The sequence below is a fragment of the Candidatus Hinthialibacter antarcticus genome (genome assembly GCA_030765645.1).
Lineage (GTDB): Bacteria > Hinthialibacterota > Hinthialibacteria > Hinthialibacterales > Hinthialibacteraceae > Hinthialibacter > Hinthialibacter antarcticus.
Window position 1 is genome coordinate 1 of record JAVCCE010000040.1, and the last position, 57,671, is coordinate 57,671.

At 48.3% G+C, this 57,671-nt stretch carries 43 protein-coding genes and 1 pseudogene (1 of these 44 running past the window's edge); 24 read left to right on the top strand and 20 right to left on the bottom strand.

Annotation, left to right across the window (positions count from 1 at the left end; translation table 11 throughout):
- Positions 1–936: 936 nt before the first annotated feature.
- The 4 genes from P9L94_09785 to P9L94_09800 all read right to left on the bottom strand — a co-directional run bounded on the left by P9L94_09785 (position 937) and on the right by P9L94_09800 (position 5,849).
- Positions 937–2,121: a tyrosine-type recombinase/integrase gene (locus P9L94_09785; protein MDP8244359.1), complete on the bottom strand. Its 1,185-nt coding sequence runs from the start codon at positions 2,119–2,121 to the stop codon at positions 937–939.
- A 340-nt stretch (positions 2,122–2,461) separates the two neighbouring features.
- Entirely contained in the window at positions 2,462–4,729 is a 2,268-nt protein-coding gene (locus P9L94_09790) for a nitric-oxide reductase large subunit (GenBank protein ID MDP8244360.1), read from the bottom strand.
- A 33-nt stretch (positions 4,730–4,762) separates the two neighbouring features.
- On the bottom strand, positions 4,763–5,371 hold the full coding sequence (locus P9L94_09795; protein MDP8244361.1) for a hemerythrin domain-containing protein: 609 nt from the start codon (positions 5,369–5,371) through the stop codon (positions 4,763–4,765).
- 58 nt (positions 5,372–5,429) lie between these two features.
- Entirely contained in the window at positions 5,430–5,849 is a 420-nt protein-coding gene (locus P9L94_09800; GenBank protein MDP8244362.1) for an Rrf2 family transcriptional regulator, read from the bottom strand.
- 169 nt (positions 5,850–6,018) lie between these two features.
- Here P9L94_09800 and moaC point away from each other — a divergent pair, with 169 nt between their 5' ends.
- On the top strand, positions 6,019–6,516 hold the full coding sequence (gene moaC, locus P9L94_09805; protein MDP8244363.1) for a cyclic pyranopterin monophosphate synthase MoaC: 498 nt from the start codon (positions 6,019–6,021) through the stop codon (positions 6,514–6,516).
- Positions 6,503–7,441, top strand: coding sequence for a molybdopterin-binding protein (locus P9L94_09810; GenBank protein MDP8244364.1), 939 nt, complete (start codon positions 6,503–6,505; stop codon positions 7,439–7,441). Before moaC ends, P9L94_09810 begins: the two co-directional genes overlap by 14 nt.
- A gap of 38 nt (positions 7,442–7,479) precedes the next feature.
- On the opposite strand, the gene P9L94_09815 is transcribed toward P9L94_09810, so the two are convergent.
- Together P9L94_09815 and mobB are read right to left on the bottom strand one after the other, a co-directional pair.
- Positions 7,480–8,694, bottom strand: coding sequence for a molybdopterin molybdotransferase MoeA (locus P9L94_09815; protein MDP8244365.1), 1,215 nt, complete (start codon positions 8,692–8,694; stop codon positions 7,480–7,482).
- A 4-nt stretch (positions 8,695–8,698) separates the two neighbouring features.
- Complete coding sequence (gene mobB / locus P9L94_09820) at positions 8,699–9,751, bottom strand: molybdopterin-guanine dinucleotide biosynthesis protein B (protein MDP8244366.1); 1,053 nt, start codon at positions 9,749–9,751, stop codon at positions 8,699–8,701.
- A gap of 97 nt (positions 9,752–9,848) precedes the next feature.
- Here mobB and moaA point away from each other — a divergent pair, with 97 nt between their 5' ends.
- The 12 genes from moaA (at position 9,849) to P9L94_09880 (ending at position 27,009) form a co-directional block, all read left to right on the top strand.
- Positions 9,849–10,865 (top strand): GTP 3',8-cyclase MoaA, encoded by a 1,017-nt coding sequence (gene moaA / locus P9L94_09825; GenBank protein ID MDP8244367.1) that lies wholly within the window; start codon positions 9,849–9,851, stop codon positions 10,863–10,865.
- A gap of 112 nt (positions 10,866–10,977) precedes the next feature.
- Positions 10,978–11,508: an Rrf2 family transcriptional regulator gene (locus tag P9L94_09830; GenBank protein ID MDP8244368.1), complete on the top strand. Its 531-nt coding sequence runs from the start codon at positions 10,978–10,980 to the stop codon at positions 11,506–11,508.
- Between the two features lie 15 nt (positions 11,509–11,523).
- Positions 11,524–13,431: an FAD-dependent oxidoreductase gene (locus P9L94_09835; protein MDP8244369.1), complete on the top strand. Its 1,908-nt coding sequence runs from the start codon at positions 11,524–11,526 to the stop codon at positions 13,429–13,431.
- Positions 13,416–13,886, top strand: coding sequence for a Rieske 2Fe-2S domain-containing protein (locus tag P9L94_09840; protein ID MDP8244370.1), 471 nt, complete (start codon positions 13,416–13,418; stop codon positions 13,884–13,886). Before P9L94_09835 ends, P9L94_09840 begins: the two co-directional genes overlap by 16 nt.
- An 11-nt stretch (positions 13,887–13,897) precedes the next feature.
- Positions 13,898–15,445, top strand: coding sequence for a cytochrome b N-terminal domain-containing protein (locus P9L94_09845; GenBank protein MDP8244371.1), 1,548 nt, complete (start codon positions 13,898–13,900; stop codon positions 15,443–15,445).
- Positions 15,446–15,506: 61 nt separating this feature from the next.
- Complete coding sequence (locus tag P9L94_09850) at positions 15,507–17,015, top strand: c-type cytochrome (GenBank protein ID MDP8244372.1); 1,509 nt, start codon at positions 15,507–15,509, stop codon at positions 17,013–17,015.
- Positions 17,016–17,019: 4 nt separating this feature from the next.
- On the top strand, positions 17,020–19,869 hold the full coding sequence (locus tag P9L94_09855; GenBank protein ID MDP8244373.1) for a molybdopterin-dependent oxidoreductase: 2,850 nt from the start codon (positions 17,020–17,022) through the stop codon (positions 19,867–19,869).
- A 36-nt stretch (positions 19,870–19,905) separates the two neighbouring features.
- Positions 19,906–21,090, top strand: coding sequence for a respiratory nitrate reductase subunit beta (locus tag P9L94_09860; GenBank protein ID MDP8244374.1), 1,185 nt, complete (start codon positions 19,906–19,908; stop codon positions 21,088–21,090).
- A 31-nt stretch (positions 21,091–21,121) separates the two neighbouring features.
- Positions 21,122–21,979: a hypothetical protein gene (locus P9L94_09865; protein MDP8244375.1), complete on the top strand. Its 858-nt coding sequence runs from the start codon at positions 21,122–21,124 to the stop codon at positions 21,977–21,979.
- The gene (locus tag P9L94_09870; GenBank protein MDP8244376.1) at positions 21,976–22,641 is read left to right on the top strand and encodes a molecular chaperone TorD family protein; all 666 of its coding nucleotides are present in this window, start codon (positions 21,976–21,978) and stop codon (positions 22,639–22,641) included. The genes P9L94_09865 and P9L94_09870 overlap by 4 nt, the downstream gene beginning before the upstream one ends.
- Before the next feature lie 269 nt (positions 22,642–22,910).
- The gene (locus P9L94_09875; GenBank protein MDP8244377.1) at positions 22,911–25,199 is read left to right on the top strand and encodes a multiheme c-type cytochrome; all 2,289 of its coding nucleotides are present in this window, start codon (positions 22,911–22,913) and stop codon (positions 25,197–25,199) included.
- Entirely contained in the window at positions 25,192–27,009 is a 1,818-nt protein-coding gene (locus P9L94_09880) for a CRTAC1 family protein (GenBank protein MDP8244378.1), read from the top strand. Before P9L94_09875 ends, P9L94_09880 begins: the two co-directional genes overlap by 8 nt.
- Before the next feature lie 275 nt (positions 27,010–27,284).
- On the opposite strand, the pseudogene P9L94_09885 reads toward P9L94_09880, so the two are convergent.
- The 8 genes and pseudogenes from P9L94_09885 to P9L94_09920 form a co-directional block, all read right to left on the bottom strand.
- Positions 27,285–27,421, bottom strand: a pseudogene (locus P9L94_09885) (IS5/IS1182 family transposase).
- Positions 27,422–27,423: 2 nt separating this feature from the next.
- Entirely contained in the window at positions 27,424–27,726 is a 303-nt protein-coding gene (locus P9L94_09890) for an alpha/beta hydrolase (GenBank protein ID MDP8244379.1), read from the bottom strand.
- A gap of 578 nt (positions 27,727–28,304) precedes the next feature.
- The gene (locus P9L94_09895; protein ID MDP8244380.1) at positions 28,305–31,382 is read right to left on the bottom strand and encodes an efflux RND transporter permease subunit; all 3,078 of its coding nucleotides are present in this window, start codon (positions 31,380–31,382) and stop codon (positions 28,305–28,307) included.
- Between the two features lie 24 nt (positions 31,383–31,406).
- On the bottom strand, positions 31,407–32,534 hold the full coding sequence (locus P9L94_09900; GenBank protein ID MDP8244381.1) for an efflux RND transporter periplasmic adaptor subunit: 1,128 nt from the start codon (positions 32,532–32,534) through the stop codon (positions 31,407–31,409).
- A gap of 7 nt (positions 32,535–32,541) precedes the next feature.
- Complete coding sequence (locus P9L94_09905; protein MDP8244382.1) at positions 32,542–34,221, bottom strand: glycosyltransferase family 39 protein; 1,680 nt, start codon at positions 34,219–34,221, stop codon at positions 32,542–32,544.
- 385 nt (positions 34,222–34,606) lie between these two features.
- A complete protein-coding gene (locus P9L94_09910) occupies positions 34,607–35,983 on the bottom strand; it encodes a HAMP domain-containing sensor histidine kinase (GenBank protein ID MDP8244383.1) in 1,377 nt (458 codons plus the stop codon).
- Entirely contained in the window at positions 35,976–36,662 is a 687-nt protein-coding gene (locus tag P9L94_09915; GenBank protein ID MDP8244384.1) for a response regulator transcription factor, read from the bottom strand. Before P9L94_09915 ends, P9L94_09910 begins: the two co-directional genes overlap by 8 nt.
- A 607-nt stretch (positions 36,663–37,269) precedes the next feature.
- Positions 37,270–37,590, bottom strand: a complete 321-nt coding sequence (locus tag P9L94_09920; GenBank protein MDP8244385.1) for a metalloregulator ArsR/SmtB family transcription factor — start codon at positions 37,588–37,590, stop codon at positions 37,270–37,272.
- A 492-nt stretch (positions 37,591–38,082) separates the two neighbouring features.
- On the opposite strand from P9L94_09920, the gene P9L94_09925 reads away from it, so the two are divergent.
- Positions 38,083–39,771 carry an FAD-dependent oxidoreductase gene (locus P9L94_09925; GenBank protein ID MDP8244386.1) on the top strand — a complete coding sequence of 563 codons (1,689 nt, stop codon included), beginning with the start codon at positions 38,083–38,085 and terminating at the stop codon, positions 39,769–39,771.
- A gap of 322 nt (positions 39,772–40,093) precedes the next feature.
- Here the strand turns inward: P9L94_09925 and P9L94_09930 are convergent, their stop codons facing one another.
- A complete protein-coding gene (locus P9L94_09930) occupies positions 40,094–42,238 on the bottom strand; it encodes a sugar-binding protein (protein ID MDP8244387.1) in 2,145 nt (714 codons plus the stop codon).
- 230 nt (positions 42,239–42,468) lie between these two features.
- On the opposite strand from P9L94_09930, the gene P9L94_09935 reads away from it, so the two are divergent.
- Positions 42,469–43,845, top strand: a complete 1,377-nt coding sequence (locus tag P9L94_09935) for a PhoPQ-activated protein PqaA family protein (protein MDP8244388.1) — start codon at positions 42,469–42,471, stop codon at positions 43,843–43,845.
- A 169-nt stretch (positions 43,846–44,014) separates the two neighbouring features.
- Here P9L94_09935 and P9L94_09940 read toward each other — a convergent pair whose 3' ends face one another.
- Positions 44,015–44,584 (bottom strand): hypothetical protein, encoded by a 570-nt coding sequence (locus P9L94_09940; GenBank protein ID MDP8244389.1) that lies wholly within the window; start codon positions 44,582–44,584, stop codon positions 44,015–44,017.
- Positions 44,585–44,722: 138 nt separating this feature from the next.
- The gene (locus P9L94_09945) at positions 44,723–45,511 is read right to left on the bottom strand and encodes an HAD-IIA family hydrolase (protein ID MDP8244390.1); all 789 of its coding nucleotides are present in this window, start codon (positions 45,509–45,511) and stop codon (positions 44,723–44,725) included.
- A 572-nt stretch (positions 45,512–46,083) separates the two neighbouring features.
- Between P9L94_09945 and P9L94_09950 the strand changes: the two genes are divergently transcribed.
- The 4 genes from P9L94_09950 to P9L94_09965 all read left to right on the top strand — a co-directional run bounded on the left by P9L94_09950 (position 46,084) and on the right by P9L94_09965 (position 50,182).
- Entirely contained in the window at positions 46,084–46,725 is a 642-nt protein-coding gene (locus tag P9L94_09950; GenBank protein MDP8244391.1) for a methyltransferase domain-containing protein, read from the top strand.
- Between the two features lie 98 nt (positions 46,726–46,823).
- Complete coding sequence (locus P9L94_09955; protein MDP8244392.1) at positions 46,824–47,957, top strand: 2-aminoethylphosphonate--pyruvate transaminase; 1,134 nt, start codon at positions 46,824–46,826, stop codon at positions 47,955–47,957.
- A gap of 19 nt (positions 47,958–47,976) precedes the next feature.
- Entirely contained in the window at positions 47,977–48,807 is an 831-nt protein-coding gene (locus tag P9L94_09960; protein MDP8244393.1) for a phosphonoacetaldehyde hydrolase, read from the top strand.
- 4 nt (positions 48,808–48,811) lie between these two features.
- Entirely contained in the window at positions 48,812–50,182 is a 1,371-nt protein-coding gene (locus P9L94_09965) for an aspartate aminotransferase family protein (GenBank protein ID MDP8244394.1), read from the top strand.
- 348 nt (positions 50,183–50,530) lie between these two features.
- On the opposite strand, the gene P9L94_09970 is transcribed toward P9L94_09965, so the two are convergent.
- On the bottom strand, positions 50,531–51,091 hold the full coding sequence (locus P9L94_09970; protein ID MDP8244395.1) for a manganese efflux pump MntP family protein: 561 nt from the start codon (positions 51,089–51,091) through the stop codon (positions 50,531–50,533).
- Positions 51,092–51,282: 191 nt separating this feature from the next.
- Entirely contained in the window at positions 51,283–51,870 is a 588-nt protein-coding gene (locus tag P9L94_09975) for a prepilin-type N-terminal cleavage/methylation domain-containing protein (GenBank protein ID MDP8244396.1), read from the bottom strand.
- A 222-nt stretch (positions 51,871–52,092) separates the two neighbouring features.
- Here P9L94_09975 and P9L94_09980 point away from each other — a divergent pair, with 222 nt between their 5' ends.
- From P9L94_09980 to P9L94_09995, 4 genes are all read left to right on the top strand, one after another.
- Positions 52,093–53,922, top strand: coding sequence for a DUF5060 domain-containing protein (locus P9L94_09980; protein MDP8244397.1), 1,830 nt, complete (start codon positions 52,093–52,095; stop codon positions 53,920–53,922).
- A 66-nt stretch (positions 53,923–53,988) separates the two neighbouring features.
- Positions 53,989–54,759 carry a ThuA domain-containing protein gene (locus tag P9L94_09985; protein ID MDP8244398.1) on the top strand — a complete coding sequence of 257 codons (771 nt, stop codon included), beginning with the start codon at positions 53,989–53,991 and terminating at the stop codon, positions 54,757–54,759.
- Positions 54,756–56,084, top strand: coding sequence for a BNR repeat-containing protein (locus P9L94_09990; protein ID MDP8244399.1), 1,329 nt, complete (start codon positions 54,756–54,758; stop codon positions 56,082–56,084). Before P9L94_09985 ends, P9L94_09990 begins: the two co-directional genes overlap by 4 nt.
- A 54-nt stretch (positions 56,085–56,138) precedes the next feature.
- Positions 56,139–57,188 (top strand): response regulator, encoded by a 1,050-nt coding sequence (locus tag P9L94_09995; protein ID MDP8244400.1) that lies wholly within the window; start codon positions 56,139–56,141, stop codon positions 57,186–57,188.
- 326 nt (positions 57,189–57,514) lie between these two features.
- Here the strand turns inward: P9L94_09995 and P9L94_10000 are convergent, their stop codons facing one another.
- Positions 57,515–57,671, bottom strand: partial view of a CotH kinase family protein gene (locus tag P9L94_10000; GenBank protein MDP8244401.1) — the 3' portion only. The gene runs 2,525 nt beyond the window's last position; 157 of the gene's 2,682 nt are visible here — the last part of the coding sequence; its start codon lies beyond the right edge, outside the window — the gene reads right to left on this strand; it ends in the stop codon at positions 57,515–57,517.

The following is a 57,671-nucleotide window of genomic DNA, read 5'->3' on the forward strand; positions in this document are numbered from 1 at the left end:
AAAGCCAAAGTAATCAGTCATCGTTGCTATGGATTCAGGACGGCGAAAACCTACATCCTGGCTCTTTATCATGGACTCGGTAATCTTCCTGAACCCAAACTCGTGCACAAATTCTTGTGAGGAGCCAAAAATATATTAGATCAAAATTTTGGAGCATAGCGAAAGTGATTTGAAGATTATGGATACGAAAACGATTCAAACGAAAAACTCACAGCCAGCGTCGTTTCATATCAATCGGCGCCGTTTTATTCAAACCGAAGCGGCAAGCATCGCCATGTCTTCACTTCATGCGAATGTAGTCCCGCACAATCTCTTCATACGGTTCTACCGTACTGCGCATATGGCGGGGACGCGTGGGGGGAATCAGGGCTTGTCCCAATTCTTCCAATGAAGGTAATGGTTTGGCGGCATCCAAAAAACCATGTTCAGACGCTAAACGACGGTATTTCTTGACCGTATTCTTAGACATTTGCAGGGTGCGGGATATCGTACGGGGTCCCCTCTCCCTGTCGAAAACGGTAGATCAATTCCCGAATTTCATTCATATGCAGTTTCTCCATGACCCCCTCCACATCCTCTTGGATATGGAGACTTTGACCGTCTGTGGGGTTTAAACCAGACGACCGGACAGGTGGGTCACACTGGGTGAACATGTGTGGGTCACTCCGCCGGTCATTGACGGGTCACACTGGATGACTACGGGCGGGTCATACTACTGCGGCAAATGACAACAAGTCGCATATAATAAGAAACCCCGCCAACCAATCCTGGGGCTACTCAGGTCGCAGACCAGGTTCACGGCGGGGTTCCCCTAAATCAAGCGACATCGTGAACCCTGAGTCGATCACTGATAGCGCCGCTGATTCTTGGATATCATATCTTGTCGTTTTTTAAACATCAATTTATAAGTCGGCTGTGTTGTGATTAATTGTATTCTCAAGCCGACTTTTCTTGTTTGATCTTTTGCAGGCTGATGATTTTATCACCGGTCTGGTTTATTGCTTCGCGAATAGGATCATCTTTGAAGCGGGCGTAGACGGTTTCAGTCACTCGAATCGAACGATGGCCGATGGCTTTTGAGGCGATCTCGAGCGGTATCTTGTCATTCGCCATGTACGATACGAATGTTCTGCGAAGATCATGAATTCTCAAGTCATCAATTCCAGCGCGTTTTTTTATTCGCCTCCAAGGTATGTCCATATTAACACTTGGCTGGCCCACTTTAGTTGGACTGGGGAACACAAAGAGGTTATCTACCAAGCGAGGAATTTCATTCAATACTCTTATTGAATGATCAGACAGAGGCTTTGTCTCTGAGTAGCCGCTTTTGGTATCCGCGAAATAAACTGAAGATTTTTTGAAATCAATTTGAGACCATTTCAGATTTTGGAGTTCGCCTTTTCTCATTCCTGTTAAGATCAATAAAGTGAAGAAAGATCGATAATAGATATTTGGGTCTTCACTGATTGCATTCAACAGTTTCAGAAATTCATCACCATCGCTAAGCCATCTTTCACGAGGCTTTTCTTTGTACTTTTCAACGTCACGGCATGGATTAATATGTGTCTCAGGCAGATAGTCTGCCCCCCTGCCGAATTCAAACAATTTGCTAAGTAATGCCAAGATTCGATTGGCCTCATACGGTGATTTTATGCCAATCTCACGATGTTTTTTCATAATATCAGAGCGCTTCAATGACAGCGCTGCCCTTTTACCGGTACGGGGTAAAACATGGCTGTTAATTCTTCGTCCGTCTTCTTTCCAAGACTTCTTTCGCGGTTTAGCGTATTCAGCCATGTAGTAAATACAAAGTTGCTCTATGGTCAATAAACGCTCTTTGTTTTTCTTCTTTTGTTCGATTGGATCAACACCGCCAGCTATATCACCAAATTTCTCTTTGGCGACGTTTCGGGCTTTGACCAGCGAGACTTTTGGAAACTGACCTATAGTCATAAATCTCTGCTTGCTTCCGCAGCGGTATTGAATTATCCACGACTTTGAATTTGTCGGATGAATGCGAAGTCCAAAGCCTTGGACTTGGTCATCCCAGATTATGTATGTGCCCTTTTTATCTTTGGGGGATTCCGTTCGTAGAAGTTCTTTCATTGTGAATTTGGGCATCTTATTAAACTCCTGGGAATCATAATCAGTTTGTTGTTACTCACGAAATAACGAGGCTAGACAGTATGAATTCTATTTGCAGAAAATATCTGATTACAACAACTCTTTTTTAGTAATAGCATTAAATTATGCTCTTTATACATTCGGCTACTTGTCTTTGACTTGCTTCCTAATCGGTGTTGGTTTTGCCTTTTGGGCAGTTTCTATTTTATCTACCGCCCAACTCGGTGCATAACCAACGGCGCGGGCATATCGTCTTCGATCACATAAAATATAAAATTGGTGAGCAACTTTTCGCTGCTCACCAATTTCAAATGAATCAATGATGCCTTGGAATTTTTTATTTGAACTCTATTTTGGCGGTTTTGTCGATTGACCAACCTGCTTTCAAACCGAAAACAAACCATGCGAGAGCAAAAATTCCGATAGCGAATATTGTGTCGCCAATGACGCGCAACCAGCGCAACGTATCCATGAGAGGCGTACCCATGAATTCCGCCGAACGCGCATACCACATTCCATATTCTATGCTCGCTTGGGTTTGCATTAAGCCGCGAGGTAAATCAGACAACAGGACCATCAAGGCAAGGCCGATATTAATAGACCAGAACCCAAAAGCCAGCCATTTGGTTTTCCATTGCTGTCTTGAGGCCATCCCTCTTAAACAGAATAGCATGAGGCCAATTCCCAGAATTCCATACACGCCAAACAGGGCGGTATGTCCATGCACCGCTGTTGTGTTTAATCCCTGCATATAATACAGAGCGATAGGCGGATTGATGAGAAATCCGAATAAACCGGCGCCAACCAAATTCCAGAATGCAACCGCAATAAAACAATAAATTGGCCACTTGTAATCTTTGATCCATTCTTTGGCGCGGCTGAGTTCCAGATTTTCATACGCTTCAAATCCAATTAACACCAATGGGACAACTTCGAGAGCGCTGAAAGTCGCGCCCAGAGCCAGGATTGCAGTTGGCGTTCCTGTAAAATACAGGTGATGGAATGTCCCGATGATTCCGCCGGATAGAAATATGATGCAGGAAAATAAAACGGCGGCAGTTGCTGTTGTAACGCGAAGCAACCCCATGCGCGTGAATAAAAACGCAATCACGACGGTCGCAAACACTTCAAAGAACCCTTCCACCCAAAGGTGGATGACCCACCAGCGCCAGTATTCCGCAATCGCGAGATGAGTTTGGCGCCCCCACATAAAGCCCGCGCAGTAAAATAATGCGATTGCCAGGCTGGAGATGAAGAAAAGCACCAGCAGGTGGCGGTTGGCGCCGGGTTGTCTGAGCGCCGGCCAAAGTGCACGACCCATTAATCCAAGCCAGACGAACAAGCCGACGCAGAGAAATATCTGCCAGAAACGGCCTAAATCAACATATTCATATCCTTGATGCCCAAACCAGAAGTTGGCGACCAAGCCCATTTCCTGTCTCGTTCCATACCATGTTCCAAATAGCGTTCCGCCAACAATAATCACCAGGCAGATAAAAAGAAAATTCACTCCCGCCCGTTGGAATTTTGGTTCATGGCCTGATACGGCGGGTGCGACAAATAAACCCGTCGCCAGCCAGGCGGTTGCGATCCAGAATATCGCCAGTTGCGTGTGCCAGGTTCGTGTTACTGCGTAAGGCAGATACTCCGCTAGTGGAAATCCATAAAAGCCGGAGCCTTCTACGCCATAATGGGCGGTGACAATGCCCATGATTATCTGCAAAACGACCAATGCCATCACGACCCAGAAATATTTTAACGTCGCCATCATTGATGGGGTTGGGTTCAATCCCAAAAGCGGGTCCTGGTCAGGTAGAGGATCATCATCTTCGGGTTGGTGTTTTAAGGTGGCGTTATACCAGACCAGGGCGCCGATGCCTGCTAACAAAACGACGACGCTGATGATGGACCAGAACAAAATTGCTGTGGTGGGTTGATTGTCAATAAGTGGTTCCGGCGGCCAATTATTCGTATAGGTAATCTCGCTGCCGGGGCGATTGGTTGCGCAGGCCCAAGCGGTCCAAAAGAAGAACGCATTCATCATTGCCTGACGCTCAGGGTCTTTGATCACTTTGGCTTGCAGGGCGTAGGCTTCCCGCAATTCACTCAACGATGGATCGCCGCCGAACAGTTTTGCATAGTGGTCTGAGACGGCCGCTATGGCTTGAGCCCGCAATGGAGAAACGACCAATTGGTTGGTATCTTGATTAAAGGTATTCGCGCGTAATTCATTTTTTAACCGGGCTTGCAAACCGGCCATTTGGACAGAGTCGAGGTCTTTATAAGACGCGCTTCCTAATTCATTGTTGCTCCAAAAATCCAAAATCCATTCCGATTCACGGTGCAGCCAATCCGCCGACCAGTCAGGCGCTTGATATGATCCGTGGCCCCATATACTTCCCATTTGATGGCCGCCGGTCGACTGCCATATATTCTGTCCATCCCGAATGTCTTGCCCAGTGAATAGAACGGTTCCTTCCGTTGTAATCACTTGGTCAGGGATTGGCGGGGCTTGACGATAGATTTCGTATCCGTAATAGCCTAAGACTGCGAATGAGGCGATGTTGACAATGGCAAGAGCAAACCACAGTTTCTTGTAATTCATTATTTCCTCCAATTAAATTAAATATGTACTGAATTAGTTGTGGTTGCATCCACACCCGCACGAACTGTCTTGCGCCTCTTTTACGATAGAGACGTTGTAATGAGTGGCAAGAGTGTTTGCCAGCGCGATATACGATTCATGCACACCTTCGCCTATTTCTTTTTCTTCAACATGGGTAAATGAATTCATCATGTCTGCGCACGCTTTTTCATCGAGCGCTTCATCCGCCATTGGAAACAGACAATGGTCTTCTTTCTGAATGTGTTCTCTCAGAAGATGTATATAACCTTCCGCATTTCTGACAAAATTGTCCAATGCGTCCTCGTTTCCCTTTGCCGCTTCAGGAGTCGATTCAAACATATTTTTAACAAAATTGCGGCCTTGATCATGCTCATAAAACATGACTCCAGTCGGCCCTCCATCACGGGCAAATCCACGCGCTTCCAAAGCAGGAAACAAGTGTCCTTCTTCTTTTCCATGATGGCACTTGTCGGCAAAATTTCTGAAAAAATCAATTGCTTGAAAGGCGCGCTCTTCATCCAGAATTTTTTCGCTGGCGGCTTGTTGGGCCATGGCCTCCAGGCAGTTTAAGACCTGTTCGATGATGCGGTGTTCTTGCATTAATAATTCGGTGGCTTTCATAATTGCTCTCCTTAAATCGTATAACAGCATGTTGTTATACGTAATTGGCCTAATTTTTTCACAACGTGTTGATGACATTGTGGTCTTGTATTAAATCTGCGATGGACGTGTTTGTAACAAATTTCATATACTGATTTCGCACTTTATCCCATTTTGCATGGAGCGCGCATGGGTTTTCGTCTGAGCATTGATGGCGTCCCAAAAAGCACCCATTCCAACGGTCGATGTGGTCGATAGGGTTAATAATATCCAGCAGCGAAATTTTCTTGGGGTCTTTCGCCAATCGAAACCCGCCTCCCATACCTTTTTGTGAAATGACATAGCCTTCACGCGAAAACATTTGAAGCAATTTGCCCAGGTAATTTCGCGGCGCTCCAATACTGTCCGCAATCGCGCCTGCCCCTGCGTAGGCGCCTTCGGGAAGTTCCGCCAGCGTTACCATCGCTTTAATCGCATGAATGCCGGTTTTTGAGATCATTGACCACCTGTTAAAATGTAATAACATGTCATTATACGATTACAAGAAAAAGCGTCAAGTGAAAAGTGTGAAAATTACAATTTTTGGAGGCTTCGCTGGAAACGTAGTAAAAAAATTGAATAAGGATAAAACTAGAAATCTAAAATTGAAGAAAGCGATTGGTTAAATCATGCAAACACCATTTACGCATATTTCACCGGAAGGCGAAGCCAGGATGGTCAATGTCGGGGCCAAGGCCGCTGCGAAGCGGAGCGCTGTCGCTGAAGCCTGGGTAACGGTCGGGCCTGCCGTGTCAGAAATATTACACAAACAAGTCGGCCTTACCAAAGGGAATGTGATCGAAACCGCGCGGCTGGCTGGTATCATGGGAGCGAAGCGCACTGCCGATTTAATTCCGTTATGCCATCCTCTCGCCATTGAAGTGGTGGACGTTAAAGCGGAACTCATCAAAGACCGTATCCGCATCCGGTGCCGGGTTGAGTGTGAAGCGAAAACGGGCGTGGAGATGGAAGCCATGACAGCAGCGTCCATCGCGGCGCTGACTGTTTATGATATGGTAAAGTCCGCCGAAAAAGGCGTTGAAATCGGGCCGATCCGGTTGCTTGAAAAACATGGCGGCAAATCAGGAGACTGGTTTAGAGAGGCGGATAAAAATGGGGACGATTGAATGTCTCTGCATCAGTGAAGCGAAGGGGACGACAAAAACCGCACGCGACCATGTCGAGCTAAAAGCGGCGCATGGAATTGTAGGGGACGCCCATGCCGGGCCTTGGCACCGCCAAGTGAGCATTCTGGCCAACGAAGATATCGAAACAATCCGAAAAAAAGGGCTTCCTGATCTGGCTCCCGGCGCCTTCGCTGAAAATATTATTGTCAATGGAGTTGATCTCTCAACGCTGGGGTTAGGTTCGAGGTTGCAACTGGGCGGGCAAGTTGCGCTGTCGATTACGCAAATTGGAAAAGTATGCCATTCGCGATGCCAGATTTTCCACAAAACTGGCGATTGCATCATGCCGCGGCTTGGCCTGTTTGCCCGGGTTGAACAGGGCGGCAGTCTTGAGCGAGGCGCACAAGTGACGGTTCAAAAACACATTGACCGCTCTTGTTTTCAATGCGTCGTTTTGACGATCAGCGACCGTTGTTCGACTGGCGAAACGGTTGATACGGCGGGGCCAGCCGTTGAGAAAATACTTTTGGATAATCTGACGGCCAATATTTATCGTCGAACCATTCTTCCTGATGAGCAGGACCAAATTGAAAACTCATTGAAGCATTATGCGGACGGACACTCAATCGATTTAGTCTTCACCGTCGGCGGGACGGGGTTCAGTCCGCGTGATGTGACCCCGGAAGCGACAAGAAACGTAGTCGAACGGCTAACGCCGGGTTTAAATGAAGCGATGAGGGCCGCCTCGTTGCAGATTACGCCGCGCGCAATGCTTTCCCGGGCGGTTTCTGGCATCAGGCGCTCGACGCTGATTGTCAACCTCCCGGGGTCAAAGCGGGCCGCCGAAGAAAACCTGAGAACGATTCTTCCCGCTTTGTCGCATGGACTCTTGAAACTACGAGGCGACCCAAGCGATTGCGGTTAACGCAGCGCGATTGAAAGCGTATCCGGGAGCATTCTTCGTTATGACGGCCATTGCTTCCAGGGACGAAATTCAACAACAGCGCCTGCTTGGATTTGCCGGGCGTCTTTAGGGACCAACAGAGCGCCGTCCGCCCGTCCGCTGGCGGCGATATCGGCGGAACTTTGCGACTCTACTGGTTCAACGCAAAGATTAGGGCCGTCGAAATGCAAGCGTCCCAACACAAAGCGAAGGCGGTCACCCTTGCTCTCGACCGGATTCGCCAGGACGGCCTGGAATACATGACGGCATTGTTCAATGGGGCGCCCCGCCATTCGCCGGAGGGCAGGCAGCACCAGTTCGTGCAACCCCGTCATTGCGCTGAGTGGGTTGCCCGGTAAGCCAAAGATACATTGGTTTTTGCCTGCGGTCGCAAATAACTGGGGTTTGCCGGGCTTCATTGCGACGCCGTGAAAACGAACCCGCCCCCCCGTTTGTTCAATCGCTTCTTTCACAAAATCGTAGCGCCCTTTTGAAACGCCGCCCGTCAGAATAATCACGTCGTGTTTTTTTAAATTGCGTTGAATGGCGGCTTTAATTTTTGATAATGAGTCTGGGACAATTTGAAATTGGCTTTCAAAACGCCATTCTTGCAACGCAGCCTGTAACATCGGCCCGTTTGAATTTCGCGTTTCGTATGGCTTAACCGACTCATTTGCGCTTCGAAGTTCTTCGCCAGTGCATAAGACCATGATTTTAGGAAAGCGTATGACGGAAACCGATGCGGCCCCGACGGCTGCGCAGACTCCAATCTGAGGTGAACCGATTGGTTCGCCTTTGGGCAGCAAGACTTCTCCCCGGGCGGCGTTTTCTCCGCGTTGAAAGATGTTTGCATTGGGCGGGATTTTTCCCCGGACAATAACGTGATCTTGTTCATCGGAACACTGTTCAACTATGGCGACAGCGTCGGCGCCTTTTGGCAGCATCGCTCCGGTATAGATTCTCGCCGCCTGGCCTTTGCGGATGATGACGTCTGGTTTGTTTCCAGCGGCGCACTCGCCAATGATTGCCAGGCGGCAGGTTTCCGTTGACGCATCCTGCGCCTGGATTGCATACCCATCCATCGCTGAAAGATTGACGGGCGGCAGGTCCCGGTCTGCTTTGATCGGCCTGGCGAGCGTCATGCCCAGGGAGTTGCTGAGATCGACGATTTGCGACGGGAGAGGTTTTACCGCCTGCATGACAGCCTGATAGGCTTGATCGGGTGAAATCAACATAAAGTCAGCCTTTCAATTTTTGTAGCGCGGATTCCCATTCATCCGGCGTATTGCAATTTGTCCAGGCGTCGCGGTGCTCGTAGGGAATATCAACCGTTTTGATTTTGGGATGATTGGCGACCCAGTGAAGAGAGTAGTCTGATTCAACAATTCGTTCTTCAAATAATACGCGCATCGGCGGTTCATAGAGTGCGCCGAGAGGATGTACGCCCCGCTCGTCTTTTGGCAACACCGCCCACACGCCCGTTCGCCTTTGTTCAATCAGCCATTGGAGCGCGGCCCTGGTCATTAAGGGCATGTCGCACGCTAAAAACAACCAGCCCGATTTGCGGTCCCACCGCATTGCAGATAATAGGCCCGCCAACGGGCCTTGAGCATCGCGGGCGTCGGGAACGGTCAAACCGGAGTACCCCGGTTGTTCGCCAATCAGAACCGTCGCGGCGGTTTGAGCACTAGATGCGGTTTGTCGCAAATGGTCTACCAACGATACATCGTTCATCTGCAACGCGTATTTATCGCGTCCCATTCGCTTGCTTTTTCCACCGATTAGAATTCCTGCGTTAAGAGCAAGCGCGGCCCATTCATTTTGGAGCCGCTCAAAAATGATCTGTTCACATCGGTCTAAGCGCGCTTCATCAAACGGTATGGAGGCAATCACATTTTCGAGATTATCTGGCGGTTGTTTTCCATCGGGGTGTGCAAGCCAGAGTTTTGGCCAGGGCGAACTTTTATGGCCTTCGAGCAAAAAAATATCAGCCGTCGCGGCATTTGATTCAATCAACCCTTTTATGGATACTGGTGAATTCGCCTTCATCCGTAAAAAGAGTTGTTCGTTGTCATGGGCAATGACGGCGTGTGCGCCTGCCTGCCAAAAACGGCCGGTATCTTTTTGGGGAGAGTCGAGTTTTAAGTGGTGAGAATCATGCTTGACGATTCCAACCAGAAGGCCCCGGTTTTGCAATCGACCGATCAGCCGTTCCAGCACCCAGGTTTTGCCCGAGCCGCTCCACCCGCAGATCGCAATACTATGAGGCCATGAGGATTGAGTCGTTGACATGGAAAGATTCTAGAGTAGATTTTTTATGTTTCCAAGACAGCAGAACGGCTAAATTGCATTAGAGTGCGCACCCGCTACAATAACCGGGGCTGTATTAATGCTCGAAAGGGACTCGATGGAATCACAGTGCGGGCGTTCTTCACTGGTTGACCGTTTTGGTAGGTCGCATACTTACCTGCGCGTTTCGGTTACGGACCGATGCAACTTCCGTTGCATTTATTGTATGCCGAAAAAAGGCGCCCAACTGTCGCCGCGAAGTGAAATTCTCACCTTTGATGAGATTGAACGAGTGGTGCGTTTATTTTCTCAAGTTGGTATTTCCAAAGTCCGTTTTACCGGCGGCGAGCCGTTAGTCAGAAAAAACGTCACCGAGCTGATAGCCAATGTTCGTCGAATTCAAACCATAGAGACGATCGGCGTCACCACCAATGGCGTGTTGTTGAACCAATACGCTGCCGCTCTCAAAGAAGCAGGAGTTGACTTACTGAACGTGAGTTTAGATTCGCTTGATGAGAAGCGGTTTCAATTTCTCAGCGGGTCGCAAAATCTCAAAGATGTTCTCGCTGGAATACACGCAGCGTTAAAAATCGGCTTTAAACAAGTTAAGTTAAATGTCGTCATCATCAAAGAAGTCAATGAAGAAGAACTCTGTGGTTTTATTGATTACTTTCATGGATATCCTATCGAACTGCGTTTCATTGAATACATGCCGTTTTTAAAACAGAAATGGGACGAATCGCATCTCGTACCCTGGACAATCATGCGGGACAGAATTCAAAAGCAATACGATCTGGCGCCGATGGAATCTGCTCACCCCGTTTCAGTCGCAAAGTTATTTCAGATTCAGGGAAGCGAACTTCGCGTTGGCTTTATCTCGACAATGAGCGAGCATTATTGCAACGATTGCAACCGCCTGCGCCTGATGGCGGACGGGTCGATCAAATCGTGTTTATTCAAAACGCCTGAGAGCAATATTCGAGACTTATTGCGCTCGAGGGCGAGCGATAGAGAAATACAAGCCTTAATTGCGTCAGTGGTCGAAACCAAGACGCTTGCGCGGCCGCCGATAGACCCGGCCTCGCCGAATTCGCCGATGGTCAAAATCGGTGGCTAAACCTGCCTGTTTTTCCTACATCCTATTCATTGCTCCCCAATGATTTATCTCTGTTAAGTCATTCTCTCATTCTCATTTTTTATTTTCACTATTTTGATTAATTACTAGAAAAGTGCTTGACAATGTATTTGATTGTGGATTAAACTGCAATAAATCAGATAATACTTATCTCTATTATATGACTATGCTAAATCAAACGACTGAAATTTCGATAAAAACTTTGATTTATTTAACTTTAAGAACTTTAGACGCCCCTGTGTCTCCTAAAGTTCTTGCTGAGGAATTAAATGAATCTCCCTCGTATTTGGCAAAAATCACGGGTCTTTTGGTGAAAGCGGGCATCTTGCGCGCTCATCGCGGCGTAAGCGGCGGCGTAACCCTGTTCAGACAACCAGAAGATGTGACCTTGCTCGAAATTGTTGAAGCGTGCCAGGGGAAATTATTAGGGGATTACTGCAAAGAAACCGATCAGATTGAAGATACATGCGGGTTTCATCAGGCAATGTATCAAGTGCATAAATCAACGACTGAGATTCTTAATCAATGGAAATTGTCTGATTTGGCGCGAAAGCCTGATGCGGTTGAACATTCGGATTGCCGTATGTTGGGCGTTTGTCCAAAAGCGGCAATCTTAAAGCGATAGGGAGCGTTAGCGCAAATGGAAAACACTTTTCCATCCAATGTGACTGTCCCCAATTTTGAGTATTGGCGCGAGCAGATCAAATGCCAAAATGCTTGTCCTGTCCACACTGATGCGCGTGGGTATATTCGCGCCATTGCCGATGGAAACGAAGAGTTGGCGTACTTAATTGCGCGCGGACCGAATCCGTTGGCGTCGATCTGCGGAAAGATATGCGGCGCCCCCTGCGAAGAAGCCTGTCGGAGGGGCGATTACGATGAACCCATTTCGATCCGTCAATTAAAGAATTATGTGTGTGAAAAATTCGGGCCTGAATCCTCGCCCGATGCTCCTGCGCGGTTAATTGAATTTTTGAAGGAAGCCGCAAGCAAACACCCGTCCCGGCAATGCCAAGGTCAGAACGAACTGCTGCCGATGTTGCAATCTCTCATGCAATCAGAAATTCAACCGGTGAATAATGCGAGCGTGGGCATTATCGGCAGCGGGCCTGCTGGTTTGGCTGCAGCCCATGATCTCGCCTTGTTGGGTTTTCAGGTAACCATTTACGAAATGGAGCCGGTGTTGGCGGGGATGTTGACCGTCGGCGTACCGGAATACCGGCTGCCGCGCGAAGTGATCGAAGCGGAAGTGAATGTTATTTTGGCTATGGGCGTGACAGCGGTCACGAATTGTTGTGTTGGTAAGGACATTACATTTTCCGAATTAAGAGTACGGCACAATGCGGTTATTGTCGCGGTCGGCGCCAAAAAATCCCGGCCGCTGCCGATCCCCGGCGCGAACGCCCCCGGCGTCTACGGCGGCGTTGAGTTTCTGCGAGAAGTTTGTCTGGGGCGCTTTCCTCAGATGGGCAGACGGGTGGTCGTCATCGGCGGCGGCAATGTTGCTTATGACGTTGGTCGTACTGTCTTGCGCCAAATATCCATTGACGCTGCACGAACAGCAAGACGCTCACCGGGCGTCGGTGAAGTGCATTTATGCTCATTGGAATCGTTAGACGAGATGCCTGCGGATGACGTTGAAATTATTGAGGGAGACGAAGAAGGCATCAAACGGTTAAACAGTTTAGGGCCATCAGAAATTATTGTTGATGACTCAGGTAAGGTCATCGGCGTTGAATTCAAAAAATGTGTACGCGTGTTCAATGAAAAAGGACGTTTCGATCCTCTTTTTAATGAAAACGATATTCATATTATTGAATGCGATTCGGTGCTGGTTTCGATCGGACAGCAATTTGACTTGTCGTTTATTGATCCTATACGTCACGGCTTGAAGCTGCTGCCGAACGGCGCGTTGGAGTGCAACTCCATCGATGGAAAAACCAAGAGCCCGGATGTGTATGTCGCGGGCGACCTCGCCTACGGTACAAAACTTCTGATCCATGCGGTGGCATCGGGCAAATCGGTTGCGCGAGCGATTTACGCTTCAGTCACAGGTCAAACTTTATCGCAACGTCAAACAGAACTCCACTTTCCTTTAACGAATTACTACCGCGAAGAAAGTTTTGAAAAACAGCCGCGAGTGGAGCCGCACAAAACGTCTGTCGCTGAACGCTTACAGTCTCAATCAAAAGTGGTGGAACAATCGCTTACCCAGGAACAGGCGCGATGTGAGGCGGGCCGTTGCCTGGATTGTGGAATTAACACGATTTTTGACGGTGAAAAATGTATTTTGTGCGGGGGCTGCGTAGATGTCTGTCCCGAACGGTGTCTTCGAATTGTTTCTGCGTCGCGCTTGGCGGACGGAGAAGACATTGGGGCGGTGTTAGACAATCAGTTGCAAGATTTCCCAATGGAGCAAGCCTCCGCCATCATTAAAGATGAAACGATTTGTATTCGCTGCGCCTTATGCGCAGAGCGGTGCCCAACGGGCGCCATCACTATGGAACGCTTTCATTTCGAGGTGAATTCATCATGTCAGACCGTTTAGCCCCTAAACCGATTCCAAGACGTGATTGGCTTGGATTGACCGGACTCTGGGCCGCCGGATTCGCCATTTTCAGTTCGATGGTTGGAATGGCGCGTTTGCCCAAGCCGCGCGTGACCCCGGAGGCTTCCAGTATTTTCAGAATTGGCAGCCCGACGGAACTTCCGGTGGGCAGCGAAAAGGTGATTGCAGACATCAACATGCGCGTCATCTCTACGCCGCAGGGAATCGCAGCGATGTCATTGATTTGCACTCATCTGGGCTGCATTGTTCAACCCTCTACTCAAGGTTTTGTTTGCCCATGTCACGGCTCGAAATTTGATCGTGATGGAAACGTAAAAGGTGGGCCTGCGCCAAGGCCATTGATGTGGAACCAGGTATCTCAAGCGGCGAGCGGCGAATTGATTGTCGATACCTCTGTTGAAGTAGAAGCCGGACAATTCTATCAAATCGTTTAAGGGGAAGAGCAATGTCCAGCACCGGATTTCAACTTTTTTGGACAAATTTAAAAACATTGCCACAATCATTTCACCATGCGGTGTTTCGTCATGGTGCGCCAACGTCTGACCGCGCCCGTTCGCAATCCGTCTTCTCTAATTTTTTCTTGCACATACATTCGGCAAGGGTCCGGCCCCATTCATTGAAACTTACGACCACCTGGGGATTGGGCGTTTCTCTGATCGCTCAGTTCGTCATTTTGTCGGTAACCGGCATTCTACTGATGGTGTATTACAAGCCGTCTATTGATATGGCTTACGATTCGATTAAAGACATTCATTACGTTGTTCCAACCGGGCGTTTTCTTCGCAACATCCATCGTTGGGCGGCCCATTTGATGGTCTTTACGGTAATCTTGCACATGGCGCGGGTGTTTTACACCGCCGCTTATAAATCGCCGCGTGAATTTAATTGGCTGCTAGGCATGGTGTTATTTATTTTAACGCTTGCATTGTCTTTTACCGGCTACTTGCTGCCCTGGGACCAGTTGGCTTATTGGGCGATTACGATTGGCGCCAACATTGCCGCTTCACCGAATGAGTTAGTGTATGCGTTGGGGCTGCCTTCTTCGATGAATGTTGGAGACCTGCAGAAAGAACTACTGCTTGGGTCTTCAACCGTCGGTCAAGACGCTTTGATCCGCTTTTATATGCTACATGTCGTTGTGCTTCCTATCGCACTCGCCGTACTGGCTGCCGTTCATATCTGGCGCATCCGAAAAGACGGCGGCTTGGCGAACCCGAATGGAACGCTTTCACCAACAGGAAAAGGCGTTGGGACATCAACCCCAGAACTTCAGAGCGCCAAAAGTGCGCCTACAAAAACCTATGGCTTAATGTGTCTCGTGAAAGACAAATCGCCGCAGACGGATGCAAATCCTGACGAAACGGCGCCCAGTTGGCCCTATTTGTTACGAGCGGAACTATTGGTTTTCATGGTTGTGATGTTGGTCTGCGTACTGTTGGGATTATTATTTGACGCTCCATTGACCGAACCTGCCAACCCAAGCGTACCGGAGAACCCTGCGAAAGCGCCTTGGTATTTTCTTGGCTTACAGGAGATGGTTTCTTATTCCGCCTTTGTTGGCGGGATGCTGGTTCCGTCCATTGTTATTTTTGGTTTGGCGATGATTCCGTTTCTTGATAAAGAATCTGAGCCGGGCGGCGTTTGGTTCACTAGAATGGAAGGTCGGCGGATTGCGTATTTGTCCGTATTGTTCGGCTCGTTATGCGCCGTAGCAGCGGTGGCGTTTCCCGTTTCGTTCGGCTGGTTGCGCGAATGGTTTCCTTCGATTCCGCAATTGTTCATTATCATTATCAACCCCGGAAGTTTATTGACGGCGGCTTACGCTGGCTGGTCTTTGTATATCCTTCATACCACCAAATCGACCCGGATGAGCGCGATTGCTTTGTTCACTTGTTTTCTGGTGGGCTTTATCATTTTGACTTATGTTGGCACCTATTTGCGTGGGCCGAACTGGGCCTTCTATTGGAGCCAGTCACAGTGGCCTAAGCATTAATGTTCGTTGTTAAATCGAAAAAAAGCGCCGGTTGCGGCTTACTAAGATTCGAGGTTCAGCCATGGATGTGAATAACATCAAACAGATGGATCAAAAAGTAAAATGGGCGCTTGTCATCGTCAGTCTGTTGACTTTGGCGGTTTTAATTATCGCTGCCGTATCCGAGAATGTGCTCGCTTCCTGGCGCATGATACGTCTTGGCTATGTCGGGATATTGAATGAACAAGCGACCGATGAGCGCGGTCGGGCCATTGCCGACCAATTTGAAATACGGATCGTACAAAACTATCTCCCGACTTTAGAAGCCGTCGACCGTTGCGTTACATGCCATCCTGGCATTGACGATCCCCGAATGATAGACGAGAAACAACCTTACAAGGCGCACTCTGGCGAATATCTGACTCAACATCCTCCCGAAAATTATGGTTGTACCATTTGTCACCGGGGGCAGGGTCGCGCCCTGGTGTTTGAAGAGGCAAAGGGTGAAGAGAGCCATTGGGATTATCCACTCTTACCGATCAATTTAACTCAATCCGCTTGTGGGTTGTGCCACTCGTCGGATGAAGTCAAAGACCGGGGCGGCGAACTCTACGCGCTGGGCAAAGAACTCTTTACGGATAAAGGTTGTTATTCATGCCACAACCTGCGCGGTGTGGGCGGCAACATGGGGCCTGCATTGGACCCGATTGGATTAAAAATCAAACAGATGCTCCCTATGGTCAATGTCGAAGGGCCGCATACGCTCCCGCAATGGCTGAAAGAACATTTTGAAGATCCGCAGAAAATCGTCGTCGGCAGCCAGATGAAACCGCCGCAGCTGAGCGGAGAAGAAATTGAAGCGTTGACGACGTATATGCTGTCATTGCAAGAGCGTGAAATCTCACGCGCCTATTTGACGGCGGGAAAATTGTTGGAACTGTACAAACAAGAACATCCCGAACCTGCCTCCGGCGAAGAACTTTATGTGCGTTATTGCTCTAGTTGTCATGACACGGGCGAATATGCGCGGTACGACAAGTTCTATCAGAAATTTTTCCCAGCGGTTCGCGGTAGTGTGTATGTACAGATAGCCTCTAGAGATTATTTAAAACAAAACATTGCGCAGGGGCGTCCTGGAACATTGATGCCTGCTTGGGAGAAAAACTCCGGTGGATTAACGGAAAGTGAAATTGACCGGATCATTGACTATATGCTGGATGTGCAAATTCCCGAACATGAGAAGTTAGATGCTCGAATGGTGCAAGGAACGCAAGACCCGGCCTTCAAAGTAATTGGAGATCAGGCGCGTGGAAAAAAACTGTTTACCAAACATTGTTCGGCCTGCCATTTATCAACTTTGGCGCCGGATTTATTCAACGCCACGTTCCAACAGTCTGCTACGGACGGGTTTGTTTTTACGACGATATTGAAGGGCCGTGAAAATACTCCTATGCCAGGATTCTTTGCACCCGGCAAAGGGGGAATGGGACCGGACGATATCTCTGATTTAACGGCCTATATCCGCAACGCTGCTCAGGCGCCTTCTCAGTCAGGACTCACATTCGCCTTACCGACCAATAACAAGGACTAACATCATGACGAAACCAGACCAGACGCAATCCACGGGTGTTTTAATAAACCGACGGAATATGCTTCGCTTGGGCGGAGGGCTTGGCGTCGGGGCGTTGCTGACTTCTGTATCCCATTCGGCGTTGCAGGAATTTGACATCATTAACGCCGATCCGCTGAAAGAATACGCCTACCGGGGGTGGGAAGATTTATACCGCGAACAATTTACCTGGGACCGCGTCGTCCGCTCAACGCACTCGGCCAACTGCACGGGGTCTTGTTCCTGGAAAGTCTATGTAAAAGACGGCGTCATGTTGCGCGAAGAACAAGCCGCTGACTATCCGCGCATCAGTGAAGACCTTCCTGATTATAATCCGCGCGGCTGCCAGAAGGGCGCATGTTTTGTTGAATACGTTTATGGCGCCCAGCGCCTGAAATATCCGCTGATTCGAACCGGCGAGCGCGGCGAAGGAAAGTGGCGGCGCGCCAGTTGGGATGAAGCGCTTGAATACGTCGCGGAAAAAGTCGTCGATAATATTTATAATTATGGCCCTGACACCAATACGTTTTTCTCTGTTATCCCCGCCATGTCGCCAGTTTCATTCAGCGCTGGTTCCCGGTTTGCGCAATATGTGGGAGGCGTGTTCTGTTCTTTCTATGACTGGTACTGCGACCTGCCGCCGGGAGAGCCGATTACCTGGGGCGTACAGACCGAATCGTGCGAATGCGCAGACTGGTTTAATTCAAAATATATCGTCTTGTGGGGCAGCAACATCAACCAAACCCGCATCCCCGACGCTCATTATGCGTGGGAGGCGCGCTACAACGGCGCCAAAGTCGTCTGCATCTCACCCGATTACAACAGCAGCGCAATTCATTGCGATCAATATATCCGCGTCAATCCAGGCAGCGACGCGATACTGGCGATGGCGGTTTGCCGGTATCTAATTGAGAATGATTTATGTGATACTCCTTACATTAAAGAACAAACGGATATGCCGTTATTGGTTCGGTTGGACACAAACCGCTTTTTGCGCGCATCCGACCTGGGCGCGGGCGACGAACAAGCCGAGTCGCAATTCTTCGTATGGGATTCAAAATCACAAAAGCCGGTTGCGCTGCCGGGTTGTATGGGCAGTGAAAAGAAAAACCTGCTGCTGGGTGAAATTGATCCAGAACTTCGGGGCCAATGGACTGTCCAACTGGAGAACGGTGAATCCTGCGAAGTGACCACCGTGTTTAATCAATTAGGCGTTCTGCTGAAAGACCCGATTTATTCACTGCAAGGCGCCGCGCAACACTGTGGGATTGACGAGCAGGATTTGCAAACATTTTTCAATGATTTTGCTACCCGCAAGCCTGCCATGATTATTCACGGGGCGGGAACGAACCATTGGTACCACAATGACCTGTTGAACCGGGCGATGATTCTTGTCGTTGCGCTGACTGGCAATGTCGGAAAGAACGGCGGCGGGTTTAACCATTACGTCGGACAAGAGCGCATTTGGCCTGAACACGGGTTCAAGACGTTGGCCTTCCCAGAGGGCGCCAAAAAACAGCGCTTCCAGAATATGACGATGTGGACCTATTGCCATTCTAAGCAAAACGACCCTCATCTGATTAACGGCAAACTGGTTGAAGAGTATATTTTGGATTCTGTCCGCAATGGTTGGATGCCGCTATGGCCAAAGAATGATTGGGCGGCGTTACAGCCCGAACAGATGCACGACCTCCCGCGAAAGCCCCGCTCGTTATTTGTGTGGCGCGCTAACTATTTGAACCAGGCCAAAGGCAACGAAGCCATATTGCGTTCTCTCTGGAAAGATTTAGACCTGATCGTCGATATCAACTACCGTATGGATACGACCGCGCTGTATAGCGACGTGGTCCTTCCGGCTTCGTCCTACTATGAAAAAACCGATTTGAATTCGACCGATTGCCATTCCTACATGCACCCGTTTTCGAAAGTGCTTGATCCATTATATGAATCGAAAACCGATTGGGATATTTTTGGCGCGCTGTCGAAAAAAGTCGCTGAAGTCGTGAAGCGAAAAGGGTTGCAGCCGTTTCAAGATGAAGAGTTGGATTGGGAGAGAGATTTAACGAAACTTTATGAAAATTGGACATCGGATGGGGCAATTACAACGGATGAAGACGCGTGTAATCATATTTTATCTAATTCGCCCGAAACCGAAGGCATGACCTACCATAACATCCAGAGCGGCCCTAAGCGCTTTGTTAAAATTGATGAAGAAGCGTGGAACAGCGATATTGAAGAAGGCCGCGCTTATACGCCATTTACTCACCAAATCGAGAAAAAACGACCCTGGCGTACATTGACGGGCAGGCAGCAATTTTATATTGACCACCCCTGGTATCTTGATCTGGAAGAGCAACTGCCCGTTCATAAAGAGCCGCAAGACGACCCCGAATTTCCCTATTATTGGAACACGCCGCACGGTCGGTGGTCGATCCATTCTACCTGGCGGGACAACCGCTACATGCTGCGTTTGCAGCGTGGGTTGCCCATCGTATATATTCACCCCGATGACGCAAATCAAAAGCAAATTAAAGACAACGATTGGGTGCGGGTGTTTAACGACCAGGGCGAGACCGTGGTGAAGTGTAAAATTCTTCCCGGCGAAAAGAAACGCCGCTTGACGATGTACCATGGATGGGAAAAGTTCCTTGGATTTCAAGAGGGCGGTTGGCAGTCGCTGACCTACATCAAAATCAAACCAACACAGTTAATTGGACACTATGGCCACCTTAATTTCAAATTGAATTATTGGGGGCCGACGGGCAGTAACCGCGATATTAAAGTCAACATGGAACGCTATGACGGGCCCATTGCGGGCTTTGAACCATCGGCGTAACGCAGCAGTCCATTCGACAGATGAAAGGGACGAACAATGTCTGAACATCAATATGCAATGGTGATGGATTTAAATAAATGCATCGGCTGCCAAACGTGCACGATGGGTTGCAAAAAACAATGGACTGACCGCGACGGTACAAGTTATATGTACTGGAACAATGTGGAAACTCAGCCCGGGCGAGGATATCCCAAAAATTGGGATTCGATCGGCGGCGGTTTTGACAGCCGACGCAATCTTCGACCTTCGCCGCTGCCGCCAAAAGAAGATTACGGCGAAGCCTACGACTATGATTACAACCAGCGGTTGTTCAAGGGCGGAAACAAGCCGGTGATGCCCCACAAGCCGCCGACCTACGGGCCGAATTGGGACGAAGATGTGGGAGGGATGGATACGACCAATCCATATTTCTTCTATCTTCCGCGCATCTGCAATCACTGCACGCACCCCGCTTGCGTAGAATCGTGCCCGCGCAAGGCGATCTACAAACGCACCGAAGACGGCATTGTGGTCATCGATCAAGAACGATGCAACGGATACCGCTATTGCATAAAATCGTGTCCGTACAAAAAAATCTATTTCAACGAAGTTACGGGGAAAAGCGAGAAATGTATTTTCTGTTATCCGCGCCTTGAAAAAGGCGTGGTCAATGCGTGCGCGGCGCAGTGCCCCGGGCGAATTCGCTTTGTCGGGTTGTTGGATGACCCTGACTCTCCGGTCCATAAACTGGTCGTAAAATATAAAGTGGCGCTTGGCTTGTTTCCTGAAAAAGGGACGCACCCGAATGTCTACTATATCCCGCCGTTTAACCCGCCCAAGGATGGCAAAGCCAACGGTCGCGTATTGGATGATCCGCGCTTGCCGTTAGATTACTTGAAATATTTATTTGGACCAAAAGTACTAAAGGTAATTCAGTTCCTTGAAAATGAATTAGTGAACTCTCAAAATGGCGAGGTCAGCGAAGTGTTACAGCTCCTGATCGGACGGTCTGGCGAGACACGATACCGCATCGTTCCCAAAACGGTGAGCGAGTCGACGCCGGCTGACGTGAAACAACAGGTTGATTCGATTCAAAGCGGTTCGGATTTGACCCTGATGGGGACGCCGCCGATAATCGGGCTTAACCAAGGCTCCCGCACAACGCCCTGTAACACAGACCAGAAAAACACCGCTGAATGCAGTTCGTGCGCGCTTCAATCAAACTGCGACAACATTGGATGAAGGCCTCAGGCCGGAAGAGGAGATGTTCTCCATGAAACAATACATTCTGCTGGTTTTAATCGCCGGAATATTCACCGCATCGCTTTATGCGGCGGATGAAAATGGCGCGATTGTGATCCCCGTTGACGCTGCCGCTTCGACGACCGGGATCGACGATTTATATAATCTGAACCACCCGGCCTGGGCGCAGGCGAAAGAGACGGCGCTTCATTTTCATCGTACGCCGCCTCTTTATAACGACGGCCCCTATGACGACGGCGAACGCCCCGTCGCTTCGGTGCGCTTCATTCGGTTTAGCGACAAGACGCTGGTTTTGCGTCTTGAGTGGAGCGACTCGACTGCCGATCAGTTTGAACAAGGCGTTCGCTATCCAGACGCGGGCGAATCCCACGTTTACAAAACGCATACGTCAAACACCAATCAATTCGGCGATTCCGCTTGTTTGATGGCGCCGAAGTCTAAAACGCCAATGCCAGCGTATCCGTCTATGATGATGGGCGATATAGCCAACCCGGTTGACCTGTTTTTCTGGCAGGCGGGCAGAGGATTTTCATTATTGCAGGCGCATGGGCGCGCATCGACAGCGGCAGCGGCAGCGCAAACGCAAACACAAACACAAACACAAACACAAACACAAACACAAACACAAACACAAACACAAACACAAACACAAACACAAACACAAACACAAACACAAACACAAACACAAACACAAACAGAACAAGCACTGAATGGGAAAAGTTTCCGCCAGGAGAATGGCTGGGCCGTTATTTTTGTTTTGCCTGACCTCTCCGCTTCCACTCCCGTTTGTTTTGCCATTTGGGATGGAGCGAAACAACAGCGGGACGGTTTGAAATACTATAGCCTCTGGTACGAGATTCAATCATGAAATTGCCATCTAACTTTGAGCAAAACGAATCCATTTTGAATGACTCATTGCCGTTTGCCTTCCTCCATGATTTATTCCGGTACCCAACCAGCGCTCAGTGGGAATGGATAACCCAGACGGACGTGCGGACTGCTTTAGGCGCATTATTCCAACAATATGGAATAACCAACGATCAGGACGCAAATCTATATCCAGCGTCTTATGAAGAATATGAAGAGTCTTTCATTCGATTGTTCGAAGTGGGCGCGCCATGCCCTGATTGTCCGTTGATCGAATCTCATTGGAACAAGAAAGACCCGACGCCCAAGGTTCTGCATGAGAATATTTTGTTTTACAAAGCCTTCGGATTGCGATTGAAAAAGGAAGCGGAAGAAACCGCGGACCACCTGCGGTTTCAGTTGGAGTTTTATCGGCATCTAACCGCTTTGGCAGCCGAAACGGCTGACAGTCCTGAACGCGCCGACCATTATCAACAAATCATGCAGGCAAGAAGGGATTACTTACAACGGCATCTTTTAAATTGGGTGCCCCTTGCCGTCGAGAAGGCCATTGAAACCGCTCCCGAATCTTGTTTTGCGAATTGGATGCGCCTGCTGGGCGCTTGCGTCGCCGATCAATTTAATCTGGTCGACCAGGAAATGCAGAATGGACCACTTGAATGACATGGAACTGCAAACATGACATCAACGGCTTTTGCGAGAAACGAAAGAAACTCTGCGCGCCAGATAGTAAAGGCTGCGTTTTGCATAAGCGATTCAAGTTTGTAGAAATCAACAACCCAAAATCAATGCCAACGGCCCAAAAGGCGACCAAGACGCAAATAGACTTAACTGACGAAACCTGAGTTTGCAACAGCGATTCTGCCTTCACAAGCGCGTGACGGTTCGCAGACAGAAACTTCCAGATTAACAGCTACGGGATGTTGAAGCGGATGAGTGACAGCGTAACTACAATAAAAGTTGATACGGCCCGCGAGTGGTCATCCTGGTTGACTTGTCTGACAGTGGGGATTCTTCTGTATGAATCAATCACTGGATTTGCCATTCTATTTCTGCCCTTCAGCCTGTTTAACCAATTCTCCGTCCTGTTGCATACATTGATTGGCTTGATCTCATTTCTGCCGACTGCGTGGTATTCATACACTCATTGGAAAGTTCGGAGAGTGGGGAGTTTAAGCCACTATCAGGTTGTTGGTTATGGGACGTTTATTTCTCTATTTATTTGCTTTGCCAGCGGCGTTGTTTTGACGCTTCAAGCCGCCTTTGGCCGCCGCATCGACGCATTCTGGGATATGGTGCACATTGGGTCGAGCATTGTGTTCTTCCTGCTGATGACGCTTCATATCATGACATTAGTTTTTCGTAGCGCTGGCGGGTTGAATTTAAATAATACGGGAGACGCGAAGGTTCGCTTTTATGTTCGTTCTTCGGTCAGTTGCGTAGCGCTGTGTCTTGTTACGTTCGCTTCGTTGTTATTGTATCCCAGCCAGCAATGGAACCAGCCGTTTTCTCCTGACTATGATTGGCGCTTTGGCGAAGACCGCCCGTTTGCTCCGAGCTTAGCCCGCGTCGATTACAATGGACGCGAGACCGAAATTGTGAGCGCGGTGATGGAGCAATTGGAACCAGCCAAACGGGAAGCCTTTTCTCAAGCGTACCGTAACCACGAACGCGCGCGTCTTGGCTTGTATCAGCAAGTGACCAACAGCCTGAGCGATAGCAATGCGCCCGCAAATGTTCGAGAGAAATTTGAAGAGCGATTTTCTGACTATACCAAGTTTGTAAGCCAGTGGGGCGCCGTCGATCCAGAATTGCTCGCTGGTTCGAGCCGGTGCGGGACCTCTGGGTGTCATGATGATATTTACCAGGAATGGGCGCCTAGCGCCCATCGGTATTCGGCCCTCGATCAGATGTTTCAAAAAACGCAAGAATTCATGGCGGTTGAAACCAGCCCGGAGCAAACGCGCTATTGCGCAGGCTGCCACGATCCGATTTCGCTATTCGGCGGGGCAAAGAATAAATCAAACATTACCTTGAGCGCAAAAGGCTCAGATGAAGGCATCTCGTGCGTAGTCTGTCATAGTATCGTACAAGCAGATACGCAAGGAAACGCTGATTATACGCTTCAACTTCCGGTCCCGTATTTGTTTGAAAAATACGACGATGCGGCGTCGTCATGGATCAGTGATTTTTTAATTCGCTCTTATCCACGCCATCATGTCGAATCATATTCGAGAACGCTTTATAAATCCGCAGAGTATTGCGGGGCCTGTCACAAGCAATACATCGACAAAGAAGTCAATACTGATATTGGTCGCGTTCAAGGCCAGAACCAGTACGATAGTTGGCGAAAGAGCCATTGGTATGACGAAGAAAATCCTGACAATACCATCACATGCCGTGAATGCCACATGCCCTTACAAGCAAGCGATGACCCGTCGTCCGGCGACCCGTATGACTTCAACCGAAACCGGAATGACCAGAAGCATCGCAGCCACCGGTTTCTTGCATCCAATCAATATATCCCGGTATTTCATCAACTGCCGGATGCAGACCTCCACGTTCAATTGACTGAGGATTGGCTGCGCGGAGAGATCGAGATTCCTGAAATCGCAGATCGTTGGGTGACAGGGCCGGTCGTTGAAATGGAAATCCAAGCGCCCAAGCGCGTTAAACCAGGCGACGAAATTCACATCCAAGTGCTTTTGGTGAATAACAAAACCGGGCACGACTTTCCAACAGGCCCGTTAGATATGATCGAATCATGGCTGGAACTGATTGTTAGCGATGAGCGCGGTGAAGTCAGATACCACGCAGGCGCCATTGATGATGGAGGAGATGTGCTCGAACCGCCTCTTATATTCAAAGCAGACGGCTTTGACCGCAAAGGAGAATTAATTGACCGCCATAATTTATGGGACATGGTAGGCGCCCGATACAAGCGGGCAATGTTTCCCGGCGTGTCTGACGCAGTCAATATCTCGATGTTATGCCCTGAGACGTCTGTGAAATCTACCGCATCTTCACCAGAGCGCTCCGGCGAGTTTGATGTCCTCATTCCCCAGTCATCAGAAAAAAGCGCATTACATGTGACCGCAATCCTTTGGTATCGAAAAGCCAATGCGGCTTTTCTGAAACGCATTTATGGGATCGATACGGAATTCCGGTCTCCCGCTACCGATATTTCCCGCGCAAGCGCCGTGATTGAGATTGATGCGTAAACCAAAGCTAACCAGAAGCCGCCGCCAATTTCATCTGATCGTGTGGAGTATCCTGACGGGGTGCATCGTAATTGGAGCGCCGATTTTCCTGTATTGGATTTATCAACCTGCCGATTCTGTCTTCGATCCGTATGGAGAAAAAATTGACGGAATTACTAACGTCCACCTTCAAGAGAGCGATAATACAGCGCCAGAAATCCAATTTGATGAGGTCGCTGAAAAATCAGGCATTGTATTTCATCATTTTCCATTTGAACGGAATTCCTACATTGTTGAAGACATGGGGGCTGGGCTGGCATGGGGCGATTATGATGGCGACGGTGACGAAGACCTTTTTCTCGTGAACTTTTCAGCGCCATTTAATGGACAACAATCAGAGCCGTCTTCAGGCGCTACACATGCGCTTTATCAAAATCAAGGAGACGGGACCTTCGTCGATGTCAGCAAAGAATACGGAGTTGATTTGTCTTCGTATGGCATGGGCGCCGCCTGGGGTGATTTTGATAATGATGGCGATTTAGATTTGTACGTCACGAATATTGGCTCAAACCTTCTCTTTCAAAACAATGGAAATGGCGGCTTCACAGAAATCGCAAAAAATGTCGGCCTAGATGATGACCGCTTTGGGGCCGGGTGCATGTGGGGCGACTATAACCGTGACGGCTGGATCGATTTATATGTTTGCAACTATGTGGATTTTGTATTTCGTGAAGGGGATGTCAAACGCAAATCAAAATTCAACCGGCTGGAATATCCCCATACGTTGAATCCCTCTTCATACGCATCGCAACCCAATCGGCTCTATCGGAATAATGGGGATGGAACTTTCACGGATGTCGCAGAATCTGTAGGCGTTGATAACCCGGAAGGGAGAAGCCTTGCAGTTTCGTGGACCGATTTTGATCTGGACGGCTATGTGGATTTGTACATTGCGAACGATGTTTCCAGCAATGCGATGTATCGAAATATGGGTAACGGAACGTTCGAAGACGTCAGTTCGAGATCGCTGACTGCTGACTACCGGGGCGCGATGGGCATTGCGGTCGGCGACTATGATCGCGACGCCGATCTTGATCTTTTTATTACGCATTGGCTCGCGCAAGAAAATGCGCTCTATCAAAATATGATGTTTTTTATGGGCATGAAACAAGACGCCGATCAGGCGTTGTTTTTTACGGATGTTGCCGATGAGTTTGGGCTGGGGCAAATTTCGTTAGATATGGTTGGGTGGAGCACGTCGTTTATTGACTTTGACAATGACGGCTGGCTGGATTTATGGATTTCTAATGGAAATACGCTTGAACAACTGGATGAGGTGAAGCGATTAAAGCCTCAAGCCATATTGTTATTTCATCAACAGCCAGAAAAGGGATTTTATGAAATCGGCGCCAAGGCATGTGATGCATTATCTATACCGACTGTTACGCGAGGCGGCGCCTTTGCCGATTATAACGCCGATGGACGGATTGATTTTGCGTTGCAACAACATGGAGAATCACCGCTGTTGTTTCTGAATACCACCCAGAATACGCATAACTGGATTCAAATCGAATTAAAACAGAATAAGTATAATACTCAGGCGTTGGGCGCGAGAGTTATTCTAAAAACAAACGATGGGCTGCAACTGCAACAAGTCGGTTCACAGGCGTCTTATTTATCTCAAAACCAAAACATTCTACATTTTGGTTTAGGGGAAAACGATGCAATCAATGAAATTCAAATTTTCTGGCCGGATGGACGCGAAGAAATAATCCGCGAAGTGGATGGCATCAACCAAAAACTAACTATCATTCATGAGCCAGAATATTAAATGAATGGCCTATTTGATGCAGTCGAAGACAGAACAACACGGCTTTATAGTCGTTGCCAGAAATCTGTGCGGATTGAGTTTTCATAACTGTATCTAGTCGATCCTGAAAAAGTGTTGTTTCAAATTTTCATTGATGTTTAGAAGACGACTTGTCCTCTAATGGTTTTCGCTTGGTTGTGAAATCTCATGTTGAAGGCAGCAATCCTTTGACGCAAATACTGAAAAAGGGCAAAAAGAGCCCGCTGTATGCGCAGTTTGACCAAAATCAAATGTTAGTTCCAACCGCAGGCGCACAGGATCGCATTGATACATAGTCGCCAAGCGTCCCCTTTAGGTCGTTTCTGTCCAATCGGCTGCTTTGTTTGATGTGCCCGATTGTGGTCTCAATCGCCGAGCGTCTTTTCATCCACTTTTTCAACGATTGAACGAAACACCTTGTTCTTTTAGATAGCGGTCGTCGGTACAGAGTAAAACTGCGAGTTGAGCGCCAGCAGAATGTCCACCAACGATGACTCGTTTAGGATCGCCACCATAGCCAGCAATATGTCTGTGCACCCACCCAAACGCTTTGGCAACGTCGCGAATCAGAACATCCATCTCCACGTTGGGTAAGAGACGATAGTTTGTCGCGACGAAGACCATTCCGCGCTCCGTCAACACTTTGGGTTTCAGCGCCACATCGCTCTTATCACCAGTTTGCCATCCGCCGCCGTATATCTTGGCACAGAGGGAAGCGCAAATTCACCACCCTACATTGGGTGTAATAGATGTGACAAACGAAAACCCGGTTTTCTTAAAGATTGAAAACTAACAGCATAACGTCAGTTTGCATACACATCCATGTAATCATGACTTCCGGCAAAGCCGGAGGGTTACTCTTTTTTAATTAATCTTCCGAAATTTGAGTGCTTTTTTATAAGTTGAATTGAGGTTTCGCTTCGTGAGGCATGGGTACAACTCTGCTCGCTTCAGTGCGGGCTTTCAGGCCCTTACGCACAGGCGCTCCCAGAGTCGCACCCATGCCGGAATACGTTTTAGGAATCAAAATCATGGCCATCCATCAATGTAGGTACTCATTTACCGGATGAACCTTTTTTAATTAATCTTCCGAAATTTTATCCGTTTAGAGCGTTTGACAAAATACCGTGCGTAAAGCGCGCCCGTAGGGCTCAGCGATAGATACAGTTACGGAAACTCAATCCGCACATAATTCTGGCAACCACTATAAAACATACTGCAACCACCTGATGCAGTATTAGAAATTGTGAGAAATCTAAAATCTCGAATTTTGTTTTTCAGGCGCTTTCTTTTTGCGTTCTGCAGCCAAATTTAGCGTACAATGCAGGCATGAAAAACAGATTCAATACAGTAGAAGTAATTAGCCCCCACACGATGACAAGCGCCATGGGATATTCAATTTCATACCCAGGTTGCAAACCACCGATCACGATTGGAAGCAACGCTAACGCAGTTGTTAAAGCAGTCATCAAAATTGGAGCCAAGCGTTCTTCGGCTCCGCGAATAACCAACGGTACGCCGAAAGGCATTTTTTCTTCATCTTCTAAATAGCGATAATGGCTTATTAGCATGATGCCGTTCCGGGCGGCGATGCCCAATACAGTAACAAAACCGACAAGTGATCCCAGAGATAAAACGCCCCCTCCAGCAAATGCTCCCATGACGCCGCCGATTAAAGCAAAAGGCAATGTCAGAAAGATTAAACAGACCAAACGGATCGACTGAAAATCGGTATAAAGAAGAACAAGGATCCCCATAATTGCCAGCGCGGTTAGAGCAAACAAGCGTTGTTTTGATTCCTGACGGGCCGCAAATTCACCCAGAAATTCAGGATGATATTCTAAGGGGAAATTATATCCCTTTACTTGTTGCTCAACGTCTCGAGCGACACTGCCGAGATCGCGTCCTTCTACATTGCAAGTAACATCAATATAGCGAGAAGCGCCTTCACGTTTGATCAGGTTTGGCATGTCGCCGATATAGACATCTGCTAAATCTTTAAGTGGGATATAAGCGCCTTGGGGCGTTTCGATTAATAAGTTTCGCAGCGATGATAAATCATTACGTATTCGCTCGCTGCCGCGAACAACGACTTCTACTATTTTTTGGCCTTCATATAGTTCTCCAACCTTGTGACCATGAACTAAGGTCGTGACCGAACGCCGGATGTCGCCAGGGGAAAGGTTGAAGCGCTTCGCCATTTCCGGGCGCAGTTTCACTTTGATTTGAGGCACGAGAACTTGCTGTTCTACTTTTAAATCTCGGATGCCATTCACATCAGAAATGACTCCTGCGACGCCTTCAGCCGTCTCTCTTAATTCTGCCAGATCAGGGCCGTAAATTCGCACAACAATGCTGGCGCTGGCTCCGGTTAACACTTCTTTGATGCGTTCACTCAAATATGTGAGCACGTCCCGATATAACCCGGGATAGCCATAAACCACTTCTTCTACTTTTGCCAGTGTGGTTTTGTAGTCAGCCTCAGGCGCAATGCTGATCCATAATTCCGTAAAATTCGGCCCAACGACTTCATCGGCGACTTCGGCGCGACCAATGTGAGAACCAAAATTTCTGACGCCGGGAATCGCCCGCAGTTCTTTGCTGACGCGAATGGTTAAGCGGTTCATTGCGTCGAGCGAGGTCCCGGGTTTTTCAACCCAATGCATCAAGAAATCCCGTTCTTGAAATTTCGGAAAAAATTCTTCTCCTAAATTGGGTACGGCTATCGCCGCTCCAATCATGGCAATCACTAAAAATACGACAACCAGGGATGGACGCGAAACCGTCATTGGCAGGACTGAGCGATAGATGCGCTTTAAGACCGAAGTGAGCGGAGGGTCTTCATTTTCATGTTTCACTTGAGGCAGAAGCATGAGAGACAACGCCGGCGTCACGGTAAGCGCCACAATCAACGACGCTAAAATGGCAAGCACATAAGAAAAGGCGAGCGGTTTAAAGAACGCCCCCGCTAGGCCCTCTAAGAAAAATACCGGAAGAAAAACAAGAATAACAATCAGGCTCGCATACACGATTGCGCTTCGTACTTCGAGAGAGGCTTTCAGAACAACCCAAAACGAGGAATCGGGATTCCCTGCCTTTGCATTTAACCGAAGACGACGTGCGATGTTTTCCACATCAATAATGGCGTCATCGACAACAGAGCCTAATGCGATTACCAGCCCTGCAATGACCATGGTGTTGATGGTTTCGCCTTGGTGGTGAATGACAAGCATGGCTGCGATTAGAGACAACGGAATCGCAAGCGCGCTGATTAACGCTGCTCTCCAATTAAATAAAAATGCAACCAGAACAATGACGACCAGTACGCAGCCAATCAACAGAGCGTGCGATAAATTTGTTAACGCGGTTTCAATAAATGTGGCGGGGCGAAATATAGTTGAATCAACAAGAACATCGCCTAAGCCAGGGCGCAACGTTTCAAGAACGGCTTCAACCTGCCGCGTGACATTGAGAGTATTTCCCCACGGGTACATTTCGACGATTAATAATAATCCCGGGCCATCGTTTATAATAGCGTCGCCAATCGGCGGCGGGAAACCGATTTCAACCTTAGCGACGTCGCCCAAACGAATCGGCGCTCCGTCTTGAAATTTGATTAATGAATTTGCTAGGTCTTCTGTATTTTTAATTGGTGAATCATGGAAAATCGCCAATCTTTGGTTGGGCGTATCCAGAAAACCACCAGCGCCTAACGTGGTAATATCTTGTGCGGCAGTGATGACGGAGTCTAATGGAATGTTATGTAAGCGAAGTTGTTCAGGTTCGACAATGATTTGATATTGCCTGTCCCGCTGTCCCCAAATCGCGATATTCGCTACGCCGGGCAATGCCATCAAACGTGGCCGGATGGTCCATTTGGCCAGTTCCGTCATGTCCATCTGAGATAATGTGTCAGATGACATTCCAATTTTCATGACGCGGCTGGTTGACGAAAGAGGGGGAAGAATGACGGGAGCGCGGGCAACCGCAGGAAGACGTTCTAACTCAGCGGTGAGCCGTTCCTGAACCAGGTGATGCGCCGTATTCAGGTTTGTGCCTTTTTCAAAAAATAATGTGATTGACGAAAGCCCAAGGACGGATTTAGACCGGAGTTTTGTAACCAGCGGTGTTCCATTCAGCGCATTTTCTAAAGGAAGAGTAACAAGGCTATCGACTTCTTCTACGGAAAGCCCCGGCGCTTCGGTTTGAATTTCAACCCGTGGAGGAGCGAATTCTGGAAACACATCCAGACGAGTATCTTTGGCTGTGCGAATGCCGACGATGATTAAAACGACGGCCAATGCGAGCACAAGCACGCGCATTTCAAGAGCTGTAGTGATGAGCCATTTCATCATGGCGAAAAACACCTATAAGGATAATTATTTACTGTTTCCAAACTCTGTTCCAAACAATTCCGCAGCTCCATCGGTAACCAACTGGGTTCCTGGCTTTGGGCCGGAAGCGATCACTGCATCCTCGTCCTTCACAAATAACACTTCGATTCGGCTTCTTTGATACGTGTGTTCGCTCAACTTTTCATATACCCAAGCGTCGCCATGAATGTCATACAAAACGGACGACCAAGGCACTGTTGAATTCTCTTCATTCCCTTTTAATTCCAGGCTGACTGATACGCGCTGTCCGGTGCGAAACTGGCTTTGCAGATTAACCATTTCATAAAAAAGGTTAATCGTCACTGAATCGGGGTTTGCAGATGGAGGAGCGGATATGGAGTGGGCCAAGGTTGTTGATTTGCCCGGAAAGTCAGACACATTTCCGACATGCGCCATCGCTTCGGATTGAATCCGTTCAACATCGCCAACATACACTGGGACGCGAACCCAGACTGTTTCATTATTGAGTATTTCAAATAACGGCGCGCCAGCCGCAACCGATTGTCCGACGGCAACGAACAGATTTTGTAAGATACCATCATCAGGCGAGAGGATTACATTGGATTGAAGCGTTCCGGCTTCTGCATCAAGGTTCGTACGGGAAAGCAATGAAAGCCTGGCTTGCGCAGACGATAATTCTTCTTCCGCGAGGCGTAATTTGGCTTTTGCGTCATCAACCGCCCGGGCGTTGCCTACTTTATCTTCCAGAAGTTGTTCTGTTCGGTTCAATTCAATTTTTGCGGCGTTGATCTTAACTTTGGCGCTTTCGACTTGTCCTTGCGCTTCAATACGGGTTGAAGCGAGCGAGGCGTTGGCTTCGGCGAGCCTAACTCTTTCTGAGGGAGTTAATACATCTCGTTCAGGCGTCAACAATGGTAGATACGCAAGAACCGCCTGCCCTTTCGCGACGAGGCTTCCAGGTTTTGGAATTTCGCTTTCGGGCGGCGGTTGAATTTCGCCGTTAAACGGCGCAGTAACGGAAATTAAGCGGCCCGGTGGAGTAAGAATTTCCCCATTGTAAGTTTGGCGCCGATTGACGGGTTTTACTTCAACAGGATGAGTAACGATGCCTAGCCTCTCTTCGGCTTCAGGCGTTAGAGTTATATTTGCCAAGTTGCTTTCATTGGTATACTGGTTTACTTGAGCTGGCACTGAGTGTTTTTAGGTTATAACAACCAACTGTCGGACAGGTTGATGAGAGCATAAAATACCGCGACTGCCTGTGTTGTATATCCTCATTGCTTTTCGCAACAGCCATCCCCAAAGGCAAGTCGCTTCTTAAAACTAATTTATAGTCATCAAATAATTCATCCGTTTGATTTAAGAAGTCAATACTAGCTTTTCTTTTCATGCTTTTACTTAAAATAAAATAATCTCTATCTATGTCATTCAATGCAGTCGAAATAACTTCACTTTCCGGGCTATGGACCATGTTAATTTGGCCATGCGTATAGAATGACATTGTGTATCCGTTTTTACCAATATAATACAATTCAGGTTGTTCTTGATTTTCAGATAAATCTTGAAATTTAGAGATGATTTTTTGTTGTTCGGCGTGTTTTTGCAATAATGCATTGCTGAAGACGCCGAGCGAAAGACACAAGACAGGCACAATAAGAACAGCCAGAACCAACACTTGATTGCTTAAAAATAAGACGCCATTTTCTGAAGAGTTTCTTAAGCGAAACGGTTGGGCGTCCATTCCATTTTTTCGAAGCACTAAATGAAAAACCCACACCGCAAGTATCGCAAATGGAGGCAAGGAAGGCAGCGCATAGGTAAACACGATATTGCGCGCGAAACAAAAGAACACAAGCGGCGTAATGAACCAAGCGAGAAGATACCAACTCCAGATATCATTAAAAACTTGAAAAAACTTCATTCCCTTCATTCGTAACCAGGCCAGCGCCGCAATGAACAGAATGCTCCAGGGCATGGTATCAATTAAGGCATAAACCAATATTGTTCCACGCGCGCGCTTATGGCCGCTGCCATATAAGTCACCTTCCCAGCCTGCAACGAAAAAGCGCTTAAAATGCTCCCCCACAAAATAGTAATCGAGAAATCCAGGCGTCCTGAATTCAGCCATTACATGCCATGGAACTGCGATGAGGGAAGTCAACAAAAAACCAGTGACTAAAGGAAACCTCTTTATAGCGTTACGCCATTCGGAAGACAGGACTACGCCAACAAAAACTGGCAGAATAATAAATACGATTCCGATGAGTCCTTTTGATAATACGCTGAGACCAATCCCCGCAAAAAAACAATATGCCCAAACATTGCGCAACCCTTTAGCCTGACTCTGCATTGCAAAGGCGAATGAGACCAGTGAAAATGTTATCGAAAACACGAGTGGAATATCGGTTAAAACAGCGCCGGACATCATAAAAAATAATGCAGTCGTTGACAGGACAATCGAACAGTAGACGCCAAACAACCGGCCTTTTAACAGTTCGCCGAGTTTGAAAGTGAGTAAAACGGCAAGAACACATAACAGAAACGATGGAAGCCGCGTACTAAATATTGTGGCTCCAAAGACCGAGATGCTCATTGCATTCAGCCAGAATAATAGAGGCGGCTTCCCCCAGAATGGCGTCCCGACTTCAATTTGTGGAGTGACCCAATCATTTTCGGACACCATGTTTCTCGAAACTTCGGCGTATCGTCCTTCGGAAGGATGAAACAAAGGCAAATCGATAATCAGATATAACCGAGCAATTATTAAAAAACAAAATATAGAAACAACAATCACGTAAGGTAATTTCTCGGCTCCAAAAAAATTTCTATTATTCATCATCAAACTCTTCTCTGAATATATTTCGAATTATTAATAGTGATTAACAACCAGTTGTTTTTATTCAAGAATGATTGTAATACATGCAACATTACAGGAAGATTACAGGTGGATTAAAAAACACGTTTTTCAGTTCGAGGGGGATGGAAGTAATGGAGGCTGAATGCTTTAATTGCGCTATGTCGATGGTTAAATGTAGTGAATTATCGGCATGGGTGCAACTCTGCTCGCTTCAGTGCGGGCTTACAGGCTCTTATACACAGGCGCTCCCAGAGTTACATACATACCTTATTTAGTATGTCAGTTTTTGATATACAGGAATACGTTTTCGTAATCAAAATCTTGACCATCCATCAATGTAGGTACACAATTACCGGATGAACCATCGTTACTGGATGGGCAACGTAAAATAAAATTCACTTCCTACATCAGGCGTGGAAGCGACCTCTAATTTGCCGCTGTGAGCGCGCGCAACCGATAAGGCCAGACTGAGACCGAGTCCGTTTCCCGGTTGAGCCCGGCTTTTGCTGCCGCGGTAAAATCGCTGAAAAATCTTTTCACGGTCATCATCGCTTATTCCGATCCCCGTATCTTTTACCATAACAACGCATTCGTTACTGCGCTGTACTAATTCTATCCAGATTTCTCCGCCAGGCCTAGTATATTTGACTGCATTATCAACCAGATTTGCGATAGAACGTTGAATCATTCGTCGGTTTCCATAGACTTGAACGGCGCCATTTACTTTGGTATGAAGACGAATTTTTTTATCTTCAGCAACCGGGGCGAAACACTCAGCGGCAATCGAGACAATTTGGTTTATGTCAAATGATTCTGATTCAAGAGTCTCTAAATTAGATTCTAGTTCAGAAATATCGAGCATCGTATTAATGATGTGAAGAAGTATGTCGCACTCTTCGATGACGTCTTCACAAATTGCTGCACAATCGTCAGAGACATTCTCATGACAAATCCACTGTTCTGCGAGTCCGCGCATGCGCGCCAAAGGGCTGCGCAGATCGTGGGCAATATTATCATTGACCTCTTTCATTTCATTCATCAATTGCTGGTTAGCGTCTGCCATGCGGTTAAACGCTTTACCCAATGACTCAAGTTCAATTCCATATTGCGAAACAGGAACGCGTTGTTCAAAGCGCCCTTGTGAAATATGGTTCGCAGTATTGGTTACATCGTTGATGCCCTTCACCGCGTAATGTGAAATGCTGCGCCCAACGATGATCCCGGCAAGGATGATGCATGAGACAATAACGATTGACAAAAACTGAATGAAATTCAATAGCGCCAATTGATCGTCAATAATGAAACCAATTTGTATTACTACACCGTTAGGCCCTCTTGATGAAATTATTTTGGCGGTATGGCCCGATTCGACAAAATGAATTGTTTCGATCTGATGATCACCTTGGCTATCATCAGTAGACAAAAAACCGTCAATTACACTCATCTGCCAAACAGAATCATCATAAAAACTATAAATGGATTGTCCGTTAACATACCAACGAAACAACATCTCAGACGGGTCGTCCGATTTAAAGTCATCATCAAAATAGTGTAAAGCCGCGTCTCTTGATTCCATCTCAATGATTCCAAGATATTCGTCTATGTCATCCTGTAATTCGTCGTCGATCTGTGTATGAATAAATCGGGCGATCGAAACATTTAACAATGCAAAGCCGATGATTGATGTAAATACGATCACGACCGCATAGGAAAATGCAATTTTAAATGAAAGAGTATTAAACATTGCTTTGAGGGTCCTCGAACACATAACCGACGCCACGAATCGTCTTGATGAGCCTTTCGTTATGTCCATCGTTGAGTTTGCCGCGCATACGGCACATGGTTGCCTCAACCACATTCGTCTGTGGATCAAAATAGTAATCCCACACTTGGTCCATAATCATTGTTCTTGACACGACGCGGCCTTTGTTTCTCATCAAATATTCAAGCAGAGTAAACTCACGGTTGTTGAGGTCGATACGCTGTCCATTTCTTGTAACGATATGCTTGGAGCGGTCGAGATTGACATCGCCAATCTCAAGGGTGGTCGCATCCGTCTGCCCAGTTGAGCGGCGCACCAAGGCGCGAATGCGTTCAAGTAACTCAGTAAACGAAAAAGGTTTCACCAAGTAGTCGTCGCCTCCGACCCGTAAACCTTTCACACGGTCATCAATTTCACGTTTAGCGCTTAGAAATAGAATCGGCGTGTTGATATTTTTGTTTCGGGCCTGTTCAACAATTTCATAGCCATTCATTTCAGGAAGCAGAATGTCAACCACGGCGGCGTCATAAGGATTGTCGATCAAATAGTGATAGCCATAAGCACCATTGTCGCAATGGTCTACCGTGAACCCCGCTTCTTTAAAGCCATTGATCATAAATGAGGCTATCTTTTTATCGTCTTCAATTAGTAATATACGCATTTCACTTGCTCGACAAAATTTAATTTTTACTCACTTGATTAACCACTCGCTTTTCAAAAGATAATTATATGACAGTAAGATTACAACAACATTACAAATTCAAAATAAAAATTTTGATCCAGATGTTCCATTTTTTTGTTCTTCCGTATATTAGATATTTTTTTATATAAATTGAATTGAGATTTAGCTGCATTTGGCATCAAATTCGCGGCGATATATCAAAGTAAATACGTCTTAGACGAATGAACCATAAATCTCATCATTATGCGCCTGAAGATGAGCATAAATCATGGTTGTTCGAGGCTCACATTGTTCTTGCGCTAATGAGTAAATCTTGTAGGAATAAGAATGATTCAGAATCTCGAAAGAAACGAGTAAAGCCAGTTATACTATCCTAATACAATTCTATGCAATTCTCATTTTGTCTACGTTTTTTTTCATTTTGATAAAATACTGCCTGGCATATTCTAAAATTCATCAAATGCGTTCATTCGCTCACAACGCAGAAGAATTAAACCTAAAAATATAAAGATCAGAGAGTTATAAAAAAGAAAAAGGCGGTGAGGACATCACCGCCTATCAAAAGAAAAATGGTATGTAGGGCTTTCTAACCAATGGCTCTGCGCAATTTTTCGTACTCCGCGAAATCATCGCGAAGCGTCTGACAAACGGTTTCACAAATTTCAAAAACCATATTGTTGCTCACTTGATATAAAACTTTGGTGCCGTCACGGCGAAATATCACTAAGCCCGCTTTGTGAAGAGCGTTCAAATTTGCTGAGGCGGTACCGTGTTTCAGGCCGGCTTTTTCAGCGATATCGCTAACGCTAAGTTCTTGTTCTTTCAGCAAATGCAATATCTTAAGGCGTGTGGGTTCAGACATTGCTTTAAACCGCTGCGCAATCAACTCAAAGAGGTCTTCGTTCATTTGCATGGTGCATGTCTCCGGTTTTTCCAAAACGATCATGTCTGATGCCACTCCATTGAAACAGGATTTACTTTTAGCAGCGCGCTGTTCAACCACACATCAACATAGTCATTTTGACTATCAACCCCATAGTGCTTGGGATTTCTATTACTTTTTTGCAAAACTGAAAATCTTTTCTTCTATACTGCAATGGTTGTACAAAAAGCAAGATGTTTGCCATTATGTCTTTTCGTCTCAAAAAAATAATCTTTGGGAGATCCCATGCAATATTTCATCCCATCTGATTTTTACATTTCCCTCAAGAATTTTTCATTCAAATGGTTTTTTGTTAGACAGACACTTTAAATTTATAGGCATATACCCATATCTTTCTTGAAAGAATTAGTTGCTATTTACTCATAACAGCGGTACGTTCAATTCACACGCGTCCGTCGAATATGGGCCGGATTGGCGTATGATGAAACCATCTGATTCTTTAGGGAGACTTCAACGATGAATGCAGCAAAACAGAGGAAAATTGTTGTGATCGGGGCTGTCGCTGGTGGAGCCAAAAGCGCCGCCAAAGCGAGACGGCAAGACCCGTATGCTGAAATTACTATTTATACGGATGAAGAATATATTTCGTATGCTGGCTGCGGAGAACCGTATTACATTGCGGATGAAATCAAAGACAAAAAACAACTCCTGGCGCGAACGCCTGAGCAATTTGACGAAAATATGGACATTCAAGTCCACACCAGCCATCGCGTCACCAAAATTGATCCCAAAAAGAAAGTCGTTGTCGTCAAAGCGTTAAAAGAAAATAAAGAATTTGAAGCGCCGTATGACGCGCTCGTCATTGCGACGGGAGCGAGGCCCTTTATCCCGCCAATTCCAGGCCGCGAGCTGCCCGGCGTTTATCAATTGCGAACGATCCCCGACACGCTTGCGATTCGTGAAAAAGTAGATAGCGGAACCGTAAAACGCGCGGTGGTCGTCGGCGGGGGGTATATCGGCCTGGAAATGGTCGAGAGCCTGACTGCGCGCGGCATTCAGGTCACCGTCATTGAACGGTTGCCTCAACTGGCGCCTCCTTACGATGAAGACGTTGCCAAGCATATCAACAATGAATTGCTCAAACACGGCATTGGGGTGCGCCTCAATGAATCCGTTGAGGAAATCATCGGCTCGCCGGAAACAGGCGTCCGCGCGGTAAAGGCAGGCGGCGAGATCATCGAAACCGACCTGGTGCTGCTTTCGGTTGGAATTCGACCAAATGTCGAACTCGCCAAAGACGCGGGGATATTGACAGGCCCCACCGGAGCGATTCAGGTCGATAAGCGCATGGAGACGAGCATCACAGATATCTTTGCGGCAGGCGACTGCGCGGAGACCTTTCATCAAATTACAGAGAAACCAGTTTGGATCGCGCTGGGTTCGACGGCGAATAAAATGGGGCGCATCGTCGGCATCAATATCACCGGAGGCAACGCGAAATTCGCCGGGGTTCTTGGGACTTCAATCTTCCGTGTCTTTGGCCTGAACGTCGCGGGTACGGGATTGATCGAACGCGACGCAATCAAGGAAGGCTATGATATCGAAGTCGCGGTCGTTCCCGGCGGCGACCGGCCCCATTATATGCCTGACGCAAAGCGCGTCATCATTAAACTGATCGCCTCCAAAAGCAATCGGCGCGTTTTAGGCGCCCAAGTGTGGGGCGATGGAAAAGTCGATAAAACCATCGACACCATCGCGACAGCCATTCAGTTCAAAGCGACCGTCGATGACTTACAGCAGTTAGACCTCGCCTATGCGCCGCCGTTCGCGCCTGCGCTTGGCAACCCGATTGTCGCCGCCAATGTATTGATGAACAAACTTGACGGCTCCACCGAAGGCGTCTTACCCGGCAAAGTCATCGAGCAGAAAGAGGCGAAAGACGATTTTGTGTTTCTTGATGTTCGCGGACCGAAAATCATGAAAGAAGTTTGCTTTGAAGATTGCGAAAACATCCCGATGAAAGATTTGCGCAAGCGTTGCGAAGAACTGCCGCGCGACAAAGAGATTATTACGTCGTGCAACATCGGGTTGAACGCCGCGCTGGCGTACCGCGTCTTGAAAAGCAACGGCTTTGAAAAAATCAAATATATGGACGGCGGCATAACGGCGTTTCCTGAACCCAAGCGCGGCCCAGCGGCGGAATAGGACATACATAGAATAAATTCTGGTTCTTCCGTAAAGTTGATACTCTTTTTATCTCTTTGCATCTGGCATGGGTACAACTCTGCTCGCTTCAGTGCCAATGTCATTGACTTAAGACTTTTAGCCCCCCTTTTTAAGGGGGGCCGGCGCTGAAAGCGCCAGGGGGGATTCGGGCGCAACACGTTGCACCCCTACAGGGCTGATATTTTTGATTTCGTTGCATCAAGGTCGGCCCTCACTTCGCGACGCCTTGGCTTGCCACCCAAAGAAAAAGGGGCGGAAAATTTCCGCCCCTTTCTTATTGCTAGACTGATATGAATTACGCTTAATAGAGTCCCCACTCGGCTACAGGAGAATCATTCGGCAGCAGTTGCATTAATGCCCAACCGGCTTCATCATTGTACGCTTCAAAGACAGTTCCCGCTTCATTTGTCGAATGGAACCCCCATTTACCCGTACGGGCGCCGCCGCCAACTTCGCTGTCATTCATCAGAATTTCAAAACCAACAATATCACGGTCTGACGGCGCCATGACGGCTTCTTTGTTGAGTTGATATTCAACAACATACCCCGTACCGTCATCGCGAACGCGGGCGCCGTAATTCCACAGGCTGCCGTTCGATGAATTAAAGAACCCATCTCCTTCAACAGCAGCCGGAGCGCTATCGCCTCCAGGCAAGTGTCCATCTCCGGTAACGGTGCATTGAATGCCAAATGGCGTATCGCGGGGCGTTGAGCGTGACAGATTTCCGTCAAGGAAGACTTCAATGCTGTCATTCTGCCAAGCGTCTGTCTCATTTTCAAAAAACGCCAAGTTTGAATCAGTAATATCACACGCAACATAAATGGCGTCGTTGTCATGCAAGAGATAGAAGGTTACGTTCTGCTCGTCTGCGGAGTATTCGTTGCCAGATATATGTACGCCTGGCGCGACATTACCGTCAGCGGTGTCATGGTTAAAGTTATAAGACATGGCGCCAGCGTATTCATCAGAGCCAATCAGGCCGTCTAAAACGATATCATTTGACGTGAATGGACATTCGACGCGGGAATCCCACAACGCGGGAGAAATGAAGAAAATCGAATCGTCGCCGCGAGTCGCGATTCCGCCGACCGTACCGGAAAATGCGACGGATTGATTGGCGCTTTGAGGTGCGGTGATTTTGTAAGAAAAGGTTTTGGAGCCATTGGCGAGATTTACGGACCAATTGATGGCGCCGCCGACAAATGTTCCACCGTCGCTGATGTCACTGACTGTCCAACCCGCTGGCGTGTTTTCGATGATTTCATAATCTTGTGCATCGCCTTCCGCCGTGACGGTTAAATTAACATCAAAGGATTCGCCGCCTTGGAAGGAACTTGAAGAAATTGCGCGCTCGCCCAATACAAAGGTTGTCGCGAGACCAAAGCGCAGGTTATCAATATAGACGCTGCCGGACGGAGAGGCGTCCATCTGGGTGATGAAACTCAGGCGAATCCAACCATTGGGATCGTTTAACGCGGCAAGGTGCGGGGACATATTGACATCCCAAGCAAGAGTGCGCCAATCATCTTTATTCGTTACGCCGCGAATTCCATAAGCAACATATCCACCGCTGCTGGATTCGAGCACAAATTGAAAATTATGCCAGGTTCCCGCAAAATCAGCGCTCATACGAACATCGACGGACACGTCAACGACCTTGTCCCATTGGTCAAAATCAGGCGCGGAGTTGATGGACTCAACCGGGCGTTTCCAGTTGCCGGGCATGATGGATTCCATGTAGTCGGAACCTTCCGACGGGTCGACAATGGCGTCGCCCATCATTAAGTCGACGGCGTCCACGGCGCGGATGGTCCAGCCTTGTGGGTATCCAGTGGCAGAATCCGCCTGGTTGAAGCCGTAGACGAGTTCTTCACGGACGCCGGGAGTATTGCCGGGACGGACGCCGTAAATATCATCAATATAAAATTTCCCTGTTGCGCCATTGTCAGCGCCGGGGTTCCAAACAAAACGCAATTGGTTAAATGCTGAAAAACTTTCGGCGCTTACACGGTCAATCGGCAAAACAACGTGGTGCCATTCGCCTGCGGTCGCAACGGACGGAGAGCCGAGTTCGGATCCGTCTTGCGTCATCACTCGCATGGTGAAATTGCCTGATTGATGCGGGGTGGAATCTTCCAGAAAATAAATCCAAAAGTGAAGTTCCCTCATCCCTGTCATGTCGACGGCAGTGGGGAAATTAATTGTCGTCGTAGTCCAAGCGCCTAGACTGGTGTCATATTCGCCAAATAGCGCGTTTACGCCCTCATGACGCGGGACGTCGTCAAATTCAGAGTCGTCAACCAATGAATAGATGATCGTGCCCCCGGTGATGGTGACATCAATATCCGTCTCAAAATTATTGATATCGACCCTTTGATCTTCTGCCGCAAACGCTGCGCTTGCGGTGATGAGTAATGCAATCATAAATCCATTCAGTTTCTTCATGCTGCCTCCTCCAAGATGGTATTCCTGTGCCCTAGACGCACATAAATGTAATAATCCTTAGGAAAATATATCACGTCAAGTGATGATTTATGATAAAAAAAAACAAATCTATATTTACGGCTCCATCAACACAATTACTTTCATCCCGTAAGAAACCTTTGTCTGAATTAGACCGACAATGTATAGTGTAGAATTATGCTCAGAAATCGAGCGAGGAGGATGGATTGATTATGATGTCTCGAGGATCGTTTTATACTGTTGGTTGGAAGTTAAGCCTATGCGTAGGGATTCTGATGATTGGATTTTGCGTACAAGCCGCGGAGAAAGCGTCCGGCGCACTCGACGCTTACGTTGAAAAAGAAGACGGGAAATTTGCCTGGGAAATTCATGAGACCGCGAAGTTAGACGGTGTTACGGTTTATGACTTGACTCTAACCTCGCAACAATGGCGCGAGTATCTCTGGAAACATCAACTGACCTTGTTCGTTCCAGACAAAATGCTTTCCGGCAAAACCGCGTTGCTTTTTGTTACCGGCGGTTCCATCAAAAACGGCGTCGTCAATCGCAGCTCGCTAACAGGCGGGGACGCGGAGCGATTTTCTCAACTGGCGATGGCCTGCGGAGCGCCAGCCGCTGTGTTGAAACAAACGCCCAATCAGCCATTGTTTGGGGATATGCATGAAGACGAAATTATTTCACATACGTTTGACCAATATTTAAAGTCAAACGATCCCGAATGGCCGTTGCTCTTGCCGATGGTAAAAAGCGCCGTCAAAGCAATGGACGCATTAACGGAATTGTCGAAGAAGGAAATGAAAGAGCCAATTGAAAAATTTGTCATATCCGGCGGTTCAAAACGGGGTTGGACCACCTGGCTCACCGGCGCCTATGATAGCACCCATGAAAAACGCGTCGCCGCCATCGCCCCCATGGTGATTGACGTATTAAACATGAAACCACAGATGGATTATCAACTCGTTGCGTGGGACGAATACAGCGTTCAAATTCAGGACTACACCGAAAAAGGCATTCAGCAAAAGATGTCGACCGATGAAGGCGCCGATCTATTGGCCATCGTTGACCCGTATTACTACCGGGACCGATTGACCATGCCGAAATTGATCTTCATTGGCTGCAACGATCCTTACTGGCCGGTTGACGCCATCAAATTTTATTGGGACGACTTAAAGGGCGAAAAGTATATTCACTATGTCCCCAACGCTGGACACGATCTTGGCGGCGGCGAACAAGCCATCCGGGCGCTTGCGGGATTTTTTGCGGAAACCGCGCACGGCAAAAAACATCCGAAGGTCGAATGGAAACTGACCACTGGCGACGGCAAAGCAGGCTTAACGGTTTCTTCTGAAGCACCTGCTCAAGCGATTCGCGTCTGGTTCGCTACGTCAAGCGACCGCGATTTCCGCAACAACTTGTGGCAGTCGCAGAAAATGAAAGCGGATTCGTATACAACGACGATCCCGATTCCCTACCCCAAAAAAGGCTATCTGGCGGCCTATGGCGAAGTCGAATTTCAAAGCGAAGCAAGCGGCGAGTATACCAAGACGACCCGCATGTTTGTGTTTGACGCCAACGGCTCCGTCGACTAATTGCTTCTTTCATATTCAAATAGAAACGCCCCGGTAATAATTCTCCGGGGCGTTTTTTTGTTTCTAATCAATACGAGAGACGTTGTATTGTAGCACCCATGCCAACATTGGCTTATTGAATTGATTGTATATGACAGATTTTCGTAGCGGAATGCTTTTGAAATGCTTTCTAATTCGTCACAGTTTGAAACTCTGGCGTGTTTTTATTCAGCGAGTCGAGTTCATCAAGCGAAATATATTTCATTTCACTCACTGAGCCGTACTCGTATTCGCCGTTACGGGTGATTAATGCGGCCGAACCGTCTTTACGCGTAATGAGTCCCGCTTTTTGGTTTCCCAGTTCAGTCATAAACGTCAGACTCGGGCCGTCTGCCCCAAGCCCAAAAGCGGCTTGGCGAAACCCTCGGGCGTCATACAAATGAAATCCGGGGTCGCCTTTTGCGTTTGCAATCGCCAAGCGAGGCAGTCCAGCGTCATTAAGAAAGGCCATCATGCTAATCCCGTTTTGCGTACGCATTTCCATACGGTTAACGCCGCTCGAGTCGGTGAGCACAAACTTGTCGGCTTGCACAACTTTGCCTGGAATCACGCGCAAACCAAACGCGCTGGCAAAAAGGATCGTCGTAACAAGCGTTAAAATGGCAAATGTAACCAGAAACATTTTTCGCTGGCGTTTATTGCTCTTTTCCAACTGCACAACCCGGTCCAACAACATTGCTTCAAACATTGTATTGCTCATACCAACTACCCTCTCGTTTTCAAAATTTGGACTCTGGGAGGGACATCACAAAAAAGAAACGACATACAGGTGATATTATCTCATACGCATTAAACTGTCCGAAGATTCAATTTTTTTTTCTTATTTTCGCTCATCTCTTCAAGCCGCGCTGCGTTCGCGAAGTTCTACTTCGAGCAGATCGACAACGGAGTTAATCACAATGTCAGGGCGGTAAGCGTATTTGACCAGGTCTTCTTTTTTGGTTCCGCCGCTGAGAACCAGCGCCGTGCGGTAGCCCATCAAGACGCCGCCAAGGATATCGGTTTCCATGGTATCGCCGATCATGGTGGTTTGTCCGGCGGTGAGGCCCATTTCTTTCCGCGCAGCGCGCATCATGATGGGGCTGGGTTTGCCGACGCTGAACGCTTCGAAGCCGGTAGCTTTTTCCAGCATGGCGACGATGGCGCCGCAACCGGGGCGTAGTCCATTTTGGGTTGGGCAGTTGGGGTCGATGTTAGTCGCGATCAGTTTGGAGCCTTTCATAATCATGCGCACAGCCGCTTCGATCATTTCCATGTTGAAGGTACGGCCTTCACCGACGACGACGTAGTCAGGGTCGTGGTCAACGATGGAATAGCCCACGCTGTGCAGCGCTTGCAATAGCCCGCCTTCACCGATGACGTAAGCGGTGCCATTGGGTTTTTGTTGCGCCAGAAAATGTGCGGTCGCATCCGCGCAGGTATAGATGTGCTTTTCGGTTACGTTGATTCCCATACGCTGTATTTTTGTCGCAACGTCACGCCGGGTGCGTTGGCTGTTATTGGTCAAGAATAAAAACGGAATGTTTTGTTTGGTCAGTTCGTTTATGAACTTGTCTGAACCGGGGATCAATTCGCTGCCGCGATAGATCACGCCGTCCATGTCGATTAGATATCCGCGAGTCATCATTTCTTTCTCCTCAACTTTTTTTCATTTCATCTCTTTTATTTGATTTGTACATAATGCGAGCATTGTGCCAACTTGCCGAATTCAAATCGGAACAACGATGAAAAAAGGCGGATGGTTGATCGAAAAATGGATCGACTCGTCAAGCACTTATTGAGACAAAAATCACTCGCTCGAGTTTTCTCTAATGGCTTAATTTTATGAAGTTATACTTGACTTAATCCATTAGAAATCAAATTCCAGCACTATTAAATCTCTTCGAGAACATTAAGTGAAATCCGTAGCAAATCTCATTAAAAACTCACGTTATATTACCATTAGGTTGCAAAAAAGGCTTACATTACAGTCACAATGTTCAAAATATTATTTCACATATTAAGGATGTGTTCAGAAATTGACCACTTGCAAATAATTTAAGGGAACTCTGTTTCAAAACGGCGCACCGCCATCTCAATAATGAGAATCGAATATGAGATTTCGCGTTAAAACGCCTTTGAACTAAACATAAACGTGGTTTTTCAGTAGGATATTACTATCGGCTGTTCAATCTCAAGACAATTTAAGGAAATCGTACGATGAATACCATTCAATTTCGCATTGGATACTTTGTGCTTTCGTTGATTCTTTGTTTAGCCGTCGCTGCGCAAGAGAAGCACCAGTACAACCCCGAGCAGTTTGAAAAAGGTGAGCGCAGTGAATGGCAACAAGTTGACAAAGTGATCGAGGCCTTGCAACTCAAGCCAGGGATGCGCGTTGCCGACATTGGCGGCGGGTCGGGATATTTCTCGCGTCCAATTGCAAAAGCGGTCGGAGAAAAAGGCGTCGTGTATATCTGTGACCTGGCGGTCAACCTGATGGAGTTTCTTCAAGACAAAGCCAAAGAAGAAAACCTACATAATATCGTCACGGTGTTGGCCGCGATGGACCGACCCATGCTACCGCCGAAAAGCGTTGACCTGATTTTCTTTTGCAACACCAATCATCACTTGAGCAACCGGGTGGAATACTACCAGGGGCTGCATTCTCTGCTGCGAGACGGCGGACGCATCGCGGTGGTTGATTGGAACAAGAAAGACCAGAAGGTCGGCCCGCCTGCAAGCCACAATCACGCGAGAGTAGACATGATTTCTGAAATGAAAGAGGCAGGCTTTATTGTCGCTCGAGAAGAAACATTTTTGGACTATCAATACTTTGTCTTCTTTGAACCAGCGAAGTAGACAAACAATGTTCATTAAATCCGAACAGTTGTAAGGATGGGGTTCACGCCAAGACTCGATATAATTGGTATTCTGAATTTTCTTAGGAGGCGCATTGAATGCTACCCATTGATGGTTGGAAAGATAAAATTTTATTCACGCCCGGCCCGTTAACGACCAGCCGGACGGTCAAGCAAGCGATGCTGAAAGATTTAGGCTCGCGTGATTTTGCGTTTATCGAAACCGTACGTGAATTGCGCACTGAATTGCTTCGCTTAGGCCAAGTTGAAGGCAAAGGCTACGAAGCCATCCCCATGCAAGGCAGCGGGACATTCGGTTTGGAATCCGTGCTGGCGACAGGCGTCCCGCCGGACGGGAAGTTATTGGTCGTCATCAACGGCGCCTACGGAAAGCGCATCGCCCAAATGGCGAAGACGCTCAAGATCGAAACCAGCGTTTTAGAATACCCCGAAGATCAAACACCAGTCGTTGCGGACGTCGCGAAAGCGCTCGACGACGACCCGGCGATATCAATGGTCGAAATGGTTTCCTGCGAAACCACTACGGGAATCTTCAACCCCGTTGAAGAAATCGGGGTGGTTTGCAAAGAACGCGGCAAAGTATATTTCGTCGACGCAATGAGCAGTTTCGGCGCCGTACCATTAGATATTGCCAAAGCGAACATTGATTACCTGGTGTCATCGGCGAACAAGTGCATCGAAGGCGTGCCGGGATTTTCGTTCGTCATTGCCAAAAAAGAAACGCTGATTAAAACCGAAGGCTGGGCGCGCAGCATGAGCTTTGACCTGCTGGCGCAATGGAAAGGCCTTGAAGCCAATGGGCAGTTTCGCTTCACGCCGCCGACCCATACCATCCTCGCGTTTCGCCAAGCATTAAGAGAACTCGAACAAGAAGGCGGCGTCGAAGGACGCGGCGCCCGTTACCGTAATAACTACGAAACCTTAGTCGCAGGAATGCGCGCGATGGGTTTTGTGGAATATCTGAAACCGGAACTGCAAGGCTATATTATTACGTCGTTCCGCTTTCCGGCGCATCCAAATTTTGATTTCAACCGCTTCTATGAATTGCTGAATGAAAAAGACCAGGTGATTTATCCCGGCAAAGTCAGCAACGCCGACTGTTTCCGCATCGGCAACATCGGGCGTATTTGCGCGGCGGACGTAAAAACGCTGCTGGCGTCGATTCAAGAAACCATGAAAGAAATGAATATAGAGTTACCCCTGAAAGGGTAACCCCACAGGAGAGATTGTAATGGATTTGGTTTTTCGCCGTTCGTATGTCGGGCCGCTGAAAGCGGCAATCTTTGATTGGGCCGGGACCACGGTCGACTATGGTTGTTTTGCTCCGGCGGTCGTGTTTCAGGAAGTCTACAAAAAACACGGCGTTGATATTTCAATGGCGCAGGCGCGCGAACCGATGGGCGCCGCTAAACGCTTGCACATCAAAATGATTTCACAAATGGAAACCATCGCCGCCGCCTGGCAGGCCGCGCATGGTTCGCCCTGCAGCGAAGCGGACATTGATGTGATGTACCAGGAATTCATTCCCATGCAGCTCAAGTGCATTCTTGACTATAACGACCTCATCCCCGGGACGAACGAGTGCATGCACCTGTTGCGCAATCGCGGCATGAAGATTGGCGCAACCACTGGATACAACGGCGCCATGATGAAAGCCGTCGCCGATGACGCCAAACTGCGCGGCTATGAGCCTGACTTGTCGGTCTGCGCGGATGACGTCCCTGCAGGGCGCCCCTCGCCTTGGATGGCGATCAAAGCGGCGATGGAATTAGAGGTCTATCCGTTCGAAGCCATCGTCAAAGTGGGCGACACCGTGCCCGACATCGACGAAGGCGTCAACGGCGGCATGTGGTCGGTCGGCGTGGTCACCAGCGGAAACGAAATCGGCATGACCCCGCAAGAAATCCGCATGGCGGACCCATGCGCGTTCAAAGCCAAACACGCCAAAGCCTCGCTGAAACTGGCGCAAGCAGGCGCTCATTATGTAATCGACAGCATCGCCGACCTGATGCCCGTCATCGACGACATTAACGCCCGACTCGCCCGTGGAGAAAAACCTTAATCAAATGAAAAAAGATAACGACATCGCGCATTTGAAATCTGAAGGCGACCTCAATCTGGGCCAGCGGCGCCAGACATGGCAAGACGACCACCTGGATGACGAGACGCGCCAATGGTTGCAGCGCGATGCGGATTGCTTCTTGCACCAATCGCTTTCGACGCCCTGCCTCAACATGCTAAGCGGATGTGAAGGCCTTTCGATTGAAGACATGCAAGGCCGACAGTACATGGACTTCCACGGCAATAACGTCCATCAGGTCGGCTTTAGCCATCCCCGCGTGATCGACGCGATCAAGAAGCAACTCGATGACATGCCGTTTTGTACGCGGCGGTATTCAAACATCCCTGCCATTGAACTGGCCGAAAAACTCACCGCGCTGGCGCCGGGCGACCTCAACCGCGTCTTGTTTGCGCCGGGCGGTACGGCGGCGATTGGCATGGCGCTGAAGTTGGCGCGCGCCGCAACCGGACGACATAAAACCGTTTCGATGTGGGACTCGTTTCACGGCGCCTCGCTGGATGCGATCTCGGTGGGCGGCGAGGCAATTTTCCGGTCGAATATCGGCCCGCTGATGCCGGGCGGCGAGCACGTTCCTCCGCCGGACGAGTATCATTGCATTTGGGGCTGCGAGGGAAAATGCAACCTGAAATGCGCTGACTATATTGAGTACGTCCTTGAAAAAGAAGGCGACGTGGCAGCGGTCATCGCCGAGACGGTGCGCTGTACGCCGTTTATCCCGCCGAAAGAATACTGGCAGGCAGTCCGCGCCGCTTGCGACAAGCACGGCGCGTTGTTGATCCTGGATGAAATCCCTACGTGCCTAGGGCGCACCGGAAAAATGTTTGTCGTCGAACATTTCGACATCGTTCCTGACATGCTGGTCATCGGTAAAGGACTGGGCGGCGGCATCTTCCCGTTGGCGGCGCTGCTGGCGCGTGAGGAACTCAACGTCTCATCAAAAATTGCGTTGGGGCATTATACGCATGAAAAAAACCCGGTCGCCTGCGCCGCCGCCAAAGCGGCGATTGATGTGATCGAAGAAGAGAAACTTTGCGAAAACGCGCTCACTGTCGGCGAACATGCGTTGAAGCGTATGCGCTCCATGATGGACAAGCACCCGCTGATCGGCGACGTACGAGGGCTGGGTCTGCTGCTTGGAATCGAACTGGTCAAAGACCGGGCGACCAAAGAAAAAGCGGCGGACGAAGCCGAAGCGATTATGTACAAAGCGCTTTCCAAAGGGCTGAGTTTTAAACTCACCATGAGCAGCGTATTGACGCTCACGCCCGCGTTGACCATCACCATCGAAGAGATGGACAAAGCGCTCGACATCATCGAAGAATGTTTGGTCGAAGTGGAACGCGGCGAGTTTTAGCCCCCCTCCATTTTTTTAAGGCAGAAGGATTCAGATTGACATCAAGGGCTGTGGCCCTGCCTGCGGCAGGCAGGTTCGCTTCACTCAGCCTTGCCATTGCCACCCAGCATGATCCCAAGGGCTTGTGTACGTCTCTCTTCGCTTCAGTGCGGGCTTTCAGGCCCTTTTGCACAGGCGCTCACAGAGGCGCACACAAGCCCTTGGAGCAATCAGTTTCATTCTATGGGCTGCTTGACTTGAATTCACCTGCCCTTTGCTGGACATAATTCAAAAACTGTTTGGTCGAAGTGGAACGCGGGGAGTTCTGATTCCAAGGGCTGCCCTTCGGCCTTGCCCTTGCCACCCAGCCTACAACTCAAAGAAAATTTTGACGGCGATAAGAAGTAAGAGAATGCTGCCGCCGAATTCTACAATGCGTCCATACACCGCACGAAGTTTGCGGCCTAGATGCAATCCCGCCAGCGTCATGCCGCCCGCGAATAAACCAATCACAAAACTCGGCGCCCAAGGAGTGATTTCGAGAACGCCGAATGCGATTCCGACCGCCAGCGCATCAATGCTGGTCGCGATTGATAATGTCACCAGATACCAGCCGCGCGAGAGGTCAGTGCTTGCGTCGCGGTGGTCAGGCCAAAGCGCTTCTTTCATGGTATGCAGGGAGATAACGAAGAGGATGCCGGAGGCGATCCAATGATGCCATGAATATACCCAGTCCGCTGCAATACGGCCCATGCCCCAGCCAATAATCGCCATAAGCATTTGAAACAGACCGAAGTGCCAGCCTAAGCGAAAAGACTGACCGCGATAGCGTTCACCGGCGCCAACGCTTAGCGCAACAGAAAAGGCGTCGCATCCCAGCGCAAAGGCAATCACCGCGATGGAATACGGACCGACGGAAGATAAATCCATTCAATAACAACTCATTCATTATAAGATTAATCAAAACAAATATTATACTCCGCCAGTGCAAATCGACGCAGCGAATAAAAGAAAAAGCGCGAGCAGAATGATTTTGAAAAAATGATGGTGATGATCGGCCCTGACAACCATAACGTCCTCCATCAAATACGGGTGACTGGCTGAATAGAGTATAGACCGAATTAGAAATTATTTTGATATTGGGTTTCTCCGCCCGTATACGGCATATCGCCTGCGCTGACCAAGCCGTTGGTGCCATCGTAAATCACGACGGCGTCTGGCGCGATGAGTTCCCTCGCCCAGTTTTCGACGTTTAATCCTTTGTTGGGGAACATATCCGGCCCCACGCTATTTATGGTGTAGCAGTTCCAGCGGTAACTTTCAGAGAAACATTGGTGGTTGCGGTAATTATACGAAAAGCGCATGATTTCGTCGTCGTATCCTTGCGCGCCTTGCTGGTCGATGAAGGGGTCTCTCATCGAAAGAGTGATGTACGGCACAGGCGTACTTAATGGAATCAGGCGATAGGTAATTGAATGATAACGGCTAGGAAAATCATAGCCGTCGAACCAGGGAAAACCATTGTTGTCGAGATTGTACATTTCAATCGCCGTCGAGAGGCTGCGCATGTCGCCATGAACCCGCGCAACTTTGGCGCGAATTTGCGCTTGTAAGAAATTCGGGACGGCAATCGCCGCCAGAATGCCGATGATTGCAACAACGATCAGAAGTTCAATTAAAGTGAATCCACGCTGACAGCGGTTACGCATGATGAAATCCTTATGATGGTTTGAATAAGGGAACAACGCCGAATATCTAAACAATAGCAAAAAAAACCATTGAGGGAATTGCAATATTACGAATTCACAAAAAAATAATACTGACAAGATCGGTGTGGGTATGGTTATCTATTTATTCCAAACATGGTGACAAATCACTGAAAATACAGGAAACTATAAGTAACTGTGATCTAATTAGGGAGAATGCGTATTATGTTTGCAATGACTTTAACGCAACGACATCTTCTAGCCGCACTCGCCGTTATCTGCCTCACAACGTCGCTCGCCTTTGGCGCGGCTTCGACTTTGCGCAGCGAAGGGACCGTTGACGGCGCCATGAGAAAGTGGCACCGGGTGTCGGTAACTTTCGACGGCCCCAAGGCCAGCGAGTCAGGAAAGGTGAATCCGTTTCTTGATTACCGCATGACAGTGACATTCATCAAAGGACCTCGGCGCATCGCGATCCCAGGCTTTTTCGCCGCCGACGGCAACGCCGCCGAAAGCAGCGCGAAGTCGGGCGATCAATGGCGCACTTATTTCACGCCGGATGAAGAAGGCTTGTGGCGCTATGAAGTTTCGTTTCGCAAAGGGGCGCGCGTTGCGTTATCGCTTGACCCCGAAGCAGGCGAACCGGATGGCTTCGACGGCGCAAAGGGCGCATTCAAAATTGCTCCGACGGACAAAGGCGGGCGCGACCTGCGCGGCAAGGGCGCGTTGCGATACAACGGAACGCGCTATCTGCAATTTGCCGAAACGGGCGCCTATTATCTCAAAGGCGGCGCCGACAGCCCCGAAAACTTTTTAGCTTATGAAGATTTTGACGACACCTTTCGCATCGCGACCAATCCACGCAAAGGCGAAGCGCAAGCGAACCTGAAGATTCATCAATACGCACCTCATCAAAACGACTGGCGCGAAAGCGACCCCGTCTGGAAGAAAAACAAAGGCAAGAACATCATCGGCGCGTTGAATTACCTTTCAGACATGGGAATGAATAGCGTGTATTTTCTGACCATGAACGTCGCAGGAGACGGCAAAGATGTGTGGCCGTGGACGGGGCCGGATGAGCGCATGCGATTTGATTGCAGCAAACTCGACCAGTGGGAAATCGTGTTTTCACACATGGACTACTTAGGCCTGGCCATGCACGTCATCACCCAGGAAACCGAAAACGACCAACTGCTTGACGGCGGCGACTTGGGCGCGGAACGCAAACTGTACTACCGTGAACTAATCGCGCGTTTCGCCCACCACCCCGCCATCGTGTGGAATTTCGGCGAAGAGAATACCAACACCGTAGAACAATTGAAAGCATTCGGCGATTATTTCGACAGCGTGGACCCCTACAAGCATCCCCGCGTAGTCCATACGTACCCCAATCAATATGACAAAGTCTATACGCCTTTGCTGGGCGGAGGCTGGGTGCAAGGCCCTTCGCTGCAAATGGGCGACCAAAAGAAAGTCCATTCGGAGACATTGAAATGGGTGAAGCGCTCCAGCGAAGCCAAAGCGCAATGGTTCGTCTGCCTAGACGAAATCGGCCCTGCGAATACTGGCGTCAAACCTGACGCGGACGACCCCCACCATAATGATGTTCGCTATCATTCGTTATGGGGAAACCTGATGGCGGGCGGCGCGGGATGTGAATGGTACTTTGGCTATAAGTTCGCGCACAATGATTTGAATTGCGAAGACTGGCGTTCCCGCGATACGATGTGGAAGCAAACGCGATATGCGCTTGATTTTTTTGAACGCCAACTTCCATTCACCGAAATGCAATCCTCCGATGATTTAAGCCCGGATCAAGATGATTATGTGTTTGCAAAAGAAGGCGAGGTATACGCCGTCTATGCGCCGAAGTCCGAAAAAATTGAACTGACCTTGCCCGAAGGCGCCTATTCGGTGCAGTGGTTTAATCCACGCGAAGGCGGACCGCTGCAAAGCGGGTCAATCGAAAGCATCAACGGTCCGGGGGTGCAAACATTAGGAACACCGCCCAGCGATCCCCAAAAAGATTGGGCCGTATTGGTGAATAAGAAATAGAATTATAGTGGTTGCCAGAATTACGCACATATTTTTGACAAACGCTCTAATCGAAAGGGTGCGAATATGAACTGGGGAAAAATAGTAGGAACCATGATTTGCCTCTGCCTGCTTTCTCAAAGCGTGTGGGCGAAGTCGGTCTTTATCGTTGCGGATGAATGGCCGCAAATGGACGTGCTCGAAGCATTCTTTGAAGAGAATGGATACACCGTTGACCGTGCAGAGCAAGACAAGATGCCCGACTCACTCGCCAAGTATGACGGCGTGGTCGAGTTTATCCACGGCGCGATGGAAGACGAAACCGCAGCGAAATTAATCGACTACGCCAATCAGGGCGGACGCTTAATCGTTATTCATCACGGCATTTCATCCAAAAAAAAACAGACCAAAGGCTGGTATGAATTTCTCGGCGTCGATCTCGATGGACGCGAAGGCATTCCGAAGCGCTATGTTTGGAGGCATGACATTGAGTTGATTTTTGTGAACCTTCAACCGGAGCACTACATCACTTCGCACAACGTCCAATACAACCATATAATCGACTATCTTCCTTCTGACCAACCCAGCCCCGCGCAGACGCTGCCCGCGATTGTGTTTAAAGATTCGGAAGTGTTTCTGAACCACCAGTTTACTGACGGACGAGAGAAAACGGTGCTGTTCGGCTTTACGTACATCGACCCCGATAACGGAAAAACCTATATGCAAGACCGCTCGGGATGGTTCAAACGGCGCGGCAAGGGCTGGGCGTTTTATTTTCAACCCGGACATTCCGAAAGCGATTTTCAACATAAAAGCTACTGCCAAATCTTACTAAACTGTTTAACCTATAAACCATGAAACTCAAAACACTCTCTCTCTCCCTATTCGCCCTTTCCCTGCTCTGCGTTTTATTTGCGCAGGGCGAAGACAAAGTGTTGCGCAAGGTACCGGTTGCCTTAGGGCTGGCGGCGCACCCCGTTAACGGCGGCGACTGCCTGATTTCTGACGACGAGTTTCAGTACATTGCTTTTTATGACGCTGACCATCAGATGACTGTCGGCAAACGCAAACTGAGCGAGACGGAATGGGAATTTGCGAAACTTCCCGAAACCGTCGGTTGGGACACGCACAACAAAGTCGTCATTTTTCAAGACAATGACGGTTACCTGCATGTCACAGGCAATATGCACAACCACCCGCTGAATTATTTCCAAACGAAAAAGCCGCAGGATATTCAAACCTTTGAAACCATCGACCGTTGGACAGGCTTTAAAGAAGACCGGGTTTGTTACCCTAACCTAACGCAAATGTCTGACGGAACCATTCTGATGATGCACCGCTTTGGCGGCAGCGGAAACGGGATGCGCATTCTAAAACAATATGATGAAAAGACGCAAACCTGGTCCGGCCCGGAACATCCCATCACCAACGGCATGGATCGCAAACCCACTTGCAACGCCTACCCCATTGGTAGAATGCAAGAAGACAACAACGGCGTGTTGCATTTCGCCTGGTGTTGGCGAGAGACGCCGGACGTGTTGACGAATTTTGACATCTGCTATGCCAAAAGCCTTGATAAAGGCCTGACTTGGCTCTCATGGAACGGAAAGCCGTTTGACCTTCCCATCACGCCTGAAAACGCCGAGGTGGTGGATCCGATCCCACAGAAAACAGGCTTGATGAACGGCGGGTCACACATCCTTGATGACGCGGGCAATCCATATATTGGTTATACGCGTTTTGATAAAAACGGATGCAACCAGTTGTTCGTTGCAACGCCGGATGACGAAAAATGGAACATCATTCAAATCACCGACTGGCAGGAAACCATTCAATTTGAAGGGCGCGGTTCGATCCCCAAATCGCCGCCCACGCCGTCGCTTCGCTGGAAAGACGGCAACCTGCACATTCGCTATGGGTACTCATTGGTCAAACCGTCTCAGGGAGTCATGATTGTAACGCGCGAAGAATTGCTAGACTCAAAACCCGGCAGCCTTACTGTTCAGCCGCCGCAAACGTCAAGTTTGAATATTCCCAGCGTTCGCGCCGTCAATCGCGGGCCTTTACCGGAGGGCCAAGTCCATTACATGCAACAACAAGTTGCACGCGCCAATCGCGACCGTAAACCGGAATCGCCTAAATCGCCAACGATGGTCTATGTCGTGGAGACATTTCAAGATTAATTGTAGTATAATTTTAGCCACACAAAATTGAACTGCGCTTTCTAAAAAAAACTCATGAGACGAACGAGCATCAAAGAAGATATCAACGAATCATGGCTCATTGCCCCTGAAGGCGAAAATTATGTTATCACCGCCGAATTGCGTTCGACGACGGGCATGAATATGACTTTTGCAACAGAAGACGACTTGATCATCGGCTGTCAGGTGCTTGGTTGCCCGAATGACATCCCGCCTGGCCCTCCAGAGCAGATGCAAGACGCAATTGATTCGCACCCGAAGAAAATTCATGGCGAAGTCATCCGTGAAGACGGAGACCTTGTTTATAAAATTCGAGTCGGTAGCGAAGACCAATCGCAAAACACCCAAAACAAGAATCAACTCAATCATGTTTTTAAAGAAGCGGGATTTCGTTTAACGGTGGAAGCGCATGGCTGGATGAACATGACGCAATTCATCAAACTCATCAATCATATTAAAATGCGCGCTGTTGGCGCCCTACGGATTTTGCTGGACTTCAGCGCCGTAGAAGATATGCCGCCTACGGCGCCTGCGCTCATACGTGATTTGATCAAACATTTTGCGCGCAACCACCGTATAACCGCAGTGGTTGGTTGTGAAAAACATTGCACAAAAATGGCCTCGCAACTGCCCAGCAGCCGTTACATTCACATGTTTCAATCCAGCGACGAGGCCGAGCGTTTTTTTCAACAAGACCCGATTCGAATTTTAATCGTTGAAGACGACCCCGCAACACAAGCATTCATTGCCGCCTTTTTAGAAGAGCGCGGTTTGAAACCGACTTGTGTTGGCAGCGCAGAAGAAGGGATCGAATCCTCTCAAGCCGAGCGTCCTGATTTGATTCTGATGGATATTCATTTGCCAGGGATGAGCGGATTAGACGCCATACTTCAAATTCGGAAAGACATCAATTTATGTAAAATAGCCATTATTATTCTTACAGGCGGCGCAAGCGAAGGCGCCGTTTTGGCCGGGCGCAAAGCTGGCATCAACGGATATTTTCTGAAACCGTTTCATCCAAAAAAATTCGCGGAAACAATATTCAAAGCGCTTGAAGATGTTTTTGAAGAAGAAGATTTGCCGTAATTGTGTATCAATATCGGAATGAAGTGGTTATCTGTTCCATTTCTTCGATCCAAGCAGTTTAGAGCGGTTGTCATATCCTGTGCGTAAAGCGCGCCCGTAGGGCTCAGCGATAGATACAGTTACGAAAACTCAATCTGCACATAATTCTGGCAACTACTATAAAACATCCAAAAACCCTACATATTTGTCACATAGACTATATTTTTCCTACATATATGTTGTATAGTATCTATGCTTTAAAATGAGTAACCAGACAGGCATCGAACGAGAGATGTCTGATGCTTCTACGCCCCGGTTTTACCGGGGCGATTTTTTTTGTTTGCGTGTTAATTATGATGAAGCGACCATTCCATAACGGGCGAATCGCTCTGTAAATTCACAAAACGATAAACGCCTTCCGCCAACGAACCATCTTCATGAGACGTTACCGCTAATCCCACGTAAATGCTCGCGCTCATGGGAACAGAAACTTCGTCGATCAGA

What these genes read in the sequence shown, in the direction of transcription:
- P9L94_09990 (MDP8244399.1), top strand. Translation starts at nt 54,756, where the DNA reads ATGAAACTCAAAACACTCTCTCTCTCCCTATTCGCCCTTTCCCTGCTC.
- P9L94_09875 (MDP8244377.1), top strand. Translation starts at nt 22,911, where the DNA reads ATGAGTGACAGCGTAACTACAATAAAAGTTGATACGGCCCGCGAGTGG.
- P9L94_09945 (MDP8244390.1), bottom strand. Translation starts at nt 45,511, where the DNA reads ATGATGACTCGCGGATATCTAATCGACATGGACGGCGTGATCTATCGC.
- P9L94_09975 (MDP8244396.1), bottom strand. Translation starts at nt 51,870, where the DNA reads ATGCGTAACCGCTGTCAGCGTGGATTCACTTTAATTGAACTTCTGATC.
- P9L94_09835 (MDP8244369.1), top strand. Translation starts at nt 11,524, where the DNA reads ATGGAAAACACTTTTCCATCCAATGTGACTGTCCCCAATTTTGAGTAT.
- P9L94_09940 (MDP8244389.1), bottom strand. Translation starts at nt 44,584, where the DNA reads ATGAGCAATACAATGTTTGAAGCAATGTTGTTGGACCGGGTTGTGCAG.
- P9L94_09850 (MDP8244372.1), top strand. Translation starts at nt 15,507, where the DNA reads ATGGATGTGAATAACATCAAACAGATGGATCAAAAAGTAAAATGGGCG.
- P9L94_09870 (MDP8244376.1), top strand. Translation starts at nt 21,976, where the DNA reads ATGAAATTGCCATCTAACTTTGAGCAAAACGAATCCATTTTGAATGAC.
- P9L94_09800 (MDP8244362.1), bottom strand. Translation starts at nt 5,849, where the DNA reads ATGATCTCAAAAACCGGCATTCATGCGATTAAAGCGATGGTAACGCTG.
- P9L94_09965 (MDP8244394.1), top strand. Translation starts at nt 48,812, where the DNA reads ATGAAAAAAGATAACGACATCGCGCATTTGAAATCTGAAGGCGACCTC.
- P9L94_09785 (MDP8244359.1), bottom strand. Translation starts at nt 2,121, where the DNA reads ATGCCCAAATTCACAATGAAAGAACTTCTACGAACGGAATCCCCCAAA.
- P9L94_09930 (MDP8244387.1), bottom strand. Translation starts at nt 42,238, where the DNA reads ATGAAGAAACTGAATGGATTTATGATTGCATTACTCATCACCGCAAGC.
- P9L94_09860 (MDP8244374.1), top strand. Translation starts at nt 19,906, where the DNA reads ATGTCTGAACATCAATATGCAATGGTGATGGATTTAAATAAATGCATC.
- P9L94_09845 (MDP8244371.1), top strand. Translation starts at nt 13,898, where the DNA reads ATGTCCAGCACCGGATTTCAACTTTTTTGGACAAATTTAAAAACATTG.
- P9L94_09920 (MDP8244385.1), bottom strand. Translation starts at nt 37,590, where the DNA reads ATGAACGAAGACCTCTTTGAGTTGATTGCGCAGCGGTTTAAAGCAATG.
- P9L94_09970 (MDP8244395.1), bottom strand. Translation starts at nt 51,091, where the DNA reads ATGGATTTATCTTCCGTCGGTCCGTATTCCATCGCGGTGATTGCCTTT.
- P9L94_09840 (MDP8244370.1), top strand. Translation starts at nt 13,416, where the DNA reads ATGTCAGACCGTTTAGCCCCTAAACCGATTCCAAGACGTGATTGGCTT.
- P9L94_09955 (MDP8244392.1), top strand. Translation starts at nt 46,824, where the DNA reads ATGCTACCCATTGATGGTTGGAAAGATAAAATTTTATTCACGCCCGGC.
- P9L94_09865 (MDP8244375.1), top strand. Translation starts at nt 21,122, where the DNA reads ATGAAACAATACATTCTGCTGGTTTTAATCGCCGGAATATTCACCGCA.
- P9L94_09980 (MDP8244397.1), top strand. Translation starts at nt 52,093, where the DNA reads ATGTTTGCAATGACTTTAACGCAACGACATCTTCTAGCCGCACTCGCC.
- P9L94_09995 (MDP8244400.1), top strand. Translation starts at nt 56,139, where the DNA reads ATGAGACGAACGAGCATCAAAGAAGATATCAACGAATCATGGCTCATT.
- P9L94_09985 (MDP8244398.1), top strand. Translation starts at nt 53,989, where the DNA reads ATGAACTGGGGAAAAATAGTAGGAACCATGATTTGCCTCTGCCTGCTT.
- P9L94_09905 (MDP8244382.1), bottom strand. Translation starts at nt 34,221, where the DNA reads ATGATGAATAATAGAAATTTTTTTGGAGCCGAGAAATTACCTTACGTG.
- mobB (MDP8244366.1), bottom strand. Translation starts at nt 9,751, where the DNA reads ATGTCAACGACTCAATCCTCATGGCCTCATAGTATTGCGATCTGCGGG.
- P9L94_09855 (MDP8244373.1), top strand. Translation starts at nt 17,020, where the DNA reads ATGACGAAACCAGACCAGACGCAATCCACGGGTGTTTTAATAAACCGA.
- P9L94_09950 (MDP8244391.1), top strand. Translation starts at nt 46,084, where the DNA reads ATGAATACCATTCAATTTCGCATTGGATACTTTGTGCTTTCGTTGATT.
- P9L94_09960 (MDP8244393.1), top strand. Translation starts at nt 47,977, where the DNA reads ATGGATTTGGTTTTTCGCCGTTCGTATGTCGGGCCGCTGAAAGCGGCA.
- P9L94_09935 (MDP8244388.1), top strand. Translation starts at nt 42,469, where the DNA reads ATGATGTCTCGAGGATCGTTTTATACTGTTGGTTGGAAGTTAAGCCTA.
- P9L94_09925 (MDP8244386.1), top strand. Translation starts at nt 38,083, where the DNA reads ATGAATGCAGCAAAACAGAGGAAAATTGTTGTGATCGGGGCTGTCGCT.
- P9L94_09915 (MDP8244384.1), bottom strand. Translation starts at nt 36,662, where the DNA reads ATGCGTATATTACTAATTGAAGACGATAAAAAGATAGCCTCATTTATG.
- P9L94_09880 (MDP8244378.1), top strand. Translation starts at nt 25,192, where the DNA reads ATGCGTAAACCAAAGCTAACCAGAAGCCGCCGCCAATTTCATCTGATC.
- P9L94_09815 (MDP8244365.1), bottom strand. Translation starts at nt 8,694, where the DNA reads ATGTTGATTTCACCCGATCAAGCCTATCAGGCTGTCATGCAGGCGGTA.
- moaC (MDP8244363.1), top strand. Translation starts at nt 6,019, where the DNA reads ATGCAAACACCATTTACGCATATTTCACCGGAAGGCGAAGCCAGGATG.
- P9L94_09790 (MDP8244360.1), bottom strand. Translation starts at nt 4,729, where the DNA reads ATGAATTACAAGAAACTGTGGTTTGCTCTTGCCATTGTCAACATCGCC.
- P9L94_09795 (MDP8244361.1), bottom strand. Translation starts at nt 5,371, where the DNA reads ATGAAAGCCACCGAATTATTAATGCAAGAACACCGCATCATCGAACAG.
- P9L94_09810 (MDP8244364.1), top strand. Translation starts at nt 6,503, where the DNA reads ATGGGGACGATTGAATGTCTCTGCATCAGTGAAGCGAAGGGGACGACA.
- P9L94_09910 (MDP8244383.1), bottom strand. Translation starts at nt 35,983, where the DNA reads ATGTTTAATACTCTTTCATTTAAAATTGCATTTTCCTATGCGGTCGTG.
- moaA (MDP8244367.1), top strand. Translation starts at nt 9,849, where the DNA reads ATGCTCGAAAGGGACTCGATGGAATCACAGTGCGGGCGTTCTTCACTG.
- P9L94_09895 (MDP8244380.1), bottom strand. Translation starts at nt 31,382, where the DNA reads ATGATGAAATGGCTCATCACTACAGCTCTTGAAATGCGCGTGCTTGTG.